Genomic DNA, 55,993 nt, shown 5'->3' with positions numbered 1-55,993 from the left:
GTATTTCGTGTGCGGCAGCGAGACGTCTACGATCTCCGCTCCGGCATCGCGCAGCATGGCCTTGCCCTGCTCCCAGCTGTCGAGGATCGCCTGGTCGGTGCCGTCCATGCGGTATTCCTTGGGGATACCGACTTTCTTGCCCTTGAGGTCGGCGTTGAGCGCCGCTTCCCAATTGGGCACATCCATCTGGAGGCTGGTTGCGTCCTTCGGATCGAAGCCGGCCATCGCCTCGAGCATGATCGCACAGTCTTCTACCGAGCGAGCCATGGGGCCTGCCTGGTCGAGGCTGCTGGCGAAAGCCACCACGCCCCAGCGGCTGCATCGGCCATAGGTCGGCTTGATACCGCAAATACCGGTGAATGCGGCGGGCTGGCGGATCGAGCCGCCAGTATCAGTGCCCGTCGCGGCAGGCGCGATGCGTGCGGCCACGGCGGAGGAGGAGCCGCCAGAAGAACCGCCCGGGCTCATCGCGGAATTGGTGCCTTCCTTCTTCCACGGCGAATTGACGTTGCCGAAGTAGGAGGTCTCGTTCGAGCTGCCCATCGCGAACTGGTCGAGATTGAGCTTGCCCAGCATGCCTGCACCCGCATCCCAGAGGTTCTGGCTGACGGTGCTTTCATACTCGGGCTTGAAGCCTTCGAGGATGTGGCTGGCGGCAGTGGTCTGCACGCCCTTGGTAGCGAAGAGGTCCTTCATGCCGATTGGCACGCCGCCCATCTTGCCGAGGCTCTCACCCTTCGCGCGCTTTGCATCGACAGCGTCCGCAGCGGCAAGGGCATGGTCGGGCGTGGTGACGATGAAGGCGTTGAGTTCGGCAGCTGCAGCGACGGCAGCGTTGAAGCTTTCGGCCACTTCGCGCGCAGTGAAGTCGCCGCCGGCCACGCCGTCACGGATGTCCTTCACGCCAAGCTGTGTGAAATCGGTCATTATTCGATCACCTTGGGTACGCCGAAGAAGCCGTGTTCGGCCACCGGTGCATTGGCGAGGACATCATCGCGCCGGCCCCCCGAAGTTTCGGGGATGGCATCGACCACGTCGTCGCGCAGGCGCAAGCTGTTGGGGATGACTGCGGTCATCGGCTCGACGCCGCTGGTATCGACCTCGCCCAGCTGTTCGACCCAGTCGAGGATATTGTTGAGTTCGGGGACCATCTTGTCGAGCTCGGCATCGCCCATTTTTATGCGGGCGAGCGAGGCGATCTTGGCCACTTCTTCGCGTGTGACTGACATGCAGGGCGCGTTAGCGGCGCTGGCCCTGCGCTTCAAGCGGATTGGCGGCGTGAAATGCTATTCGAACGGCTGTCCGGCGGGCTTGCCGTCGACATAGATGCGGCGACCGTGCCATTCACGGATTTCCACACTCGAACCGGGGTGCTGCGGCGGGATCGGATTTCGCACGAATTCCGACTCCTCGATATCCACTGCGCCCACACTGGCCGCATCGGGATTCGCAAGGTCGAAGTCCAGCCACTGCACGTGCCCGTTCTCGACGATGGCCACCATCCTTCGGTCGTTATCCTGGTCGCCCGCATCGAGCGCGACGCACGGCATATTGCATAGCCAAGAGGTGTCACGAATGCGCTGCTCTACGCGCTGGCGAAGGGATTCGTCCCGGAATGCGATCCGCAAATGATCCATCCGTTCGTCACGCTGGCTTCGCCCCTCCACGCGGCGATAGGTCCTGGTATTCTGCGCCGCCGCGCTGGCGGCCATTTCGGCAATCTGCTCGTCGTCGCTCTTCGCAAGCCGATCCAGCGCCGCGCGGCCCGCATCGCCGAAATCCCAGCGCAATGCGGAGAAGTCGAACTCGTCGGTTTCGACCTTGCCCGATGCAAGCCTGTCCAATTGGTCGCGCGTCGAGATCGCGCCGAAATCGAGGATCGGCAGGGCGAGCAGGAACGTCAGCACGCAGGTGCCGACCGCAAGGTGCAAATTGGCCGTGCGTACCCGGTCCATCCAATGTGCCATCCGCCCACGGATCGGGGCGACGAAATAGGCTACGCCATAGGCGACTGCTACCACGATGGCGACGAGACCCCAGATGCGTTCGGGGCTGAGGCCGTATTCGGCGATGCGGGTACCGGTCGATATCGCCGCCATGATCGCCAGGGGCAGGATGCCGAGAGCGAGCACAAGTGCCGCCCAGCGCATCACGCGGTTCCCGCTCGCCTCCTCATCGCCATTGCGGACGACCGAATTGACCAGAACGAAGCTTGCCGCGGCGCAGGACAGCAGCAAGGGCGTCGGACTGCGTGTCGCGCCCCAAAGCACGTCCAGCCCGCTGACCAACACGGCGAGGATGAAGATGACGAGCGTAGCGGCAAAGGGCACGGCGATCAGGGAAAAGACCAGCATCACTACCGATTGCAGCGTGCCGATAACCTTCAGCTGGTTGCGCAACACGCCCAGCGCCGCACCGATGGTCACGCCGGCGAAACTGGCGTTGAACCAGTCATCGCGGAGCAGTTCGCGCAACAGATCGATCTCGATGGCGGCGAACAGCTCAGCCAGCAGGTTGGCGAGCAGCCATGACAGCGCAAAGAACGCCAGCGCACCCGCGACGCTTATGGCATCGGTCCAGACGTGGAAATGCGTTTCCTTATAGGGCGTCGCCCAACGCAACCGGTGGAAGCCCGATTGGAATAGCGGAATGGCCAGCACGATCGATACGACGCCCGCTGCCATCCAGTATCCGGCATCCGAATAATGGTCGTCGGCGCCTGCCACGCGCCAGGCGATACCCGCCATGATTGCGCCAATAAGGAGCGAGAATGCGAGTGGCCGTTTCCAGTTCGCGCGGTCGACCGTGAGGGCGAATCCACCCGCGCCGAAGAACACGAAAGCCCCCAGCGCGGCGCGCCAGGGCGTGAACTCACGCTGCGGGACATCGGTCAGGTACCATACCAGCAGCCCGGCAATGCCAAGCATGGCGGCAAGCACCCACGGTCTCATCGACCAGTCGGAAATGTGCGTGCTCTCGTTATCGGTCATGGCTTTCCCTCCCTCGATAGCGGAAGGGTTAGCCTGTGAACCTTACCCGCGCATGAGCGCGAGAGCAGCTTTCGGTGGAAATTATTCGGCAGGGACCGGCGCGGGCTCGGTTCCCTGCGGCCCACCCATTGCGCCCATCAGCGCCTGCAACTGGCGAGCCTTGGCCTCGAATTCTTCGCGCGCCAGGAAATCGACCACTTCGACCTCGAAAGTAAGGTCGGCATTGGGCGGGATGTCCGATCCGGGCGGCGGCTCTGCGCCATAGGCTTGGTCGCCCGGAATGGTCAGGCGATACTTGCCGCCTTTCTTCATCTGCTTGAGGCCTTCGAGGAAGCCGGGGATGATTGCCCCCTCTTCGAGCAGCAGCGGGCTGCCTTCGGGGAAAACGCCGGGCGGGATAGGCAGCGGACGCGAACGATCGAATTCGGTCCCGTCGTCGAGCGTGCCGACATAGTTCACGAAGACCACGTCACCGATCTGCGGCGATTCGCCGGTGCCTTCGCTAAGGACCTCGACTCCCATCGCCTTGGGCGCGGCGGCCCATGCAAGACCCGCCCCCAGAAGGATAGCGACAATCACGCCAAGCCAGAGCTTCGTCAGCGAGCCCTTCTTGATTGGCTGGAGCGGTACGCGGGTAATCTCGGTCATGAATTCACTGTCCTGATACGCAGAGGGCGCGGATTTCTCCGCGCCCTCATGGCTTAGCTTGATGGTGCTGGCAACGGCTTACTTGATGCCGTCGCGCTCCATGCGCTTGCGCTCCATCTTGCGAGCGCGGCGAACGGCTGCAGCCTTTTCACGGGCGCGCTTTTCGCTGGGCTTTTCGAAGTGACGACGCAGCTTCATTTCGCGATATACGCCTTCACGCTGCAGCTTCTTCTTGAGCGCGCGCAGGGCCTGGTCGACATTGTTATCGCGAACGATGATCTGCATAAACTAAAACACCTCGACTTGCGGGACAGAGCCCGCCGCTGCGGGTATGCCTCCTTGAAAACGGTTTCGCTAATACAACGAAAAACGCGCCGAATCCGTTCCGGATCGGCTCGAACTGAGGCGCACATACGGATTCGGGGGCCAAAAGGCAAGCGTGAAAGCCCTCCTTTCGCAATTGCGCACTTGCCGCTAGAGGAGCGGCAATGTCCACCCTTTCCCCCCTCGTCGCAACGCTGCATGTCGCCCTCGGCGGCGGTGTCGGCGCCGTGCTGCGCTACCAGACGGGCCGCGCGATGACGCAATGGCTCGGCCCGCAGGCGGTCAGCACGTTCCCCTTCGCCACTCTGGCGGTGAACGCCTTCGGCAGCCTGCTGATGGGATTGCTGGCTGGCTGGCTGGTGCGCAGCGGCGGCGAAGGCAACGAACAATTGCGCCTGCTGCTCGGCGTCGGCCTGCTCGGCGGGTTTACCACCTTCAGCGCCTTCAGCCTCGAAATGGTGCTGATGATCCAGCGCGGGCAGTATCTCTTCGCTACCCTGTATGCGATCCTGTCCTTCGCGCTTGGCCTCACCGGGCTGATGGCAGGGCTCGCCATAATGAGGGTCGCAGCATGAAGACATCCGACGAAGTCCGCAATTTCACCGTCGAGGCGGATGACGACGGGATCAGGCTCGACCGCTGGTTCAAGCGCCACCTGCCGCAGATCGGTTTCGGCACGGTCAGCAAATGGGCGCGCACCGGGCAGATCCGCGTCGACGGCGGCCGCGCCAAACCCGACGACCGGCTTGCCAAGGGCCAGCAGATCCGCGTGCCCCCCGGGGGCGATGCGCCGCACAAGAAAGCCAAGCCCAAGCGCGAGCTTACCAAGGCGGAGCACGAACAGGCCGAGGCGATGCTCATCGAGCAGACCAAGAGCGCGCTCGTCATCAACAAGCCGCCGGGGCTGGCGACGCAGGGCGGGACAAATACGTTCAACCACGTCGACGGGCTGCTCGATGCCTATATGGACGAGGGCGACGAGCAGCGTCCGCGCCTCGTGCACCGGCTCGACAAGGATACGTCGGGCGTGCTGCTGGTCGCGCGCACCCCGGGAAGCGCGGCGTTCTTCTCCAAGCGCTTCTCCGGACGCAGCGCCAAGAAGATCTACTGGGCGCTGGTTGTCGGAGTGCCAGATATCAGGGAAGGCGTAATCGAAGCCCCGCTCGCCAAGCAGCCCGGTTCGGGCGGCGAGAAGATGCATGTCGACCACGAAGGCGGGCAGCCCGCCAAGACCAAGTATCGCGTGGTCGAAAGCGCGGGCAAGAAAGTCGCCTGGCTCGAATTGCAGCCCATGACGGGCCGCACCCACCAGCTGCGCGTCCATTGCGCGGCGATGGGCCATCCGATCGTGGGCGACGGCAAATATGGCGGCAAGGAAGCTTTCCTCACCGGCTCGATCAGCCGCAAGATGCATCTCCACGCGCGCCGCCTGATCATCGACAGTCCGGATGGCGGAAAGCTCGACGTGACTGCCAAATTGCCTGAGCATTTTGCCGCAAGCATGGAGCAGATCGGCTTCGACGAGAACGCCAGCGACGCCACCCCCATGCGCGACGATCCTCCTCCCGCAACGCGCGAGGAGAAGAAGCAAAAGGCTCGCCAGCATGCGAAGAATTACAAGAAATCGCAGCGCGGTCCGCGCCGTGCTCGCGGCGGGGCAGCCGGCAAGCCAAAACCGCGCCCTAAGCCCAAGGGCAAGCGCTGATGCACCCCAACCCGCTCTTCCGCAGCGAAGACAAGGATTTGATGCGCGCACTGGTCGAGGAAATCGGCTTCGGCATGGTATTCCTGACCACCCCCGACGGCCCGCGCGTGGCCCACACACCGCTCCTGTGGGGCGATTACGGCAAACTGCGTTTCCACTTGGCGCGCGGGAATGCGCTGACGAAACATCTCGACGGCGCGACAGCACTGGTGACGCTGAACGGACCCGATGCCTATGTCTCGCCGCGCTGGTACGAGAACCGCGACACCGTTCCGACCTGGGATTACGTCGCGCTCGAAATGGAAGGGCGGGTCGTCCAGCTGGATGAGGTGGCGCTCGACGCATTTCTTTATGACCTCATCGACAAGCACGAGAACCGCCTTGCAGGCGAGGGCTGGGATGCTTCCGAAGCGAGCGAGAGCATGTGGAAGCGCCTGCTTGCGGGTATCCGCGGGTTCGAACTCGAAGTCACTGCGTGGCGCCCGACGCTCAAGCTGTCGCAAAAGAAAACCGCCGAAGAGCGTGCGCGCATCGCGCTGGGGCTCGAGCAATCGGGCAGCGCCGCGCTCGCCCATCTGATGCGCGAGCTTGCCGCATGAGCCGGATGGTCATCTTCGACTGCGACGGGACGCTGGTCGACGGACAGGCCGCAATCTGCGACACGATGGCCGAGGCGTTCGCCGCCGCAAGGCTGCCCGCGCCCGATCGCAACGAGGTCCGCCGCATGGTCGGCCTTAGCCTGCCGCTGGCGCTGCGCCACCTTGCCCCCGATGCCAGCGAAGAACAGCGCGAACTGGCGGTGGAGGCATATAAATCGGGCTATCGCGGCTTGCGCATGTCGGGTTCGTTGCAGGAACCGCTGTATGACGGCATGGCCGCGCTGATCGAGCGCCTCGCCGGGGCCGGATGGCTGCTCGGCGTTGCCACGGGCAAGAGCGACAGGGGCCTTCACGCCTGTCTCGATACGCACGGCATCAAGCACCATTTCTGCACGCTGCAAACGGCAGATCGCCATCCGTCCAAACCGCACCCGGCGATGCTCGAAGAGGCCCTCAGCGAGGGGGGAGTAGCCGCTGCCGATGCCGTGATGATCGGCGACACCACCTTCGACATCGATATGGCCCGCGCTGCCGGAGTGCGGGCGATCGGCGTCGCCTGGGGCTATCACGAGCCACGCGAATTGCTGAATGCAGGGGCACAAGGCGTTGCCGAAACCATGGAACAACTCGAGGAGATGATCGGTGAGTGAACCCGATCCCGCAGTCCGTCGCTTCTGGATACTTCAGGCTGCGCGCTTCGGCGCGGTGCTGATGGTCCTGGCAGGCGCGGCGATTATCGGTCAGCTGATCAATGTGCCGCAACCGGTCGGCTATATCCTGCTGGTGCTTGGCGCGGCGGAGTTCTTCATCGTCCCGATGATGCTGTCGAAGGCGTGGAAATCGGACTAGCCATGAAGCGCTTCTACAAGGAGGTAACCACTTCCGAGACCGGTCTCGGATGGACGGTGCAGCTCGACGGGCGGCCCATCAAGACGCAGGGTGGCCAGCCGCTGGTCCTGCCGAGCGAGACGCTGGCCGAATTGCTTGCCGCAGAATGGCGCGCACAAGGCGAGAAAATCGACCCCGCATCTTTCCGCTTCCGCGATACGGCAGATTACGCGCTCGACGTTGTGACGCGTGACAAGGCGGCCCTGGTCGAGAAACTCCTCGGATATGCGGAGACAGACACGCTCTGCTTCCGCGCCGATCCGGAAGAGGCGCTCTATCGCCGGCAGCAGGAAGTGTGGGAACCCATCGTAGCCGAGATGGAGGCGCGCGAAGGCGTGAAACTGCACCGCATCAGCGGCGTTCTACACCGCCCGCAGACCGAAGAAACGCGCGCTGCGCTGGCCGCGCGGCTGGACGCGCTCGATCCCTTTACCCTTGCCTCATTGGAGCAAGCGACCTCGCTCGCCGCATCCTTGTGCATCGGGCTGGAAGCCTTGCAACCCCAAGCCGATGGCGAAGCGCTATGGAACGCGGCCAATCTCGAAGAGGACTGGCAGGCCGATCTCTGGGGGCGCGACGGGGAGGCCGAGGAACGACGCGCAAGGCGCAAGGCCGATTTCCTCGCTGCGATGGAGTTTGCAAGGGCGGCAAGCGCCAGCTGACCTACTTCGGACGGCCGGTAAAGCCTGCCGCTTCGCGCAGATCGTCCGCATCCATGACGTAGCCGTCGCTGACCACGGTCAGCACGCGGCGCAAGGCGCCCAGCTCGCTCGAAGGATCTCCGTCGACCAGCACCAAGTCGGCTTCCTTGCCGACCGCGATCGAGCCGGTGCGATCGTCGACACCGACAATGCGCGCCGGAAGGATGGTCGCGCTCTGCAGGGCCTCCTCGGCAGTCATTCCCGCCTGCTGGTAGATTTCCAGCTCGCGTATCAGCTCGATACCCCAGCCATCGGTTCCGGCGACAACGGGGACGCCAGCCTCGTGCAGCTTGCCGATGAGTTCGACCAGCTTGCGATAGCTCGCGCGGTAATCGTCGCGCGTGTAGCCATCGACCAGCGGGTAGCCCGCGCTCGAGAAACTGGACCGTTCGAAGATGGGCGACACAATGCCCATGTAAGGAGCATAGGCCGGAATGGGGGCCCCGCCTTCATGCGTGAAAAAGCTTTCGAAGATCACGATAGTCGGATCGACCACCGTTTGCCGTTCGGCGAGATCGGCGATGAAGCCTTTCATCAGCGGGCCGTCGAGATCGACGTCCTTGAAGTATTTTGCCGGCCCTTCCATCCGCATGCGCGTGTTCGAGCGGTCGATCACATCCTTCGGCATGGCTTCCATGGCGACGAAGTTGATATGGGTCAGCTCGTCATAGCCTGCGGCGACTGCCTCGCTCGGTTTCATGGTGGCGGGCACATGGCCGTGGACATGGAGGCCCAGCCGGTGTGCCTCCGCAGCGGCGGGTGCGATCCACGCCGGATTCATCGAGGTGTAGAACTTTACGCCCCACAGGCCTGCTTCCTTGACGCGGCGGATGGCATCGAGGGTCTCTTCCAGGCTCGACACGACAAGCGCACCCTGCGCGGCCAGAGGGTCCTTCTTGTCGATGATGACCGAGATGAACGGCTCGCCCATCAGGAGGTCGCCCGAGGCGCGACGCGAAGTAGCATCGACCGCGCGATCGAAGGTCGTACCCGGACTGCGAAAGCTTGTAATGCCGTTGGCCATATTGGCGAGAACGGACCAGTCGTCGCCGATGTGCATGTGGCTATCCCATATGCCCGGCACGAGCGTCTTGCCCGCCCCGTCGATCCGGCGGCCTCCAACGGGCAGCGCCAGCGATCCGGCTGCGCCAATCGCGGTGATCTTGCCGTCCTGCGCCACAACCGCACGATCGCCGAGAAAGCGACCGGCTTCCGCGTCGAAAAGCTGGACGTTGTCAAAAAGGACGGGCGCACGGGCCTCGTCGGTCAGGAAACGGGCGGCAATCCCCGAAATGTCGGCAGCGGTCGCTTGCTCTTGCGCATCGCGCAATTGCTTGAGCGCGCCCTCGTAACCTTCGGGAAGCAGCGAAAGCCAGCTCACGATACCGAAGGCGCTGCCATCATCGTTCAGCCATACCGGCATCGGCGCCTGCGACATCCCGCGGATGAAGGCGAGCGTGACTGTCCTCGGACCGTCTGCGCCGTCGATCGTTACCTGATCGGCAGTCGTGAGGTAGGCCCGTCCGCTCGGCAGCAGGGCCACGCCCTCGTCGCCTGCCGCCGCCAGTTTGTTGATGAGCGGCATCATGGAAAGGCCGACGCCTGTTACGGGAAGGTAATAGCCGCCCGCCTCACCCGATCCGCTTTCGCCGGCGGTCCGCCAGCTGGCGTGACCGTTCGAGACATGGAATTCCTCGGCGGCATTTCCCGCCGTCGTCGTGCCGCGAATGACGAGGTCGGTGAGCATCCCGTCGGCATCGTATGTGTCGACCTGGTCCATTTCGGTGATCCAGCCGCGCAGTTCCTGCGACCAGCGATAGGCCGTGCGACCGTCAGGCAGCTGCCATACCCACTGGTCGCCATGTTTTCCGGCTTCGGAAATCAGCGAATAATGCGTCGCGTCGGCTGGCGGGACGAGCAGGTCCTCCTTCGCCACCGCTTCTGTGGTGATAACCTCCGGCTCGGCCTCGTGAGCCATGAGCGCAGAAGGAGCGCTCGCCAGCAACATGGCGGAAAGAAACAGTGCGCGCATTTAGGACCTCCCCCGAGTGAAAACTAAGCGACCCACTCCGCAATCTGGGCAGCGACATCATTGGCCGCCTGGTTGAGTGCCGGACCGACGCTCGAAACATCTGCAGCCACGCCGGGCACAACGGCCTCGAAACGGCGCGTCTCGACAGAGCTGCCCTCGCCCGGGCGCACGGCGTCGAACACCACCTTCACGCTGCCATCGCGCGCGTCGTAGCCGAAAGCGCGCAGCGTGCCGGTGAGGCGGTTTTCGGCGAGCGCGCCGGGATCGTCGCCATCGATCACCACGCGGTTGCTGCGCGTGCGGATGGTCTCGGCAACGAGGCGGCGAAACAGGCGGGCGGGCTTTTCGACCCAGACCGCATCCTTGAGATAGGCGAGCTCGGTATCGGTGACCTGCACCGGCACACGCGTCACATCGATCGCGGACGGAGCCTCGAATTCGGTGAGCGCGATGGCGGTGCCGGCAGTGGACGATCCCCCCGTCCCCGCAGGTGCCGAGGCGCTGGGCGTAAGCGTCAGCAAGCTTTCGGGCGGATCTTCGCCGAAACTGATGCAGCCGCCGAGCAGGAGCGCGGGCGCGAGGATGGCGAATTTCAATTGGCTAATCATCGCTGGTCGGCCCCTTCTCACGGCTCGTATTCCGGAAGCGGCTGGCTGCTCAGCAGCGCGCCCGCGCCCTTTTCATCGATCTTTTCGGTCACGTCGCGCAGCGCCTTGCTGGTGGCGCGCAGATCGCGCAGCGTGGCCTCGGCTGCGGGCAGCGTGCTTTCGGTCAGCTGCTTGGTCGCCGGACGCGCTTCTTCGAGCAATGCGCCCAAATCTTCCGATGCATCGCCAGCCTGCTTGAGCGTCACGCGCAGCTGCTGGGCGAGCTGTGCGCCCTCCTGGTTGAGAAGGCGATCGGTCGAGGCGGTAACTTTCTCGAACTCGTCGAGCGCTTCGGAAGCTTCGCGAAGGGTGACCTGCAATTCGGCCATGGTGCGCTCGAACTGAGGAGCGGCCTGCGCGAGGTCGGCGGTCATCTGGTTGGTGTTGGCAAGGATACCGGCGATCTCGCCCTGGTTCTCGTCGTCGAGCAATTGCGTAAGCCGCTCGGTCAGCGTTGCCAGCCGCTCGAGCAGCAGCGGGGCGTTGGACAGCAGCGCGTTCAGGCCGCCATCCTTGGGCGGGATGATCGGTACGCCTTCGGTGCAGGCGGTTGTCTCGCAAGAAATCGGCGGCGCACCGCTGCGCGCGCCATCGAGGAGGATCGTCGAAACGCCGGTAAAGCTGCCCTGAATGGTCGCCGTGGTACCGATAAGGATCGGAACCTCGTCCTTCACGCTGATCCGCACGCGCACGAATTCGGGGTCCTTGTCCCACAGGGCGATCTGGCTGACCTGGCCCACGGGGACACCGGCAAAACTCACCTGGCTGCCGTTGGCGAGACCCGACACGCTCTCCTTGAAGAAGATATCGTATTCCTTCTGTGCGCCTTCGCCCCAGCGCGCGATCCAGACGATGAACAGCGCCAGCGCCGCCAGCACTGCGAGCGTAACCGCCCCCACCCAAACGTAATTTGCCCGCGTTTCCATTGGTTAGGCCTTATCCTTGCCCGCAGGCGGTTTGTCCAACGCTTTGACGGCATGCGCAGCCACGGGTTCGTCCATGTGCCGGCGCAATTCGTCGAGCGCCTGCGCGGTAAGCGCCGCCCGGCCGCGCGGGCCGTTGAAATATTCCTGGATCCAGGGGTGGTCGAGTTCCATCAGGTTGGGAACCGTGTCGACCGCGATGACCCTCTTGTCGGCGATCACCGCGACCCGGTCGCAAATCTCGTGCAGCGTATCGAGATCGTGAGTGATCAGGAACACCGTGAGACCGAGCGTTTCCTTCAGCTCGCGCGTCAGATTGTCGAACGCCGCCGCACCGATGGGGTCGAGGCCCGCGGTAGGCTCGTCGAGGAACAGCAGTTCAGGGTCGAGAGCCAGCGCGCGGGCAAGGCCTGCGCGCTTCTTCATGCCGCCCGAAAGTTCGCTCGGATATTTGTTGACCGCCTCCTCGGGCAGGCCCGAGAGAATGATCTTGAAGCGCGCGATTTCGTGGCGAAGCTCGTCCGAAATCTGCGGATAGAACTGCTTCAGCGGAACTTCGACATTCTCGCCCACGGTAAGCGTCGAGAACAGTGCGCCGCCCTGGAACAGCACGCCCCAGCGGTCGCGCACGCCGATTTCCTCGTCCGGCTCGGCATCGACGATCGACTTGCCGAAGACATGGATATCGCCCGCGGTCGGCATTTGCAGCCCGATGATCGAGCGCATCAGCACCGACTTGCCCGTTCCAGAGCCGCCGACCACGCCGAGGATTTCGCCGCGCCTTACCTTGAGGTCGAGGTCTTCGTGAATGACCGCGTCGCCGAACTGGTTCTTCAGTCCCGAAACGACGATGGGATTGTCTCCGCGAAAGCGCTCGTGCCGACCTGGGGCTGCAGTGCCATTGTCTCCTGCCATCAGCCCCAACCCAATTCGGTGAAGAATACGGCGAAGAATGCATCGAGCACGATGACAGCGAAGATGGCCGAGACGACCGACATTGTCGTTCGGGTCCCGACTTCTTCCGAATTACCGCGCACCTGAAGGCCGTGATAGCAGCCTGCGAGGCCGACGATCAGCCCGAAGACCGGTGCCTTGATGAGGCCCACCCACACGTCATAGGTCGGCACCACTTCCTGGATGCGCGCTAGGAAGGTCCAGAAAGGAATGCCGAGCATCAGGTCCCCGACCACGGCCCCTCCGATGATCGCAACGCAGGAGGAATAGAAGCCGAGCAGCGGCATCATCAGGACAGCGGCCATGATGCGCGGGATGACCAGCGCTTCCATCGGCGAGATGCCGATCGTGCGCATGGCGTCGACTTCCTCGGTCAGCTTCATCGTGCCGAGCTGTGCCGCGAAGGCCGAACCCGAGCGGCCTGCGACCATGATCGCGGTCATCAGCACGCCCAGTTCGCGCAAGGTGATGCGCCCGACGAGGTTCACCGTGAGCGTCTCCGCTCCGAATGCAGCCAGCTGGACCGCGCCCTGCTGCGCGATCACGATGCCGATGAGGAAACTCATCAGGCCTATGATCGGCAAGGCGGAAACGCCCACCAGTTCGATCTGGTGGACGAGCGCGACCATCCGGAACCGCCGTGGATTGCGCAGCAGCGTCCCGGCCGAGATCAGCAGCGCGCCGAGAAAGCTGACGACGCCGACGATCCCGGTCCGGGCGTTGAACATCTTCTCGCCCATGGCTTCGGGCACGCGGCTCCACACCGGAAGCCGGGGGGCGGCCAGTTCCTGCTCGCTATCGATGCCGTCGAGCGCACCCAGCAGGCGCTGGGCCCGGTCGCTCGCTCCGGTGATTTCCGCCTGATGATCGGTCGAGATGCTGCAGGCCATCCACGCGCCCACGGTATCGATCTCGGTAACGCCGGAAATATCGACCTTGGCGATCGGGCCGGGCAGGTCGCGCAGCTCTTCGTCGAGCGCACCGATAGTCGACACGAGATAGGGTCCGGTCAGCGTCAAGACCGCTCCCCCCTCGCCTTCGTGCAGTTCGTATTCCGCCAGACCTGTCATTCGCTGCGCGGTATGCGGGGAAATCGGCTGCTAAACAAGCGGGTAACAACGCTCATGCCCATCCGGCGTTGCATCGCACAATTCTGGCTGGCATGGGCCTCCCCATGTCCACCGAATTATCCAAGACTTTCGATCCCGCCGATATCGAGCGGCGCTGGTACGCGCATTGGGAAGAAAACGGCCTGTTCCGGCCCGAGCGGCCCGATGCCGAGCCCTTCACCATCGTGAACCCGCCGCCGAACGTTACGGGCTCGCTCCATATCGGGCACGCGCTCGACAACACGCTGCAGGACGTGGTGATCCGCTACGAACGCCTGCGCGGCAAGGATGCGCTGTGGGTCGTGGGCGTCGACCATGCGGGGATCGCGACGCAGATGGTGGTCGAGCGCCAGATGGAGGCGAAACAGGACAAGCGCACCAACTATTCGCGCGAGGACTTCATCGACAAGGTCTGGGAATGGAAAGAGGAAAGCGGCGGCCAGATCACCCGCCAGCTGCGCCGCCTAGGCTGCTCGATGGACTGGTCACGCGAACAGTTCACGATGGACCCGCATTTCACGCAAGCCGTGCTCAAGACCTTCGTCGATCTCTATAACGATGGGCTGATCTACCGCGACAAGCGGCTGGTGAACTGGGACGTGAAGCTCAAGACCGCCATTTCGGATCTCGAAGTCGAGACCACCGATGTGAAGGGCGGCTTCTGGCACTTCCGCTACCCGCTGGCCGATGGCGTGACCACCTCCGAAGGCAAGGATTACCTTGTCGTCGCGACCACGCGCCCCGAGACCATGCTAGCCGATATGGCCGTTGCGGTTCACCCCGATGACGAACGCTACAAATCGGTCGTCGGCAAGGACATCCTCCAGCCGATAACCGGTCGCCGCTTCAAGGTGGTGGCCGACGAGCATGCCGATCCCGAACTCGGCTCGGGCTGTGTGAAGATCACCCCGGGGCACGATTTCAACGACTTCGACGTGGGCAAGCGTGCCGGTTTCGCGCCTGCCGAGATGCTCAACATGCTCGATGCGGAGGGCAATGTCTGCCAGACCGCCGACGGGCTGGTGCCGGACGAATTCCTCGGCCTGCACCGCTTCAAGCGTGACGGTGTGGACGGCGCGCGCGAACTGGTCGTCGCGCGGATGAAGGAGCTCGGCTTCCTCATCCCGCATGTCACCAAGGACAAGGAAGGCAACGAGACCCTCCACGACGCCGAGCCGCGCACCATCGCGACGCCCTTCGGCGACCGCGGCGGCGTGGTGATCGAACCGTGGCTGACCGACCAGTGGTATGTCGATGCCGAAAAGCTTGCCAAGGCGCCCATCGAGGCGGTGAAGGACGGCACGATCGAAATTGTCCCCAAGAGCTGGGAGAAGACTTTCTTCAACTGGATGGAGAACATCCAGCCCTGGTGCGTCAGCCGCCAGCTCTGGTGGGGTCACCGGATCCCGGCCTGGTATGATGCCGAGGGCAAGGCCTATGTCGCCATGACCGAGGAAGAGGCGCAGGCACAGGCAGGCGAAGGCGTTGCCCTGACCCGTGATGACGACGTGCTCGACACGTGGTTCTCCTCCGCGCTCTGGCCCTTCGCCACGCTCGGCTGGCCGGAGAAGACCGACCTGCTCGACAAGCACTATCCCAACGACCTGCTGATTTCCGGGTTCGATATCCTGTTCTTCTGGGATGCGCGCATGATGATGCAGGGCATGCACCTGACCGGAAAGGCGCCGTGGCCGCGGCTGTACCTTCACGGGTTGGTGCGCGCCGCCGACGGGGCGAAGATGTCCAAGTCCAAGGGCAATGTCGTCGACCCGCTGGGACTCATCGACCAGTACGGTGCCGATGCGCTGCGCTTCTTCATGTCGGCGATGGAAAGCCAGGGCCGCGACATCAAGATGGATGAGAAACGCGTCGAGGGCTATCGCAACTTCGCGACAAAGCTCTGGAATGCCACACGTTTCTGCCAGTCGAACGGCATCGGCGCGAGCACCAGCATCGCCGCGCCCGCTGCCACGCAGGCCGTCAACAAGTGGATCATCGGCGAAGTCGTCGAGACCAAGAACGCGCTCGAACAGGCGATGGCCGATTTGCGCTTCGATGCCGCCGCGAACACGATCTACCACTTCGTGTGGGACCGGTTCTGCGACTGGTATATCGAGCTGATCAAGGGCAATTTCGACGAGGAAACCAGGGCCGTCGCCGGCTGGGCGCTCGACCAGATCCTCGTCATGCTGCATCCCTTCATGCCCTTCATCACCGAAGAGTTGTGGTCGAAGCAGGGCGACCGGCCCGACTACCCGCTGATCACCGCCAAATGGCCCGAGCCGCAGGCGGAAGTCGATGCGCAGGCCAAGGCCGAGATCGACTGGCTCATCGCGCTCACCAGCGCAGTGCGCACGGCGAAGAACGAGCTCGGCATTGCTCCCGGCGCGAAGCTGGAAGCTTATTGCCCTGCCCCCTCGGCTCTTGGTCGCAAGACTGCAGAAGAAAACGCCGCTGCTATCGAACGCCTCGCGCGGCTCACGCCGATCCATTTCGCCGAAGCGCCCGGCGGCGCGGCGATGCAGGTGGCGGCGGGCGAGGACGCCTTCATCGTGCCGCTCGAAGGCGTGATCGACATCGAGGCCGAAAAGGCGCGCCTGACCAAGGCGATGGAAGCTTCTGCCAAGGAAGCCAAATCGCTCGAAGGACGCCTCGGCAACGCCAACTTCGTCGAGCGAGCCAAGCCCGAAGCAGTCGAAAAGGCCCGCGCCGATCTCGCGCATCACACCGTCGAAATCGAGCGGCTGACGGCGGCGCTGGCCCGCTTGGGGTGACCGATCAATCGATCACCGCGCCAGCTGGCGGAATGGACGAGCAAGCCCAAAGGATCGTCACCGGCATCGTAGGCCCGTTCGGCATTGCCGGAATAGGCGATCTCGGCGGAAAATGGTCGATCACCTTCCAGCTAGTCGTTTGGCGGGAAGGAGATAGACCGATATGTACGAATCCGCTGCGTATCGAAAAGCCGATCCTGAGCGAACATATGATTGCGCTGTGGCGATGGCGTCTCCGTAAGGGTCAGACGATAAGGCTGAAGGTGCGGGACATGGAGAAACCGCCAGAGATCATGAGGACGGTAGAAATGCTACGCCTTCAGGGGCGGCCTCACGATCCGGCGCTTTCCGAAGCAGCACACGAAATCCTCAATCCACCCGATTACACGCATCCGAAGCTGGGCACATTGAAAGCCGGAGAGACCTTTCACGATGTCTTCGAAGCGACCGGCAAATGGTGCGGTGTTCCCGTAAGGATGGCGCTCGAGCCGGGCGCGCACTCGATCGCAAAGGCTGCCGATCATCTCTCGGATGCGCTGGACAGGCAGGCGGAAATCGACGCGCAATTTCGGCAACGGATCACCGAAGACTATTATGGTATCTGGGCTGAAGGCTGGGCCAATGACGGCGAGGACCTTGACCGGTCCGAGTGGATTACGCGGATCACCCCGACCGACGTGGAAGTTGACGGATCAGGCGCGCTAAGCATCTATTATGCCGATGGCGATCTCTTCGCTGGCCACTCGATCGTTGCATCGATGTCTCCCGAAGGCGACATCGAGGGTTCAATGATGGTGGGCTAAGATGACTATCGGCTGGAACTCAACATGGCATTAGTCCTCGCCACCGACGACACCGGAGGGCCGGAGATTTTCGCCTCGGTCCAGGGCGAAGGGCCGAGCATGGGGCTCCCGGTGGCCTTCATGCGCCTGTCGCGCTGCAATCTTGCATGCGTGTGGTGCGACACGGCCTACACCTGGCATTTCGAAGGTGACGACCGACCACACCGCGACGGCGTGACCTATGAGCGCAAGGCGAACCAGGTCACGCTCGACGAAGAACAGGTAGCTGCCATTATCCAGTCGCTGGGCCAGAACCGGCTGGTGATCACAGGGGGCGAACCGCTGCTGCAGGCTCCGGCACTGGCGAAGCTGCTCGACCTGCTGCCCGATATCTCGGTCGAGATCGAAACCAACGGCACTACTAAAGCGCCCGCGACCCTCGATATCCGGATCGACCAGTTCAACGTCAGCCCGAAACTGGCGCACAGCGGCAATCCTGCAGATCTCGCGCTGCTGCCCGAGCGGCTCGACGCCTACGCCACCGACCCGCGCGCATGGTTCAAATTCGTGATTGCCGAGCCTGCGGACGTGGACGAGGTGCTGGCGCTTCGCGACCGCTACCGCTTCAAGCCCGGCCATGTCTTCCTGATGCCCGAAGGGACTGACAGCGAGACCTTGCGTACACGGGAGAAATGGCTCGCCCCGCTATGCCTCGAACACGGCTTTCGCCTGAGCGACCGCCTGCATATCCATCTGTTCGGGGATACCCGCGGGACGTAATTGCTTTTCGCACCGACCTGCGTCGGTGCGTCCTCGCTAGATCTGCGGCAAACCGCACCCGCTGCGGGCGGGCAGTCGCCCCTGCCTCGCCTTCGGCTCGGTTATCCCTGCGAACGCCAGCGCTGCACGGTGCGCAGGACGATGTCCTCTTCGCCGCCGGGGTTGTTCCACATTTCGATGAAGCTCGGGTCTTCCGATGCCGGGCGCTTGACTTCCTCGAGGTTGTCGAAGCTCACGCGGATCGGAATGGCGACACCCTCGCCGCAGATGATGCACTCGCGGTTGCGCAGCGCGGGGATCGCGTCGAGGAAGCCGCGCGCACCTTCGGGCATCGCCGCACGGACGAATTCCTGGTCGCGGTCGTTGTTCAGGCGCATCGAGATGATCGTACCGCACTGCGACAGCACGCCTTCGGCCAAATCGGAGGGACGCTGCGTGATGAGGCCCAGCGAGATGCCGTACTTACGGCCTTCCTTGGCGATACGGCTAAGGATCGTGCCCACCGAGTTGCCATCGGCGTTCTTTTCGCTCGGCACGTAGCGGTGGGCTTCTTCGCATACCAGCAGGATCGGCGTGGTCTTTTCCTCACGCCCCCAGATCGCAAAGTCGAAAACCAGGCGGCTGAGAACCGCCACCACGGTCGAAGTAATGTCCGAAGGCACGCCCGAGACGTCGATGATCGAGATCGGCTTGCCGTTCGAAGGCATGCGGAAGATCTTGGAGATGAAGTCGGTCATGGTGTCGGCGACCAGCATGCCGGAGAACATGAACTGGTAGCGCGGGTCGGCCTTCAATTCTTCCAGCTTGTTCTTGATGCGCATGTAAGGCGCGGAATTGGTCGCCTTGTCGAGCTTGCCCATCTGGTCCTGAATCTCGTTGGAGAGATCCGAGAGCAGGTAAGGGATCGGCGAATCCACCGTGATCTTGCCCATGCTTTCGGCAAGGCGGCTTTTCTGGCGCGCTTTCAGAAGGCATTTCGCAAGGATGTCGGAATCGACCTGGCGTTCGTTGCCGTTGCTGGTGAGGAGCACTTCGCAATGTTCTTCGAAGTTCATGATCCAGTACGGCATCTGCAGGTTCGAGACGTCGAGGATCACGCCGGTCTGGCGGAAAGCAGCCGAATATTCTCCGTGCGGGTCGACCATGACGATGTGGCCTTCGGGCGCCGCCTCGCAAATACGGTGGAGGATCAGCGCGGCGCTGGTCGACTTACCGGTACCGGTGGAGCCCAGCAGAGCGAAATGCTTGCCGAGCATCGCGTCGACATAAAGGCCCGCGCGAATGTCCTTGGTGGGGTACACCTTGCCGATCGTGACCGCGCTGCGGCCGTCGCTGGCATAGACCTGCTTGAGGTCGGCGGTGGAGGCGGGATACACCAACGCGCCCGGGATCGGGTAACGCGTCACACCGCGGCGGAAACCGTGAAGGCGACCGGTGAGCTTTTCCTCCACGCCTTCGCCGAGGAAGTCGATGTTGGCGAGGATGCTGCCCGCCTTGCGGTCCTGTTTCTGGTTGCGCACGCTGGCGAGCAGCCAGCTGTTGCCGACGCGGATCTTGATCTGCGAACCGACCTGGCCCGCCATGCCGATGGCCGGGTCCTCGTCCTGGCTGCATTCCGAAAGACGCTGGAGGTCGATGGCAATCATCGATCCCGAACCGGCGATCTCGAGCACCACGCCGATCGGCTGGGTGGCGTTCTCGCTCGGCGGCGCGTCTTCTGCATCGGGCTCCGGCTCCGGCTGAGGAGCAGGCTTGGGAGCGAGATCGGAGGGGCGCGGCGGTGCTTCGCCCAATTTCGGGGCAGCAGCGGCCTGCGTAGCGGGTTTCGTAACCGGAGCTTCACCCTGTTGCTGGGGCTGCGGCTGGGGAGCTGCAGGCGCTTCTGCCTTCTGCTGCGGTACAGCCTGAGGCTGCCCTTCGGGTTGCTGATGGACGTATCCCGATCGCGAGGAGGTGCGCGCGGCGGCTTCCTGGTTATCGTGATTGCCACGGATCCGGTCGCGCAAGGATCGACGACCGGCCTCCTCGGCCTCCATCTGGCGTCCCGCGCCGAATGCCCCGAATTTCCCGTTACCCATCTGGCTCATAACTCGTTCAACGCCCCAAAATTGCACAGGTGCAGCTGCCGAGTGTAGTGGCGGATAAGGGTTAAGATCGGGTCAACGTTAACGCGCAAGTGCCCTGTTATAGCCGGGCGAAAAGACGTCCGGCGCCCCAGCCCATTCCGACCGACAGCAGCACGGCAATAAGCCCGTATGCGAGCCCCCAATTGTTGGCGCTCAGGGCGACGAAACGCTCGAACCCGACCTTGCGAACCTCGACCTCGGCCATTGCCGAGGCGATGACACGGCCGTTGCTGACCGCAAAGGTTTCTGCCGTGTATGTGCCAGTGGTGACGTTGGACGGCAGCGAGATGCGCGCCTGGTACAGCACGTTCTCGTTGATCTGCACGCCGTCGAAATCCTCTTTGTAGAGGCCCTGCCGCTGTTTCAGGTCGACTAGACCGGAGGCGAAGCGCAATTGCAGTTCGGGATTGATGCTGCCGCTGGGCGAAAGCTGGATATAGCGTGTGCCGAATTCGTAGATTGCTGCGGTCTTTTCATCGACGATCTGCTCGATCGGCCGCGAGGAGGCGACGGCAAAGAAGCTCGGCACCGAGCGGAAATCATTGCTTTCCGCATTGATCCAGACGCCGGCGAAACGCTCCTTCTCGCGCAGTCGGATCGGCTCGCTCGGCCCCTTGAGGACGACCACGATATCGTAGCCCTGCCCTGCCCGCCCGGCCGGATCGAGGACCGCGCCGAACAGGAGCAGTTCGGTGCCGGTGAAACCCTGCCTGACCTGGACGTCATGCTGCGAGACTTCAGGCACGAGCACCGGATCGCGCTGGCCCGAAAGCAGAAGGGCTGCAAGAAGGAGGAACAGCGCCCTCACAGCGGATAGACCGTATAGATTTCGTCGGGCTGGTAGAACAGGCCGAGCAGCATGCGGAACGCGATCAGGAGGACGATCGCTGCAAGAACCAGTCGCAGGATCTCCGGCTTTGCGCGCACTGCCAGCTGCGAACCGAACTGTGCGCCGGTGACCGAACCGATCAGCAGCAATGCCACCAGGACGATGTCGACCGCGCGGGTGGTAACCGAATGCATGATCGTCGTCGCTATGGTGACGAAGAGGATGTTGTAGAGACTGGTGCCGACCACGACATTGGCGCTCATGCCAAGGATGTAGAGCATCGCCGGCACCAAGATGAACCCGCCACCCACGCCCATGAGCATGGTGAGGATGCCCACCACGACGCCGACAAGCGCGGGCGCCAGCGGGCTGATGTACAGACCCGAACCGTAGAACCGCCAGCGCCACGGCAGGTTGGCAACCAAAGGGTGATGGCGGCGTCGCGCGGCCTGCTTTCCGACCGTACCGCGCAGGACCTGCACCGATTCCTTGGCCATCAACAGGCCGATTGAGCCCAGCAGGACAACGTAGAGTGCGTTGATGACCACATCGATCTGTCCGATCGAACGGAAGAAGCGGAACAGCAGCGCGCCGATCCCTGCCCCGATCACGCCGCCGGCGACCATCACCGTGCCCATGCGATAATCGACGCCCTTGCGTTTGCTATGCGCCACCACGCCCGACACGCTTGCCCCGGTGACCTGCGTCGAGGCCGAAGCGGCAGCAACCGTCGGCGGGATGCCGTAGAAGATCAGCAATGGCGTTGTGAGGAAGCCTCCGCCCACGCCGAACAGGCCGGACAATACTCCCGTCAGCGCACCCAGTGCCACGATCCACAGACCGTTCACCGACAGGTTCGCGATGGGCAGGTATACGTCCATATGCCGCCCCTATATCGGAGAAAGCCGTTACGAAAGGTGGACGGCGCTCAATTCTCGTCCGGAGGCTAGCGCTTGGACTCGACAGGTGCCGCTTTGCCTACCCCCATATCGGGGTTCGATGCGCTCATCCACAGCATGTTGTGCATCGCACCCGGATTATCCGGCAGCGGCGCGACCATGTGTGCAGGGGGCGCAGGTGCGAGGTTCTCGACGCCGGGGTAACTGGCTGCGGCATCTGGCGAACCCGATTTCTCCAGCGTAATCACATCGGCACTGGCCGTCCCGGGCGCATCATGGACATCCGGGCCGGATCGATTGTTCGTAGTCGTTGTGAAGGCAGTACGGTTCGATTGCTGCCCGGTTTGGTCTGGCTCGACAGCAAGAGTACCGATGAAAAGCGCTCGCATGCCGATCCATGCGATACCGAGCCCGGCCAAAAACCGTAAGGGACGCCCCTTGCCTTCTATGGCGCCGCTGCTCATGCGCGAGCCTCTGCCTGCCGGGCCAGGGCGGGATGCGTGTAATGGGTGGTCTTCTCCCAGATCACCGGCTCTCCGCGAAGTGTCTTCAGATAGGCTGCAAGCGCACGCCGCCCGCTCATGATCGCGATGATATTCGACACCATGACCCTTGGTATCGCCAGGAGGCCCTGCTTCAACCCGTATTCGCGCGCCGTAAATATCGCTCGGGAAAGGATTCGCCAGACAAGGCCGGCAAAGGTCAGCCAGAGCAAGCCTTCGAGCTCGCTCGACAGCATGAGCGGCTCGATCATGCCTGCCTCGCTCGCAAGGTGGAGCACCATGCCGCTCAACACCAGCGTATAGGCGACCGCCAGCAATATGGCAGCAAGAGGCCCGCGCCGGTCGCGCAGCGTCATCCAGCGCTGCAGCAAGTTACCTTCCCAGCCGAGCCTGTCCCAGCCCTGCAAGGCAATGCCATGCGTCCAGCGCGTCTTCTGGCGCACCGATTGTGCGATGTCGGAAGGGAAATAAGCGCGCGTAGCAATCAGGCGACCGTCGAGCGCGCGCAGCCTGAGGAATCGACCCCGGCCGCCCGCCGCGTGGATCTTGTGGCCAAGCTCGTAATCCTCGGTGAGCGAGTTTTCCGAGAAGGGTCCGCCTTCATTTTCACGCGACAGCCTAGCGAGCATTCCGCGAGAGATGGCACAACCGACGCCTGCCCCCGGTATCGCGCAGCCGAGCCGGTCGCGCACAACCATTGCCTTGGCGTGGGCTTCTGCGAACTCATCCGAGTAATGGCTCGCAATCCAGCGCGAATCCGAAGGTGGCAGAGCCATGACGGGCAGTTGGACGAAATCACTGTTCCAGATCGCATGGTCGAGGAGCGGGAGAGCTGCAGCATCGACCATATCCTCTGCATCGTGCAGCACGACCATATGTGCGCGTTTGCCGCGGCGTGTTTCGTCCTCGCGCAGAGCGGCATAAAGGCGGTTCAGGCAATGCGCCTTGCAGGTCGGGCCATCCTCACCGACCACGACAAGCCGCACCCGGTCGTCACCCCGCGCTACGACCGACACCGAAGCTATCGTTGCGGCATCGTTGCGATAGCAGCCGACATAGATCCGCAAGTCTTTCTGCTGCCAGACTTCGAGTGCATGGCTGAGCGTCGGTCCGATCACGTCGGCTTCCTGCCAGGCGGGAATGAAAAGCGCGGCCATGCCGGACAAGTTTTCCTCGGCAAGGATCTGCTCGTCGATATGCGGCGTTGCGATCCGGCCGGTCATCCGGTTCCAGAGATACAGGAGGTCGACTGCAACTTCGTCCACCAGGCCGATGGCGAAAAAGACCGCTGCGAACAGCAACAGTTCCAGCTGGGCCGCGGCAAACGCCCCGGCGACGACATTGTATGATGCTAGCAACCCGTTTTCCCCTTGCGATCTACCTATCGCGCCGATTCGGGTCTTGCAACGCGCTTTGCTTTGCGAAAGAGAGCGCAGCCACATGACCGAACGCCCTTCAGCCTTCCGCCTCGTCTTTGCCCCCGTCCGTGCGCTGTTCGTTAGCGACGCGTCAGCCGGCATCCTGCTTATCCTGGTGGCCGTCGCCGCGATGCTGGCGGCCAATTCGCCGTTCGCGGACGAATACCAGCAGCTGTTCTACGGCAAGCTTCCCTGGACACCGATCCCCAAGCTTTACGACCTGCATCTGTGGATCAACGACGGATTGATGGCGATCTTCTTCTTCGTGGTCGGACTAGAGGTGAAGCGCGAATGGATCGAGGGCCAGCTTAGCACTTCGCAACAGCGAAAATTGCCGATCCTGGCCGCAGTAGCCGGCATGGCGATACCCGCGCTTTTCTATGTCGGCGTAGTCGGCGGCGATGCGCAGTTGCTGCGAGGCTGGGCAATCCCGGCGGCAACCGATATCGCCTTCGCAATGGGCGTGCTCGGCCTGTTGGGCAACCGCTGTCCCGCGTCGCTGCGCCTGTTCCTGCTGACGGTTGCGATCGTCGACGATATCGGCGCAGTCCTTGTGATCGCCGCCTTCTACACCGAGGAAATCAAGCTCGGTTGGCTGGCAGCTTCTGCTGTGGTCGTCATCGCAATGATGGCCATGAACCGAATGGGTGTGAGCCGTTATTGGCCCTTCGTCCTCATGGCGCTGGTCCTGTGGGTATTCGTCCTGTTCAGCGGCATCCACGCCACGATCGCCGGTGTCGCCGCAGCCCTGACCATCCCGATGGTAGGCAAGGATGACGAGACGATGGTAGAAACCATGGAGCACAGTCTCGCCCCGTGGAGCGCCTATCTAATCGTTCCGGTTTTCGGCTTTGCCAATGCCGGCGTCCCGCTGGCAGGTATCGGCATCGACGGCTTGCTGGCACCGCTGCCGCTGGCGATCGCAGCAGGCCTGTTCCTCGGCAAGCAGGTCGGAATCTTTTCCGCAATCTGGATTGCGGACCGGATCGGCTTCGCCCCCCGGCCCGACCAGGCCAGCTGGCAGGAAATCTGGGGTGTTTCGATCCTGTGCGGCATCGGCTTTACCATGTCGCTGTTCATCAGCGGCCTGGCATTTACCGGGCAGGCGGAACTCATCAACGAGGCTAAGCTCGGGATTCTGGGAGGATCGCTCCTGTCTGCGGTGTTGGGCTATGTCGTGCTGCGGCTTTCGACGGCGCATCCCGACGACGTAAAATCGCCCTACGTCGACTAGCCGGCGCCCCTACCAGCTGCCGGTATTTCCCATGCTCGCCCAGGGCTCTGCCGGGTCGAGATAGCCGTCCTGCAGCAGTTCGACCGAAATCCCGTCTGGTGAGCGGACGAAGGCCATGTGTCCGTCGCGCGGAGGCCGGTTGATCGTATGGCCCGCATCCATCAGCCGCTGGCAGGTGTCGTAGATATTCTCGACCCGGTAAGCGAGATGGCCGAAGTTTCGCCCGCCATCATATTGCTCGGGCGCGCTGCCGTCTTCGGGCGGCCAGTTGTAGGTGAGCTCCAACTCGGCCGTTCCTTCCTGTCCGGGAGCAGCGAGAAAGATGAGCGTGAAGCGCCCCTTTTCGCTTTCCTTTCGCCGGACCTCCTCCAGCCCGATGAGCTTGAAGAAATCGATTGCCTTCTGCGGGTCGGCGACGCGGATCATGGTGTGAAGATAGTGGGTCATTGTGACCAGTTAGGGAGCCCGCCTGGAAAGGAAAAGGGGCGCACCCGCAGGCACGCCCCCGTGACCCTCGCCAGTGAATTCTCTAGAAGCTGGCGGTGATCGTTCCGACGATGGCGTCATCGGTGAAGCCATCGATCGAAGGACCTTCGACGCCGATGTAGGCAACACCGACTTCGAGAATGCCCTTGGATAGGCTGGCGCCGATCGACCAGTCAAAACCGCTGTCATCGGTTGTCCCCGCCAAAAGCGGCGGTGCAAGGACGCCGTCGGTATAACCGAGGTGGGCCGAGAGCGAGATCGGCGTCGAAGGCAGCGAGTAGCCGAGATCGGTATAGACGTAGAGGTTGTCTTCCCCGCCCAGCGAATCCTGTTCCCAGGCATAAGCGGCCCCGACAGTAGCTTCCGCTCCGCCGAGGTCGAAGCCGACCGAAGCGTAGGGCTCCCAGTAATTGACATCGCCGCCGAGATCTTCGGTGGGATAGGCGTAATAGAGAAGGCCGACATCGAGAGCGATGCCTTCGGCAAGGTCGCCGGACCAGCCGCCGTAGATGTCGAATTCCATCTCGCCATAGGCGGGGCCGCCATCGATCGAGCTTGCCCAGGTGCCGACGTAGAAGCCGCTTTCGTGGCCAACGTCGACGCCGCCCTGGATGGCCGGGTCGCCGCCAGAAAGCGAAACACCGCGGAAACGATAGTCCGTGGTCAGCGCAGCGTTGGCGGAGATGGTGAGGCCGCCATCATCTTCTTCCTGCGCCAGCGCGGCGGAAGGGATGGCAAGCGTGGCGCCGGCTAGGGCGAGCGAAGCGGCGAAACGGCCGCGAAAGGACGTGAGCATTATCGAACTCCTGATTGGTTCGTTGGTGTGCTTCGTCCCACCTGCGTACTCGCCGGGTCCTCGTTTATATAAAGGCTCCTCGGGCGAATTCGACATAATCGTGCATGATTCGTGCGGAGGAAGCAAGTTGCGTGCGAAAACTATTCGCTATTGCAGCAAATAGCGTGGCTATTGTGCAACTGCGAAGTGACCTGGCCGCGTCACGCTCCCTTGCCGCCTGCGCGACAGTCTCCTAAATGCCCGCCAGCCCCCGGAAGACAGGTCCCCTCGCCCCCGATGTTCGATTCCATCCGCCGTATCTTTGCCCGACCGCAGGACGATCGCCGTGTCGCTCATGCGCCAGATGGCGAGCGCTGGTACGTGATCGGCGATATCCATGGGCGGCTCGATCTGCTCGAGGCCCTGCAGAAGGCGATCGAGGAGGACGACGCCGGTCTCGCGCCGGCTGAAACCACAGTGGTTTTCCTCGGAGACCTCGTCGATCGCGGCCCCGATAGCGCGGGCGTCATCAAGCTCGCGCGCAAGTGGGGAAAGCAGCGCAAGGTCCGCTATATTGCTGGCAATCACGAGGAAATGTTCCTCGAGAGCTTCACCGACAAGGAAGTGGCGCGTCATTTCCTCAGGCATGGCGGGCGCGAGACAGCGCTGAGCTACGGTATCGACCGCAAGGCCTACAACAAGATGAAGGTCGGCGAGGTGCAGGAAGCGCTCGAGAAAGCCGTGCCGAAAAAGGACCGCGAGTTTCTCGAAAGCTTCGAGGACCTGATCGTGGTCGGCGATTATGTGCTCGTCCATGCGGGCATCAACCCGAAACACGCGATCGGGGAACAGAAGGCATCGGACCTGCGCTGGATTCGCGACCGCTTCCTGCGCCATGAAGAGCCTTTCAGCCATGTCGTCGTGCATGGCCACACTATTTTCGACGACGTGGTCGATACCCAGCACAGGATCGGCATCGATACCGGCGCGTTCAGGACGGGACGCTTGACGGCACTGGTGCTGGAGGGCGACAGGCGTCGCACGATCAAGGCGGTCGCAGCCGAAGATGGCGCAATCAGCGTCGAGAAGGATGATGCGTAGATGAAGATCGCAATGGTAGGTTCGGGCTATGTCGGCCTGGTTTCGGGCGCGTGTTTCGCCGATTTCGGACATGATGTCGTCTGCATCGACAAGGACCAGTCGAAGATCGACCGGCTTCACGATGGCATCATGCCGATCTACGAGCCGGGCCTCGCCGAACTGGTCGGCGCGAATGTGCGCGCCGGTCGCCTGACCTTCACCACCAGCCTTGCCGAAGGCATCAAGGATGCCGATGCGATCTTCATCGCCGTCGGCACGCCCAGCCGCCGCGGCGATGGCCATGCCGACCTGACCTTCGTCTATGCCGTGGCGAAGGAGATCGGCGAGAACTTGGCGAATGATGCCGTGGTGGTGACCAAGTCCACCGTTCCCGTCGGCACGGGCGACGAGGTGGAGCGCATTCTCAAGGACAGCGGCACCAGCCACAAATTCTCGGTCGTTTCCAACCCCGAATTCCTGCGCGAAGGCGCGGCAATCGGCGATTTCAAGCGGCCCGACCGTATCGTGATCGGCGCAGAAGACGATTTCGGCCGCGAGGTGATGAGCGCGGTCTATCGTCCGCTGTTCCTCAACGAATCGCCCATCCTCTTCACCGGCCGCCGCACCAGCGAACTCATCAAATACGCTGCCAACGCCTTCCTCGCGACGAAGATCACCTTCATCAACGAAATGGCGGACCTGTGCGAAAAGGTCGGCGCGGATGTACAGGACGTAAGCCGCGGCATCGGCATGGATGGCCGCATTGGTGCCAAGTTCCTTCACGCCGGCCCCGGCTATGGCGGCTCGTGCTTCCCCAAGGACACGCTCGCCCTGCTCAAGACGGCAGAAGACTATGACAGCCCGACGCGGATCGTCGAAGCGGTGGTCAAGGTGAACGACACGCGCAAGCGCGCCATGGGCCGCAAGGTGCTCGACGCGCTGGGCGGTGCAGACAAGGCGCGCGGCAAGAAGGTCGCCTTGCTCGGCCTGACCTTCAAGCCCAACACCGACGACATGCGCGATAGCCCTGCGATCGCCGTGGCGCAGACGCTTACCGATGCGGGGGTGGAAGTCGCCGCTTTCGATCCCGAAGGCATGGAACTGGCAGCACCTCTGATGCCCGAGGTCACCATGGTCGAGGAACCCTATGCCGCGATCAAGGATGCCGATGCCATCGCCATCGTCACCGAATGGGATGCCTTCCGCGCGCTTGACCTCGGTCGCGTGAAGGAACTGGCCAAGGCTCCTGTCCTCGTCGACCTGCGCAACATCTACAGGCCGGACGAAGTCCGCGCAGCCGGGTTCGAATATTCGAGCATCGGGCGGAACTGAGCAGTTTCAACCGAACCAGTGGTGGCGGTTGGCCTTTTCCTTGAGGCCGACCACTACCGCCCCCACTACCAGTAGCCCCGAAACGAGCGTCGCCAGCGCGATGGCGCCGCTTTCCTGCCCGCCGCGAAAATAGATCGCCAGCAGCGCCCAGCAGAACACCAGCGCGTACCAGGGGTTGCCGCGGCTCCGCGCCGTAGCGATAGCCGCGATGACGCCGCCAACCGCGACGATTGCGGCAGTGACGAGCGGGTATTGTCCGCTGCCACCCACCCCGTGATAGACCAGCGAGGCACTGATGTTGACGATGCTCGCCGCCGTGAGCCATGCCGCGAGTGCGCTGAAGGTAATCGTGACGATCAACCGCTCGGCGAGCGAGAAGGGTCGCTCGAAACTCACCAGCCGGTTCAGGATCGTGAGCAGCGCGCCCAGCGATGTCAGGATGATGAGAGCGGAAACGAAAGTCAGGTTGGCGAACTGGGTGTAGATCGCCCACAGGCCCTGGAATGATAAAGCTATGACCGATGGCCATCCGATTTGGGCGAGCAGTGTATTGTCACGCTGCCCGGGCAAGATCTGCCAGACGGCGTAGACCGCACTACCGAAAAACAGCGGTCCCCAGATCGCAAAGGCCCAGCCCGAAGGTGTGATAAGCGTTCTTACACTGTCGGATCGATCACCGATCGGCTCTCCCAAGCCTAGCTGCGGCAGAAAGGTCGCGCCGATCTGGATAATTACGGCAAGAAGTATGGCGAGGCGCTGCGAGAGGCTGCGTTCGAAGGTAGAGCTCATACCCCGCCCAATCGCCGGGAAGGGTCTCGGGTTCCGCAAAGAAGTGCCAGGGGGCCTGTAAGCCGGGTTCTGTTCCGCACGCGATATATAGCCTTGTTTCCTTGGCACATCAGCCGCGCGGCGGCAGCCATTCGTCTGGGCCATGGATCGCTCCATGGCTCGAGCAGCCAACCCGGGCGACTGGGGAGAAACACCCCTGCCTTTCGGCACGCCGCCCCTATTCGGCCTTGCTCCGGGTGGGGTTTGCCATGCGGGCGCTGTTACCAGAACCCCGGTGCGCTCTTACCGCACCCTTTCACCCTTGCCTGATCCCATGAAGGGCCATCGGCGGTATGCTCTCTGTGGCACTTTCCCTGGGGTTTCCCCCGGCGGGCGTTACCCGCCACCCTCGTTTCGTGGAGCCCGGACTTTCCTCGCTAATGCGCGGCTGCCCGGCCCCCTGGCGAGAGCCTATCTAGCGTGTCCGCGGTCGCGATCAAGCAAGAGCTGGAACAGGATCGCCCTGACCTGTCCGTCGATCACGCCGTCGATCTTTTCCGGACGCCACCGGCGTTGGAACGCTTCGACCGCCTTGTGGCCGTCGGTGATGTCGTAACCGAAGCGCTCGAGGGCGAGGTAGAAGCTCGCGTCATTGTCGAACGGGTCGCCGCGTTCGAGCTTCTTCGGGCGCGGCAGGCACAGGCCGTATTCGGCGAGGCGATCCCACGGAAACAGTTCGCCCGGATCGATCTTGCGCGCTGGTGCGACATCGGAATGGCCGACCACATTGGCGCGCGGGATGTCGTATTGCTTGACCATGCGCGCCACCAGCGGGACCAGCGCCTCGAATTGCGCATCGGGAAATTCGGTATAGCCGTATTTGTGCCCCGGATGATCGAGTTCGATACCGATGCTGGCCGAGTTCACGTCCTTGATACCGCGCCAGTAGGACAGGCCCGCATGCCAGGCGCGCTTGTCTTCGGGCACCAGCCGCACGACTTCGCCGCCCTTGCCGATCAGGTAATTGGCCGAAACCTTGGCTTCGGGATCGCACAACCGCTCGATGGCGAAGCCCTTGTCCTTCATCTCGGTATAGTGGATCACCACCATGGAGATCGGGAGCTTGCGCTCGTCATGGTTGGGCGAGAGGATCTTGCGGTCGACGAGTTCGTCGTTCGCTTCGGGAAGGCCGGCTCCCAGTTCGCCGAAGTCCCCCGTCACCCGATAAGTCCTTCCGCCTCGGGCAGCACCGCGCCGAGAACCAGCGTTTCGTCGGTGCGCGCGAACTGGAGGCCCCCGCCTGCCTGCTCGGCAAGCAAATGGATCATGTGGGCAGCGGCAGTGCGGCTGGAGATTTCGGAAGAATTCAGCGAACCGTCGATGGCCTTGCCGATATTCTCGTCGAAGGCGATCTTGGTGCCGGTTGCCCGCACCACGATCTCGCAGGCCCCGTCGCGAACCTCTGCGCCGATATCGAGCGATCCGCCGCGCACCAGCGCATCGATGGCGATCTGCGCGAAGTTCAGCAGCACCTTTACCGCGGGCTTGGCGAGGTTGGCGCCCTCGATCGCCCAGTTGATCTCGACCTTGTCCTTATCGCCCACCAGCGCATCGATCAGCGCCTTGGGTTCGGCCACGTCGACACGGTCGCCAAAGCCGCCTGCTGCACCGAAGGCGAGGCGGAAGAACTTGAGCTTGTTGGTCGAGGTCCGCGCGCTCTGTTCGAGCAGGGCGATGACGTTGCGCCGCATTTCCGGATCGTCTTCCATCGCCAGCAGCTCGAGCCCGTTGTTGAGCGCCCCCACGGGGCTCAGCATGTCGTGGCACAGGCGCGAGCACAGCATGGCCGCGAGGTCGATCGAGTCTTGGTCGTTCATTGAAATCCAGTCGGAAACGCGAAATTTACTTATCTACTAGCGAGGCCGAGCCTCATAGGGAAGCGGGCTGAACCCTGCACCCCCTTCGCGCCAGAAAGTGACGCCGCCCGCCGCGATAATCGCCCAGATCGCCCCTTCGCCCGATGCCATGGCTTCATCGGTGGCGGAAGGGCGCGCGAGGCCATTGGGATGCGAATGGTAGTATCCGATCACCTGCGGTCCCCCATTACGGGCTTCGCGGTGGGCATCGACGAGCGCCTGCGGATCGATTTCGAAATGAGTTTCGGGCTCGGGATGGACGTTGGCTGCAGGCTTTGCCGAAGCGATGCACACACCCTCGCCCAGCAGGATGCCGCAGCATTCGCGCGGGTGTGCGCTATCCGCTTCGGCGAGCAGTGTGCCGAGAACTTGGCTTGAGACTTCCAGCGTCATCGCGCATGGCCCTAGCATGTCCGCGCCCGAAGTCCTCACCGGAACGCTCGAAAACCCCGGCCGCCTCGACAAGGCGCTGGCCGAAGCGACGGGTTTGTCGCGCGAGCGGGTGAAGGGGCTGATTGCGGACGGGGCGGTGGCGATTTCAGGAAAACCTGCAAAATCCGCCTCGGCTAAGCTGGCTGGCGGCGAGAGCTATCGCATCGACCTGCCCCCGCCGGAGCCGCTCGAAACGATCGCGCAGGACATCCCGCTCGACTTGGTTTTCGAGGACGAGAACCTGCTGGTGGTCAACAAGCCGGCGGGAATGGTCGTGCACCCCGCAGCGGGTAATCCGGACGGTACGCTGGTCAATGCGCTGCTGCACCATTGCAAGGGGCAATTGTCGGGCATCAACGGAGTTGCGAGGCCCGGGATCGTGCACCGGATCGACAAGGATACCTCCGGCCTGCTGGTCGTCGCCAAGAGCGATGCGGCTCACGAAGGCCTCGCGAGGCAATTCGCTGACCATTCAATCACGCGCCGCTACCTTGCGGTGTGCGCGGGCCATCCCAATCCGGCTTCGGGCACCGTGTCGGGTCGGCTTGGACGTTCAGACAAGGACCGCAAGAAGATGGCGGTCCTTCCAGACGGGAGCACTCGCGGAAAACACGCCGTCACGCATTACGAGACTGTCCGGCTCCTAAACCACGCCGCGCTCATCGAATGTCGCCTCGAGACCGGGCGCACACACCAGGTCCGCGTTCACTGCGCATCAATCGGCCATGCGCTATTGGGAGACCCTGTCTATGGACGCACTCCCAAGCCGCTTCGTGCAGTGCTCGACAGGTTGAAATTCGCCCGCCAGGCGCTCCACGCGGCACGCCTCGGATTCATACATCCTATCAGCGGTGAAAGCTTGGATTTCCGCGCCGAATTGCCCCCCGATATGGTGGAACTTATCGACGAAACCGCTCGTTGATATCGACGAAAGTTGATGCAATTTCGCGCCGTTTGCGGTATATGTAACGAAGTGGCCCGAAAGACCGGATGCCCAGCAGGGGTCCGGCGATAGAGGTCGACGCTAGAAAGGTCAGGGTAACAGTGAATACAAGAAGTATGAGCGTTCCGGCGCTCGGCGGTGAGCAGAGCCTCAACCGCTATCTCTCCGAAATCAAGAAGTTCCCCGTGCTGACGCAAGAGCAGGAATATATGCTCGCCAAGCGTTACGAGGAACATGAAGACAGCGAAGCTGCGGCGCAGCTCGTTACCTCGCACCTGCGTCTCGTGGCGAAGATCGCCATGGGCTATCGCGGCTACGGCCTGCCTGTTTCGGATCTCATTTCCGAAGGCAATGTCGGCCTGATGCAGGGCGTGAAGAAATTCGAAGCCGATCGCGGCTTCCGCCTCGCCACCTATGCCATGTGGTGGATCAAGGCGAGCATCCAGGAATATATCCTTCGTTCGTGGTCTCTCGTGAAGATGGGAACCACCGCCGCGCAGAAGAAGCTGTTCTTCAACCTGCGCCGGATGAAGAAGAACCTCGATGCCTATGAGGACACCGACCTCCATCCCGACGATGTGAACGAGATCGCTACTACCCTCGGCGTGCCCGAGCAGGAAGTGGTCAACATGAACCGCCGGATGATGATGGGCGGCGATGGCTCGCTGAACGTGCCGATGCGCAATGGCGAGGAAGGCTCGGGCGAATGGCAGGACTGGCTGACCGACGACCGTCCGCTGCAGGACGAGACCGTCGCCGATGCCGAGGAAGCGCAGGTTCGTCACGAAATGCTGGGCGAGGCGATGGAAGCCTTGAACGAGCGCGAACAGCACATTCTCACCGAACGCCGCCTGACGGAAAACCCGCAGACGCTCGAAGAGCTCAGCCAGGTCTACAACGTCAGCCGCGAACGCATCCGCCAGATCGAGGTGCGCGCCTTCGAAAAGCTGCAGAAGGCGATGAAGGCCATCGCCGGCGAAAGGCTTCTCCCGGGCGTCGCCTGAAGCTGGTAGCCTAACGAAAATCGAAAAGGCCCGCGTCCACCACGGCGCGGGCCTTTTTCATATCTTCATGCGGCAGAAGTCGGCCGAAGTAGCGGTGTCGAGGATATCGGCAGCAAGACGGCCCGATCCCGTCTCGAGCGTATGAACACCCGGCTGGAGGTTTTCGAGCTGGTCGGCTGGCACGAAGGCCACGGGCGAGGACACCGGCACCAGCTGCGAGCCGACGCCTACCTGCAAGGTAGTGAGCAGACCGTACATGCGCCCGTCGTGGGTCGCACGGCCGAGGACGATCATGCGGTATTGGCCCGAGGTGCCGGTCATCAGATAGGCATGGCCGCTCAGGTGTGGCATCGAGACGAAGCCGGCCTGTTCGAAGCTGTCGTCGATCCGGTCGCTCTCGGCAAAGACGAGGTGGCCCTTCCGCTCGCTCCAGCGGATTTGGGTGCGGTAGGCGTAGATCGCGTCGGCCTGTCCGAAGCTGGCGCGCAGGGTGACGTATTCGCCCTCGATCCACTGGACCGCGGGCCTCGCGTAGGAGCCCATTTCGGGCGGGGCGAGCATGGGTACCTGCGCCTGCGGTTCATCGATCTCGCGCAGTGACGCGCCGAGAGCTTCTTCGAGCCGGACGACGGTAGCCAGGGTGAAGCGGCGCCTGCCCGCGAGTGCCTTTTCGAGCGTGGAGAGGCTCAGCCGCGCATTCTCCGCCAGCGTCTGGCGGGACATTCGGCGACGCGCGATTTCCTCCCGTAGACGCAGGCCGACTGCGTGGTCGTCGAAGGCATCGTGGGTCATCGCAAACGTCATCTCTTCTCCCTTTCCGCACGGTTCCGGACAAAACCGCACATGGCTGCACCCGTCCTCCATTTGCCTGCCACCGGTGGCCGAAACTGGCCGATCTATCCCGTGGCGGTGCGCCGTTCCCTCGATTTATCGCTTAGCCGAATCAAGATGAACGGAGACTTACATGCGACGAATGGTTAATCCGCCCGCCCCCGACCGGTTCCTTCTCACCCTTTTGATCGGGTTGTTTTTCGCCTCGCTCGCATGGACCGGTGCGCTCCATGCCGAAGAGCCGGAGCCGCGCGAGGGCGGGCTGATGCTGAAGGCCAAGGGCAGCACCACGCAGGTGCCCGCCGTGCGCCTCGGCACCGATATCAAGGCAGAGGTCTCCGGCCAGGTCGCGCGCGTCACGGTGACGCAGGCTTTCCGAAACACCTCGGACGAGTGGATGGAGGCGACCTATCTCTATCCGCTGCCCGACAATGGCGCTGTCGATACGCTCAGGATGGTGGTCGGCGAGCGGATCATCATCGGCCGCATCAAGCCGCGCGAGGAGGCCCGCCAGATCTACGAAGAGGCGATGGAGAGCGGCAAGAAAGCGGGGCTGGTCGAACAATTCCGCCCGAACATGTTCCGCAATTCGGTCGCCAATATCGGCCCGGGCGAAACCGTGCTGGTGCAGATCGAATTCCAGGCTCCGGTCGAACAGGTCGAGGGGCGCTATTCGCTGCGCGTGCCGCTAGTCGTCGGCCCGCGCTACATCCCGCCGCACACGCTCACCACCGCGGCCGCAGCCAAGATCGCGCAGGCGATGACTGCACCGGTTGCCGACCCGTCGATTTCGGATGGCCTCAACCCCGTCTCCATCTCGGTCGCGCTGGCACCCGGTTTCGAGCCGGTCGATATCGAGAGCCCTTACCACTCGGTTGCCATCACCCGCACCGCGCTTACGGCTTCGGTTACGCTCGACAAGGGCGAGGTCCCGGCCAATCGCGACTTCGTGCTCCATTGGGGCGCAAAGGGCGAGGTCCCGCAGCTCGGCCTCTTCCGCCAGACCTATGAGGGCAAGGACTATGTCATGGCGACGCTCACCCCGCCCGCCGTGGCGCAGGTGGCGAAATTGCCCCCGCGCGAAATGATCTTCGTGATCGACAACAGCGGATCGATGGCTGGCGAATCGATGGAAGCGGCAAGCAAGAGCCTCGTCTACGCGCTTACGACGCTGCGCGCGGTGGACCGCTTCAACATCATCCGCTTCGACGACACGATGACGATGCTGTTTTCCGATGCCGTCACGGCCGGCCCGCAGAATATCGCCAAGGGACGGCGCTATGCCGAGAGCCTGCGCGGTGAAGGCGGCACGGAGATGCTGCCCGCACTGCGCGCGGCGCTGCGTGACAGCGATCCGCATGGCAATCGCCTGCGCCAGATCATCTTCCTCACCGACGGCAACCTTTCCAACGAGCGCGCCATGATGGCGGAGATTAAGAGTTCGCTCGGGCGCAGCCGGGTCTTCATGGTCGGCATCGGGTCGGCTCCGAACACCCATCTCATGCGGCGCATGGCCGAAGCCGGGCGCGGCACCTTCACCCATGTCGGTCAGGATTCCGAGGCTATCGGCGAGATGCGGCGCATGCTGGGCCGTCTCGCCAAGCCGGTGGTGACCGAACTGTCGGTCAATGTCGAAGGCTCGCCGCTCGACCTGACGCCCGCCATCCTTCCCGATCTTTATGCAGGCGAACCGCTGGTCCTGCTCGGTAGTACCGACAGGCTGCGCGGTAAAATGACCGTTTCGGGCATGGCGGGTGGCAAGCGCTGGAGCACCACGCTCGATCTCGCCAGGGCGCAGGAGAGCCCCTCGATCGCCCGCCTCTGGGCCCGCCGGAAAATCTCCGACATCGAGGCGCAGCGCTGGTCCTACCAGATCGATGCCGAGGATGCTGATGCCAAGGTCGAGACGCTCGGCATGGCGTTCCACATCGTTACCGACCGCACCAGTCTCGTCGCGGTGGACGAGACGCCCTCGCGTCCCGAAGGCCAGCGCCTGACGCGCGAAGAGCTGCCGCTGCTGCTGCCCGCGGGCTGGGATTTCGACCATTTGTTCGGCCAGCAAATGGCTGCCCGCCATGCGGCTCCCGATGCGGCGAGCGAGGAACAGGAGCAGATCGACCTGCCGCGCGGCTCGCTCGATTACCGCATGGCGCTGCTGCAGGGCTTGCTGCTGGTGGTGCTCGGCCTCGCCTTGCTGCTCTGGCGCAGGTGGATGCGCTTCGCATGAACGAGACCATTTCCCGCGGAGCGGGAGGGCGCGGCTGGAGGCGCGCCCTCCCCCAGCTTTTCGCTGCGGCGCTGCTGCTGGGTGGCGCAGCGCTTGCGATCCCCGCGGCATGGATGCCCGCCAAGGCCGCGCTGGCACAGGTGCTGCTCGAGCGGAATTTCGAGGCCAATCTTGCCACGGGCCACAACCATCGCCCCTGGCCCTGGGCGGATATCTCGGCGAGCGCGCGGCTGACCGTCGATCGGCTTGGCGTGAGCGATATCGTGCTTTCCGGTGCGTCGGGCGAAGCGATGGCATTCGGCCCCGCCGAGTTCCCAACACGCCAGCACGGCCGGCTGAAACTCCTCGCCGCACACCGGGATTCGCACTTCGCGTGGATGCGCAAACTCAAGGTGGGCGACCGGATCGAGCTGGAAGGGGTGGATGGCTTCACGACGCAGTACGAGGTCACGCGGATGGAGACGGTCGAGTGGGACCGCTTCGCCGTGCCCGCCCAGCTTCACCGCGAAACGCTGGTCCTGGCGACCTGCTATCCCTTCGATGCCTCGGGCCCCGGCCCGCTCCGCCGCATCGCCATCGCCGAGCGCATTGCATGACCCGATTGCACCGCCCCAGCGCGCCGCCTAAGGCTGGCCGCCATGCGGCGCATATCCCTGTTCCTGGTCAAGCTGGCGGTGGGCTTCGTGGCTCTCAGCCTGATCCTCCTGGTCCTCTTCAAGTTCGTCCCCGTTCCCGTCACCGCGACGATGGTGATGGACGGCAATGGCATTACCAAGGACTGGGAAAGCCTCTCCAATATCGATCGCAATCTCGTGCGCGCAGTAATCGCCAGTGAGGACGGCAAGTTCTGCAGCCATGACGGCTTCGACCGCGAGGCGATCGAGCAAGCAATTCGAGAAAATGCGCAAGGTGGTCGTATTCGCGGCGGCTCCACGATCAGCCAGCAGACCGCCAAGAACGTCTTCCTTTGGCAGGGCGGGGGATATTTCCGCAAAGGTCTGGAAGCCTATTTCACCCTGCTAATCGAGAAGGTTTGGGGCAAGCGGCGGATCATGGAAGTCTACCTCAACGTCGCGGAGACCGGCATCGGGACCTATGGCGCGGAAGCTGGCGCCCGGCGGTATTTTGGCAAGGGCGCCGCCTCGCTGACACCGCTTGAGGCCGCGCGCATGGCGGCGGCCCTCCCGCTGCCCAAGGAACGCTCGGTGAAGAACCCCAAGGGCTGGCTGCGCGGCCACGGCAACACCATCGCCGCACGCATCGGCCAGGTCCGCCGCGACGGGCTCGATGCCTGCGTGTACGAGTAACCCGGGCACTTCGTCACACCCCCTTGAGAGCTACGTCGAATCCAATGATTTCATCACCTTCGCCCTTGTCACGAAGAATTAATGTTATATCATGCCAGATTTGTTATTCCGTATCACATTGATTCCTAGCGGATTTTTCTTGAAGGGCGCTTTCTATTTCGCCTAATCCGGCAACAAGGAAACGATAGGGGGACGGCGCCGCAAGTGGGTATCGGACACACTCACGATCATGGTCACGAGGGCGGGCACGGCCACAGTCACGCGCCGAAGGATTTCGGCCGCGCCTTCCTGATCGGCATCATCCTCAACGCCGGCTTCGTTATCGTGGAGGCGGTCTACGGCTGGCTTTCGGGATCGATGGCGCTGATCGCCGATGCGGGACACAACCTCTCCGACGTCCTCGCGCTGCTGCTGGCCTGGGGCGCGAGCGTGGCTGCAAAACGACCGGCGACTGAGCGCTTTACCTATGGTTACAAGAGCTCGACCATCCTTGCAGCCCTTGCCAATGCCGGTCTGCTGCTGGTCGCAATCGGGGCGATCACCTTCGAGACGTTGCACCGGATGGCGGACCCGCAGCCGGTCGAGGGAATGACCATGATCATCGTCGCGGGCATCGGAATTCTCATCAACACAGGCACCGCCCTGCTGTTTCTGCGCGGGCGTGAACACGACATCAATATTCGCGGCGCCTTCCTCCACATGGCGGCCGATGCGCTGGTCTCGCTGGGAGTGGTAATTGCGGGGCTGGCCATTTTGCTGACCGACGCACTGTGGATCGACCCGCTCGTCAGCCTGGTCATCGTAGCAGTGATCGGCTGGGGAACATGGGGGCTGCTCAAGGATAGCGTAGCCATGAGCCTTCTCGGAGTGCCCAAGGGCGTATCGGAGAGCAAGGTACGCGGCTATCTGGCCGGGCTTGAGGGAGTGAGCGAGATCCACGAGCTGCATATCTGGCCAATGTCGACCACCGAAACCGCACTCACCGCGCATCTGGTGATGCCGGAGGGCCACCCCGGTGACGCATTTCTGAGGGAGGTGAGCGACGAATTGCTGCACCACCACCGCATCGGCCATGCCACCATCCAGATCGAAAATTCCCGTCTTCACTGCGCAGGCCGGTGCTGATGCGGCCCGCCAGCAGTGACGCTCGCGAAAAGCTCAGGGCCGCAATGGCGCGCCTCGCTGGCGGCGACCGGCAGGCACTGGAAGAGATCTATCGCAGCACCTCGGCGAAACTTTTCGGAATCTGCTTGCGTATCTTGAAGGACGAAAAGGAAGCCGAGGACGCCTTGCAGGACGTCTATATCAATCTCTGGCGGCGTGCGGACCGCTACGACCCCGAAAGGGCCAGCCCGATCAGCTGGCTCGCCACCTTCGCGCGCAATCGCGCCGTGGATCGCCTGCGTGTCGGCAAGGTGCGCGGCGGCGGCGTGGCGGAAGAAGAAGCGGCGCCGGTAGCGGACAGGGCACCGCTCGCAGACAGCCTGATGATCGATGCCGAACGTGATGCGCGCGTCCATAGTTGCCTCGAAACGCTCGATGAGAAACCGCGCAAGGCCATACGGACCGCTTTTTTCGGCGGACAGACCTATGCCCAGATCGCCGAAGCTGACGGGGTACCTCTGGGTACGATGAAAAGCTGGGTCCGGCGTGGCCTGCAAAAACTGAAGACATGTATGGAGAGGGGTGAATGACCGACGATCCGACCCCCGAAAACATGCTCGCTGCCGAATATGCGCTCGGCTTGCTGGAGGGCGAGGAATTGCTCGCCGCGCGTGGGCGCGAGGCTTCGGACACGGCTTTTGCGGCCGAAGTTGCGTGGTGGCAGAACCGCCTCGCGCCGCTGCTCGACGAGGTGGATCAGCAAACACCGCGCGAGGAAGTCTGGCAACGGATCGCAGCCGAGCTCGATGGCGCGAGCGGGGATGCCGAGATCATCTCGCTCAATGCGCGCCTGCGAAGGTGGAAAATGGCGACGGGCGTGGCAGCGGCGGCAGCCGTGGCAGCCGTATCGCTCTTCGTGCTCACGCCATCGGTCACCGCGCCTCCGGTCGGCCGGGCAACGCCCGAAGCGCCGCTCGCCGCATCGATCCCGATTGCCGATACTGACTTGCGGATCGCCGTAACCTACCTCCCCGACCGAGAGGAATTGCTTGTATCGGCGAGCGGCCTGACTGCCGACGGCGTGCATGACCACGAATTGTGGCTCGTACCGCAGAGCGAGGACACGCCGCTGCTCTCGCTCGGCGTGATCGCGCCTGGGGAAGAACGTCGGGTGTCGCTCGACTCTGCAACCGCGGCGGAAATGGCAGACGGCTCTGCCCTGCTCCTCACTCGCGAGCCATTGGGCGGCAAGCCCGCCGATGCCAACGCCGGACCGGTGGTCGCCGAAGGGCGCATGCAGATTATCTGACATTTTTTGCATCCGCCCCCGCGGCGGCTTCGTAACTCTTCGCACAGGCAGGACGGGGCCTTGTGAAAAGAGGAGATTTACGAATGCCATTTTCCACCCAGCTGAAGGCCGCTGCTGCCGCATCCGTTCTCGCCATGGGCGGTTTCGCGCTCGTGGTGAGCGCACCAGCCAACGCACATGACCACAAGGCCAAGCCCGAACAGGCGCAGGTGAATATCGTGGAAGCCGCAATCGGCACCGGCGTTCACGAAACGCTGGTTGCTGCCGTACAGGCCGCCGATCTGGTCGACACGCTGGCTTCGCCCGGTCCCTTCACCGTCTTTGCGCCGACCGACGATGCTTTCGCCGCACTGCCGGCCGGCACGGTGGACACGCTGCTGGAGCCGGAAAACCAGGGCCAGTTGCAGAACATCCTGACCTATCACGTCGTTCCTGGCCGGGTGCCTGCCGCGCAGCTGTCCGCCGCGATCAAGCGCCATGGTGGCAGCTACACTTTCGAGACCGTCGCGGGCGGGGAACTTACCGCCAGTTTCTCGGGTGAGAACATCGTCATCACCGACGGTGCCGGCCGCACGAGCACGGTCACCATGGCCGACGTGAAGACCACCAACGGCGTCATCCATGTGACCGATGGAGTGTTTCTCCCCGGCTGATCGCCCTTCGGGTCAGCCACGCCGCTCGCGTCACTTCCCTCATTCGAGCGAGCGGCACATGAGCCCCGTCAGGCCATCCCATCGGCCTGGCGGGGCTTTTGAATGCCCGAATGAAAAGCGCCGCGCGGTCCGGGGACAGCGCGGCGCTCTTTAATCAGTCCGGAAAGCTGGCGTCAGGCCGCTTCTTCCTTGGGCCCGTGGACCTGGATCGGGTCCTTCTTGCCTTCGACCACATCGGCATCGATCACGATTTCGGTGACTCCGTCCATGTCGGGCAGGTCGAACATCGTGTCGAGCAGGATGCCTTCGACAATCGACCGCAGGCCGCGTGCGCCGGTCTTGCGCTCGATGGCCTTCTCGGCGATGCGCTTGAGCGCATCTTCCTTGAAGGTCAGCTCGACGTTCTCGAGTTCGAACAGCTTCGCATACTGCTTGCACAGCGCGTTCTTGGGTTCGGTCAGGATGGTGATGAGCGCATCGACATCGAGATCGCGCAGCGTGGCGATCACCGGCAGGCGCCCGACGAATTCGGGGATCAGGCCGAACTTGAGAAGATCTTCCGGCTCGCCCTTTTCAAGCAGTTCGCCGATGCGACGCTTGTCCGGATCGGCGACATGCGCGCCGAAGCCGATCGACCGCTTCTGCAAACGGTCGGCAATGATCTTTTCAAGACCCGCAAAAGCGCCGCCGCAAATGAACAGGATGTTCGTCGTGTCGACCTGCAAGAATTCCTGTTGCGGATGCTTGCGACCGCCCTGCGGCGGGACCGAGGCCGTGGTGCCTTCCATCAGCTTCAGCAGGGCCTGCTGCACGCCCTCGCCCGACACGTCGCGCGTGATCGAGGGGTTCTCCGCCTTGCGCGTGATCTTGTCGATCTCGTCGATGTAGACGATGCCGTGCTGCGCCTTGTCGACATTGTAGTCGCTGGCCTGCAGCAGCTTCAGGATGATGTTCTCCACGTCCTCGCCCACGTAACCGGCTTCGGTCAGCGTGGTGGCGTCGGCCATGGTGAAGGGCACGTCGAAGGTGCGCGCCAGCGTCTGTGCGAGCAGCGTTTTGCCGCAGCCGGTCGGGCCGACGAGCAGGATGTTCGACTTGGCGAGTTCGACATCGCCAGCCTTGCCGCCGTGCTTCAGGCGCTTGTAGTGGTTGTGCACCGCGACCGAGAGCACGCGCTTGGCGCGATCCTGGCCGATCACATAATCGTTCAGCGTCTCGAAGATTTCCGAAGGGGTCGGGACGTCGCCGTCCTTCTTGCCCGAAATGCCGGCCTTGGTTTCTTCGCGGATGATGTCGTTGCACAACTCGACGCATTCGTCGCAGATGAACACGGTGGGTCCCGCGATCAGCTTGCGCACTTCATGCTGCGACTTGCCGCAGAAGCTGCAGTACAGCGTGGATTTGCTATCGGTTCCGGTCAACTTCGTCATTTCCTGCTCTGCCCCGCTAGCCCCGAAGAGAGGGATTCGCCGACTCTAGGCCGTGGCGGGATTCGGTCAATATCTCACTATCAGCAACCCCTTGCCATATGCTGAAGATGCAAGGTTGCTGGAATCCTAGGACAAATTTGTCACAGTCCCGGTAAGGGACGGGGTGTGGGCGCCGAAATTACTCCGGCGCGCCGCCAGAACCCTTGTCCGTATCGCTTACCGGCTCGTCGTCGCCCTCGTTTTCGGGGCGTGCCTCAAAGACCTTGTCGACGATGCCGAATTTCATCGCTTCCTCTGCATCGAGGAAAGTGTCGCGGTCCATCGCCTGCTCGATCTCGTCGAGGCTCTTGCCGGTGTACTGGACGTAGAGATCGTTCATCCGCTGGCGGATGCGCAGGATCTCGCGCGCCTGGATTTCGATGTCGCTGGCCATGCCGCGCGCACCGCCCGAAGGCTGGTGGACCATGATGCGTGCATTGGGCAGCGCGATGCGCATGCCCGGCTCGCCCGCTGCGAGCAGGAAGCTGCCCATCGAGGCGGCCTGTCCGATACACACGGTCGAAACGCGCGGCTTGATATATTGCATGGTGTCGTGGATCGCCATGCCTGCGGTCACAACGCCGCCGGGCGAGTTGATGTACATGCTGATCGGCTTCGAGGGGTTTTCGCTCTCGAGGAACAGCAGCTGCGCCACGATCAGCGAGGCCATCACGTCTTCCACCTGGCCGGTGACGAAAACGATGCGTTCGCGCAGCAGGCGCGAGAAAATGTCGAAGGCCCGTTCGCCGCGGCTCGACTGCTCGACCACGGTGGGCACCAGCGCGCCGGTCACGGGATCGCGGGTGAACTGTCCTTGGGAAGCATGGGCGTCGGTGCCGAAGAGATCGATCATTGAGTGTCCTTCTGAGATTGCGGGGTATATCTGTCCTGCCGCCGCAAGGTTCAAGGCTTGATTAAAGAGATTACGGTCGCGATGTAGGCGGCCTAGCGGTAGTCCGCACGAAATCGCAAAAAAAGGGCCTTTACCATGTCGTCTTCGCCGTTCTCCCCAATTGCACCGTTCCGCGCCGACGAGGATGACGACGAAAACAAGGGCGACGGCCTGCGCGCCGCAATGATGAGCAAGTTTCTCGAAGCGCGCACCGTGATGCTGTTCGGCGGCGTCGACCAGAAACTGGCCGAGCGTATCTCGATGCAGCTGCTCTATCTCGACCACATCTCGAACGAGCCGATCAAGCTGATCGTCAATTCGCCGGGCGGCCATGTCGAATCGGGCGATACGATCCACGATCTTATCGGCTACATCTCCTCGCCCGTCGCCATCATCGGCACCGGCTGGGTGGCCAGCATCGCGACCCATATCTTCCTCTCGGTCCCGCATGAGCGTCGCTTCTGCCTGCCGAACACGCGCTTCCTGATCCACCAGCCCTCGGGCGGTGCGGGCGGCAAGGCCAGCGACATCGCCATCCAGGCGCAGGAAATCGTCAAGATGCGCGAGCGCATCGCGCGCAAGATCGCCGATGCGACCGGCCAGACCTACGAAAAGGTCCTCAAGGACATCGACCGCGATTTCTGGATGGATACCAAGGAAGCCAAGGAATACGGCATCCTCGGCAATGTCATCAGCCACGCGAGCGAGGTAAAGTTCTAAGCCCTCAGGCCGGGGCGGCGGCTGCGGCTGCCGCCTGCCGCTGCTTCAGCTCCACCAGGAAACCGTGAAGCACCTCGGTCGAAAGGCCGTGGAGCATGAGGCGGAAACCCGCTTTCAATGTACTTTCGGGCACCAGCGGATGCGCGTTGGTGACCATGGCGAGATGCTTTTCCTCGCCCGTCAGCCGCGCACAATAGAGCCCGATCGTCTCGTCCAGCTGCAGCGAATTGGCCGCTCGCCAGAAATCGCGATCGGTCAACCAGAAGGCATAGGCCGGCGTGTACATCTCGATCGCAGTCTGCAGGTCGATCTTGTTGAGGCGGCCCTTGGGCATTTCCTCAATCTTCACCGCATCGGGATCGATCGCGCTGAAATCGAGGCGTTCCGCCTTTTGCAACGTCACCCCGCGCCTATCCATCTCGTGATTAAGCTGGATCAGAAAGTTGTAGATGTTCAGATCGTGCTTGAGGAAAAGATTGTCGCGCACGCCGTCGACATTCTTCGGATCCATCGGTTCGAGCACGGGGCGGAAACCGGGCGTCACATTGTCGGCAATGAAGCGCAGGATCTGCGAGCCGAGGTGGAAATGCCGCAGGATCAGCCAGTTGGCATCGGGCGTCAGGAATCGCTTCATGCCAGTCGCGATCATCCAGTGAAGGAATTTCGGCGCGTGCGGGAAGCGCGGGAAGATCGATTTGAACACCTGCGCAAGGATGATCGTCAGCCGCGCGAGCGGACGCACGAGGGGCAGCAGGAACTGGCGGCTGGGCGAACGCTGGTCGCGAAGCAGCGCAGCCTTGGCGGCCGGGTCGAAAGGCAGCGAGCGGTCCATCGCCAGTGCCGCCCACGGGTCCGGATCGGCGGGATCGTGCACGCCGAAGGCATGGACGATCGGCTCGTCATGCGCCGTGCCCGGATGGGGGCGCGCATCAGACATTGTCGATTTCTTCCAGCTGCAGGCGATAGAGACGCGCGACGATTTTTGCGTGGCGCACGATATCGGTCCCAACCTCTTCGCTGGTGACCGCCATTTCCATCGCCTCGTCGAATTCTTCGAGATGGTGGCTGTCGTTGACCGAGTGATACTTGAAGAACCTCACCGCCTCGTCGGGCAGGTCGAGCTGTTTCTGGATGAGTTCCGACCACGGCCCGGCGATCCGGTTGCCCAGCCCCTCGATGATGAACATCGCGCCAAGCAGACCAACCGGGTCGGGCTTTGAGGCAGCGTGGTACATGAAAGCCGAGAGCGCTTCCGAACCGACGTTTTTGGGGGCGTTCTGGATTTCCTTGCGCGAGCCGCCGACCGCGACGTAGCAATCCTCAAGCATCCGGAAATCGCGGTGTTCTTCCTGCGCATGGTGCAGGAACATGCTGCGCAAATCTTCATGCGCCGGGGTGAGGCTGGAGGAGGCGCGCGCGATCCAGCGGCTGCCTTCGATCACCTGCTGGCGCAGGTTGCGCAGCAGCGCCTGGTAATCCTCGACCCGCCACTTGCCCGCATGGAGCCGGGACACAAGCGGCACGGTCATCAGCGCGCTTTCGAAGTCGATCCACACCTGCGCCAGCTGGCGGTGCGTCCTGGCGAGCGGCGCATCGGGCCGTCCTGCTTCTGCGTTCATTTCGCGTCCCTCCTGTCATCAGGGCCGACCACGGTCATCCCGGCATAGGCCATCACACATTGCCCGCTTTCGGGCACGGCGCAAAGCACTGTCTGCCCTTCTTCCAGTGTCCCGCCTTTCAGCAGGTCGTCGAGGATGAGGAAAATCGAGGCCGCGCCGACATTCCCCTTGGTCGCAAGGTTCGAATACCACCGTTCCTCGGGGATCATGCAGCCCGCCTTGGTCGCCTGCCGGATCATCTCCTCGCGCAGCGAATGGGCGGAATAGTGGATGGCGAACCAGTCGACAGTGTCGGGCTCGATCAGTCCCTCGTCGACCAGCCGCATAAATTCGCCCAGCCAGACAGGCAGCATCCGGTAGAGCGCATCGACATCCTGCCGCAGCTGGAAGGCACCCGATTGCGCAGCGGCCCGAATGCCGGCGTGGTGCGACCACGGGGTGAGCGCGCCATCCCCGTCCCGCACCGAACCGGCGGTCATGCACGGCTCGAAGCGGTCCGCAAAACTGCGCAGGCTGACCCAATCGATCCGCAGCGACAGGCCGCGGCTCGCCGGGCGATCTTCCAGCAGCACTGCGGCCGCCCCGTCGCTCAGCGTCCAGCGCAGGAAGCCCGCATCGCTCGGTAGCGCCCCGTCTTCGAGGATGCTGTCGGTCCCCTCATAGAAACCGGGGCGGAAATAGCGGCTGGCAAACTCGCCCCCGCCGACCAGCGCCGCGCGGTGCTCGCCCGACTTCACTTGGAGGTAAGCGCTCTTCAGCGCCATCATCGAGCTGGCGCAGACCGACTGCATGCTCGCGAGCTCGAGCGGCGGCAGGCCCAGCTCGCCATGCACCTGGCTCGCGAGGCCCGGAACCATCAGGTCGTTCTGCGTGGTGGAAGTGGCGAGATAGCCCACCTGCTTCGCATCGATTTCGGCATCGTCGAGCGTCGAACGCACCGCTTCGCCGAGCATCCTGGCAATGGTCCAGTCGGTCGTCCCGTCCGGCTTCATCGCATAGTGGCGAGTACCGATGCGGTTCTGGCGAAGGACCAGCCGGCCCATCCGCTCCGCTTGAGGAGAGAGACGCCCGATATGGTCGCCCATGGCCTCGTTATCGACGGGCTCTCCGGGAAGGAACTGGCCCGATGCGGTGATATATACCATGCGCCTAATGTCGGGATACGTTCATCGCTGCGCAAGGTTTCGCGTGATTTTTCCCCGCGAAATCAGGCAGCTCGGACATGCTCGAGGAAATCGGCGACCTGCGCACGGAGCACTTCAGCCTGCTGTTCGAGCGAGGTGCAGCCGGTAAGGACCTGGCTTGCCGCAGCACCGGTCGCCATCGACATCCGGCTGACTTCGTCCATGTCGCCGCTCACGGCTTCCGTGTTGCGCGCGGCTGCATCGATACTGCGCGCCAGTTCCTGCCCGGCGACGGCCTGCTGGTCGACCGCCGCAGCGATCGAGGTCGAGGTGACTCCCAACTGGCCGACTTCCTCGGTAATCTTGCGCAGCGCACCGGCGCTGGCCGAGGACGAGGCCTGAATCTGCTTGATCTGCGCTTCGACTTCCTCGGTCGCACGCGCGGTCTGCGCAGCGAGTTCCTTCACTTCGCTAGCCACCACGGCAAAGCCGCGCCCTGCTTCGCCACCGCGCGCCGCTTCGATGCTGGCATTGAGTGCAAGGAGGTTGGTGCGCTGGGCGATCTGGCCGATCAGTTCGACCACTTGGCCGACATGGATCGCCATCGCGTCGAGTTCGCCGATCGTGCGGTCGGCATCATGCGCCGCATGATTGGCCTGCCCGGCGCGCTCTGCACTGGAGGCGGCCTGGCGGCTGATTTCGCCGATCGACATCACGAATTCGTCCGATGCCGCCGCGGCTCCCGTCACGCCTTCGCTCGTTTCGGCAAGCAGGCGCGAGGCATTGAGCACGCGCTGCGAGGACTGTTCGGCATTGTCCGACATGGTGCGCGCCGCATCTTTGAGTTGCCCGCTGGCGGCGGCGACATCATGCGCGACACCGCTGACCATGCGCTCGAAGGCATCGGCAAGGTCCTGGATGACCGCCACCTTGCGGTTGCGTTCTTCGGCCGAGGCGACTTGGTCTTCGAGTTCCGAAGCGGCCTTGGCGCGCGCTTCTTCCTGGATCAGGCGCAGGCTTTCGAGCGCCCGCGCCATCTCGCCGATTTCATCCTCGCGGTGGATTTCGGGAATTTCGAGATCGCTTGCGCCCTCGGCGAGCAGCGCGCTGGTCTCGCCGATATTGCGGATCGGTGCCACGACGCGGCGCGCCATGACCTTACGGCCGAGGAATACGGTGACCAGCGAGGCGATGCCCAGAAGAATCATCACCAGCGTGAAAAGCTCGATGGCGGCCTGCTCTGCGCGATTTACCCGATAGAGGTCGACCTCGGCGCGATTGCGCAGACCGTTGGAAATTTCGCCGACGGCATAGCCATGTTTGAATGCCGGTATGACCGCACCATAAATCTGGTCTTGGGGCGTGGTGTAGAGCGCCTGGAGCGAAGACTTGAGGCCCTTCAACTCGGTCTCGACCGCCTGCACGTCCTCGAGGCCGGCGGGGTTTCGCTCACGGTAATATGAAGCGAGCTGGGCGTTGTGTTCCATGCCCTGGTCGACGAGGTCGATTGCCGTATCGAGATCCTGCGCCTGGTTACCCTCATCGAGGAAGTTGCCCAAGCGCTCCTGCGAGGCATGGACATTGGCGCTGGTGCGCGAGACCAGCAGCACGCTCTCGGTAATGCCGGTGAGTTCCTGCGCGTGTTGCTCAATCCGCTGGAAGCCTATCGTCGCGACAAGGCACAAGACCGCCACGCCCGCGGCACAAAAGGCGAAAAGGCCATTCATCTGGGCTGCGATCGAGCGTTTGCCCGACTTGAAACCGGACGCGGCGGGAGCATCGAAATCGCTGGAAAAGGACACGCGGCATTCTCGCTTGCTTGAAGCTTCGGACAGGCGGGAAGCGTTGCGCAGCGCGTAGATTGGCGGCGCTCGGCGACCCGGACATGATGTGGCGTAATTTCGGGCAGGCCGCGCCGATTTTTCGGCTTGCGCGGCATAGCCCTCTGCGACGCAATTCAGGGTCTATGCGCAAAGCGGTAAGAGAAGCGTTAACCACGCGCAAAAGGTGGGGGGATCCGGTTTTAACACGAAACCCGTCTCGACGCTGATCGATTGGACTTGCTCTTCATCGGCATCGGATTGCCGTTCATCGACGCCCGCTTTGCCGTTTGGCTACAAATGTAGACGAAGCCGGAAAGTTTCCGGAGAGAGCTCCTTGTTTAGAACGACTTCCAGCCTTTTCGCGCTTGCCATGGTCGCCTGTGCGACCAGTCCAGTCCTTGCGCAGGACGAGGCTGACCCGCAGTCCGAACCTCCCGCACCGCCAGCCGTGACGGCCGGCGCCCGCGTCTTCGAACCCGACTATTTCGCCCAATTCGCTCCGCGCAATGCGCTGGAGATGGTGGAGCGCATTCCCGGCTTCACGATCGAAGGAGGCAATGATGACGGACAACGCGGTCTGGGCCAGGCCACGCAGAATGTCATCGTCAACGGCGCACGCTTTTCGAGCAAGTCCGACAGCGTCCGCGATCAGCTCAGCCGCATCCCTGCAAGCGACGTGACACGCATCGAGATTATCGACGGCAACACGCTCGATATTCCCGGCCTCACCGGACAGGTAGCCAATGTCGTCTACCAGAGCAGCGGCGCATCAGGCCAATTCCGGTATACCGCCGGTTTCCGCCCCCATAATACCGAAGCGCAATTATACGGGGGCGAAGTATCGCTCACCGGCAGCAGCGGCGCGCTCGATTACACCGTCGCGCTGAGCAATACGAACGACCGTTTCGGCGCAGATGGACCCGCTCTCATCACCGATGGCAACGACGAACTGCTCGAAGAACAGTTCTCCAAGATGTCCGGGGCTTATGACAATCCCAGGCTGGCGACCAACTTCAGTTATGCATTCGGCGGCGGCGCGATAGCCAATCTCAACCTCAGCTATCGCGAGGATTTCCTCGATATCGACCGCCCTGAAATCGGTATGCCGGCGGGCGGGCCGCAGCGCACCCGCCTCGCCAAGGAAAAGCGGACCGGACCCGAGTACGAGATCGGCGGCGATGTGGAATTCGCCCTTGGCCCGGGCAGGCTCAAACTCATCGGGCTGGAACGGTTCGAGAGGGACAATTTCTTCTTCAGGCTGGTCGACTCGTTCGACGACGGCTCGCCCGATCAAGGGTCCTATTTCACCCAGGTGGACGCCACCGGAGAGCGCATCGGACGGTTCGAATATGGCTGGAACATGCTGGATTCCGACTGGCAGGTGGCCGGCGAAACCGCGTTTAACCGTCTTGATCGCCGCTCTGCGCTATCGGTCCTCGACGGCAGTGGCGCGTTCGTGCCCGTTCCCTTTCCCGGCGGTACCGGCGGCGTGACTGAAGACCGGTACGAGGGCAGCCTCAGTGTCTCGAAGGAATTGTCGTCCACTCTTTCGCTGCAGGCGATCGGCGCGATGGAGTTTTCCAAGCTCGAGCAGACCGGATCGGATGCCAATTCGCGTAGTTTCCGCAGGCCCAAGGGTTCACTGGCCGGCACGTGGAAGCCGAGCGACGATCTTGACGTATCGCTGACACTCGCACGGCGGGTCAGGCAGCTGACATTCGGAGACTTCCTCGGCAGCGTCCAGCTCGATAACGACCAGCAATCGGGCTCCAACAGCGATCTCGTGCCCTACCAGACGTGGAACCTGGAGCTGGTGGCTAACAAACGGCTGGGGCCCTGGGGATCGATAAAGTTCAGCGCATTGCAGGCCTGGTTCGAGGATTTCATCGATTGGGTCCCGACCGAGGACGGCGGCGAAGCGCGCGGGAACATCGGTGATGGCGACCGGCTCCAGTTGCAGGTCGATGCCACGATCAATTTCGACCCCGTGGGGTTCAAGGGCGCGAGGCTCGATTTTACGGCAGTCGAACGCTTCATGTACTTTACCGACCCCTTCACCGGGGAGACCCGTGCCAATTCGGGTGATGTCGAAGGTTGGTTGGAAGGCAATTTCCGGCACGACGTCCCGGATACCGACTACGCCTGGGGCGCGAGTATCTTCACCAACGACCAAGTCCCCTATTATCGCCGCTATGAAGTCGGAAGGTTCTGGGAAGGTCCGGTTTTCCTCGGTCTCTTTGCAGAGCACAAAGACTTGTTCGGGCTCACCGCCACAGCGCGGGTCAACAACGTGCTGGGCGCGCGCAACAAGTTCTACCGGACGGTCTATGCGGGAACCCGTCCGAGCGACGAGATAGACTTCATCGAAGACAGGAATCGCCGGATCGGACCGATCGTCACATTCTCGCTCAGCGGCGACTTCTAGGTTTGCGCGGTCTCTCGATCGCTGCCGAATGAACCTTGGCAGCCCTGACGCGTTCAGGCGATCATGGAGTTCGAACCGCGCATCTTCCTGTTCGTCTTTCTCGGTCTCGGACTCGTCCTCGCCGTAAAACTGGAAAAATTGCTCGCACGGATCTGGCTTTCGCTGCCAATCGTCTACGTCGCAGCGGGGTTCCTCCTGTATTCCGTCCCGATCGACCTGCCGAATATCAACCCGACCTCCGATGGCTTCGATGCACTGGCATTGGAATATGTGACCGAATTCATCGTCATCGCCTCGCTCATGGCGGCAGGCATCGCGATCGATCGGCCGGTGAGCTGGAAAAACTGGAGCCAGATCTGGCCGCTGCTGGTCATCGCCATGCCCTTGACGATAGCCGCAGTGGCGTTCCTGGGATGGTGGGCGCTCGGACTGCCGGTGGCGAGCGCCATCCTGCTGGGTGCAGCCATGGCTCCAACCGATCCGGTACTTGCGCGCAGCGTGCAGGTCGGTCCGCCGGGCGGCAACCAGCGACACGACGTGCGCTTTTCGCTGACTGTCGAGGCTGGGCTCAACGACGGGCTTGCCTTCCCCTTCACCTATCTCGCCATCGCCGCAATCGGCATGACCTCGCTCGGGGGCTGGACGCTAGAGTGGGTTGCCCTCGACCTTATCTGGCGCATAGCGGCGGGTGTGGCGGTCGGCTGGGCCGTAGGCCGCGCGGGCGCATGGTATGTGTTCGAGCGCGAGGCCGATGCGCCCATGGCGGAGGTGGAAAAGCCGGACAGCGCCGACCGGCCCAAATATTCGACCAGCGAGGGTCTGATAGTGCTGGGCACGCTGCTACTCGCCTATGGGCTGGCGGAACTTGCCGAAGGATACGGATTCCTCGCCGTCTTCGTGGGTGCGGTCACCGCCCGCCAGCGAGAGAACCGCAGTCGCTACCACAAGCTCAGCCACCACTTCATCGACCAGATCGAACAGATCGTGCTCGTGGCTGTGCTATTCGGTTTCGGCGCGATGCTGGCAAGCGGTGTGCTCGATGCGTTGACCTGGCCTGCCGCGCTGGTCGGCATCGCGCTGGTGTTTATAATCCGCCCGCTGGCCGGCCTGGTGTCGGAAAGCTTCTGCGGCCTCCCGCTCATAGGCAAGGCAGCGGTCGCATTCCTCGGTGTGCGCGGGATGGGCTCGATCTATTACCTCGCCTACGGCCAGAACCATGGTCAGTTCGAGGGGCTGGACGTGCTGTGGGCTACCGCGAGTTTCGCGATCCTCTTGTCGATCATTGTCCACGGCATCGTGGCCGGACCGCTGATTCGCCATGTCGAGCGCGTGCGGGCGCACATCCATCACGGCGAAGTTGAAGATCTGCCATCTCATCGGCCCGCCGGTTCGCGAAAGGGCGCAACCCCCAGCGACAAGGCCTGATCGAGCGCAGCAAAAAGGGCGACGGGATCGCTCCCGCCGCCCTTGTGATGTCTGGCCGAAGCCGACCGCTTACTTCTTCTTGGCGGCAGCCTTCTTGGCCGGAGCCTTCTTCGCAGCGGGCTTCTTGTCGTCCGACTTGGCCGCGGCCTTCTTCGGAGCGGCCTTCTTGGCGGTAGGCTTCTTTTCTTCGGTCTTGGCGGCAGCCTTCTTGGCAGCAGGCTTCTTCTCGTCAGCCTTCTTCGCCGGAGCCTTCTTAGCAGCTGCCTTCTTGGCCGGGGCCTTTTTCTTGGCGGCCTTCTTCGGCTCTTCGGTCTCTTCCGCTTCGATCGCAGCTTCGAGTTCCTCGCGAGTCACTTCGCGATCGGTGATTTCGGCCTTGTCGAACAGGAAGTCGACGACCTTGTCTTCATAGAGCGGCGCGCGCAGCTGGGCAGCAGCCATCGGCTCCTGCTGGATGTACTGCATGAACCGTTCGCGATCTTCGGGGCGATACTGCTGGGCGGCCTGCTGGATCAGCATGCTCATTTCCTGCGAGGTCACCTGGACATTGTTCGCCTGGCCGATTTCCGACAGCAGCAGGCCGAGGCGCACGCGGCGTTCGGCGATCGAACGGTAGTCGTCCTTCTCGGCGTCCATTTCCTTGAGCATCTCTTCGGGGTTTTCCGAACGAGCCGCTTCCTGCTGGAGCTGGGTCCAGATGGCGTCGAATTCCGCATCGACCATGCCCTGCGGCACAGCGAAGTCATGGCCGGCTGCCAGCTGGTCGAGCAGCGAGCGCTTCATCTGCGTGCGGGTGAGGCCAGCAGTTTCCTGCTCGAGTTGGCCGCGCAGCAGTTCCTTCAGCTTGTCGATACCGTCGAGGCCGAAGTTCTTGGCGAAATCGTCGTCCAGCTTGGTGTCGCCCTCGACCTTCACCTGCTTCACGGTGACGTCGAATTCGGCCTTCTTGCCGGCGAGATGGGTCGCCTGATAATCTTCGGGGAAGGTCACTTCGATGGTCTTGGCATCGCCGGTCTTCACGCCGACGAGCTGGTCTTCGAAGCCGGGGATGAACATGCCCGAACCCAGCACCAGCGCCGCGTCTTCGGCCTTGCCGCCTTCGAATTCCTCGCCGTCCACACGGCCGACGAAATCGATGATCAGCTGGTCGCCGTCTGCAGCCTTCTTGGTCTTGGCGGCGTCCTTGTAGCTCTTGTTGTTCTCGGCAAGCTTGCCGATCGCGTCCATGACCTCCTCGTCGGACACGGGAACGGTCAGGCGCTCGATCTTGATGTCGTCGGTGGCCGGAGCTTCGACTTCGGGCAACACTTCAAGTTCGATGGTGAGGCTGGCGTCCTTGCCTTCCTCGTAACCTTCGCCGAGTTCGACCTTGGGCTGCATCGCCGGCTTCAGCTTGTTGTCGGCCATGGTCTTGTCGACCGATTCGCGAATCATCGAATTGACCGCTTCGGCGTGCAGCTGCTCGCCATGCATCTTTCGTACCAGGTTCGCCGGGACCTTGCCGGGGCGGAAGCCGGGCATCTTCACCTGCGGGGCGATCTTCTTGATTTCCGAATCGATGCGGGCATCGATTTCCTTGGCCGGAATGGTGATCGCATAGGCCCGCTTGAGGCCTTCGTTGGTGGTTTCTTTGATCTGCATGGGGTCGGAACTCGTAAGTTTACTGTCTGTCTGATCGAGAGGCCTGCGACAGGAGCGGAAATGGTGCGGGCGAAGGGACTCGAACCCCCACATCTTTCGATACTGGTACCTAAAACCAGCGCGTCTACCAATTCCGCCACGCCCGCAAACCGCAAAAGCGAGGCTGCGCCGACGGGGACCCGCCGCGCATATAGGCGCGTGCCTCTAGTCGGATGCGGCGAAAAGGGCAAGCGTGGCGAAGGTCCAAGGAACACCCTTTCGCGCCGAGGCGTTGATCGGGCGAAAGGATCGCGACGATGAGCGACTATGAAACTCCCAAGGTGCCGCCCGCAACGCCGCCGGTGATCGACCCCGATGTAAAGCCCAAGACCGCTGCCGAAATGGAAGCCGAAGGCGAAACCGAGGGCGACGTGCTGGCCGATCGGACCGAGCCCGACGAAATCGATATCGAGACCGAAGAGGCATTGCGCCCGGCCATGGACGGCGGACGCGAGGGCGAAGGCGAGCAGGCGCTCGATGCGGCGACCACCCTGCCGCCCGATTGAGCTTGTCGCTGGGGCCGATGGCAAGTAAAGGCGCGCGCCATGAGCGAAGATACCAAGTCCGACGACAAGCCCCAGACCCCGCCGATGCAGCTTTCGGTGAACCCGAAGAGCGATCATTTCGACGTGAGCGTGCTCGAACGCGGCGTGGGCATCCGGTTCAAGGGCCGTACCCGTACCGATATCGAGGAATACAACATTCCCGAAGGCTGGGTGCGCGTGCAGGCGGGCAAGACGGTCGACCGCAAGGGCAATCCGCTGACGCTGAAACTGAACGGCCCGGTCGAAGCCTGGTTCGAAGACCTGGGCGAAAACCCGCCGGTCGCCAAGGCCGACTGATCGCGGCTTTCCTACTCTGGCCGAGGCGTGGCAGGACCGGCAGAATGCGCCAGCCCAACCGCCCGAAACCGCACAATTCCGCCGCCGGAGCGAGTGTCTCGCCCGGCGGCATTTTTATTCCCAAGACCGTGTTCCATCTGTTCCATCCTGTAGGACGCGCCTTCAACGCTTGCCAAAGCAGTGCTTGTCCCCCACCTGCGGGGCCGGAAACCACACCATGACCTCGACCCAGAAACCCACCGTCATCATCATCGGCCGGCCCAACGTCGGCAAGTCGACGCTGTTCAACAGGCTCGTCGGCAAGAAGCTCGCGCTGGTCGACGACCAGCCGGGGGTGACACGCGACCGCCGCATGGGCGATGCAGAGATCGCGGGGCTGGAATTCACCATCGTCGATACGGCAGGCTGGGAAGACGAAGACCCCGACAGCCTGCCCGGCCGGATGCGCAAGCAGACCGAAGTCAGCCTCGAAGGCGCGGATGCCGCGCTGTTCGTGGTCGATGCGCGTGCCGGGCTGACCCCGCTCGACGAGGAAATAGGCCGCTGGCTGCGTGGGCAGGACGTGCCGGTCGTGCTGGTGTGCAACAAGGCTGAAGGCAGGGCCGCCGAGCCGGGCATCCTCGAGAGCTACAGCCTCGGCCTAGGCGAACCCATGGGCATCAGCGCCGAGCACGGCGAAGGCATTGCCGACCTGTTCAGCGGATTGTGGCCGATAATCGGCGCAAAATCGGAAGCGGCCGAAGCCGCTGCCGAACTTGAGGCCGAGCTGGACGAGGAAGACCTGTCCGGTCCGCTCAAGCTCGCCATTGTCGGTCGGCCCAATGCGGGCAAGTCGACGCTCATCAACCGACTGCTCGGTGAAGACCGCCTGCTGACCGGTCCGGAAGCCGGCATCACGCGCGATTCCATCGCGGTCGACTGGGAATGGTTCGATCCCAAGGC

Annotated in this window: 56 protein-coding genes, 1 tRNA gene and 1 other RNA gene (2 of these 58 only partly in view); 27 read left to right on the top strand and 31 right to left on the bottom strand. The window is 63.0% G+C overall.

The annotated features are described in order from the left end of the window. From gatA to rpsU, 5 genes are all read right to left on the bottom strand, one after another. Positions 1–927, bottom strand: the 5' portion of a protein-coding gene (gene gatA / locus K3178_RS02855; RefSeq protein ID WP_221569869.1) for an Asp-tRNA(Asn)/Glu-tRNA(Gln) amidotransferase subunit GatA. The gene continues 555 nt to the left of window position 1, outside the view; the window shows 927 of its 1,482 coding nt (coding positions 1–927); its start codon is at positions 925–927; its stop codon lies off the left edge, out of view. Then, positions 927–1,229 (bottom strand): Asp-tRNA(Asn)/Glu-tRNA(Gln) amidotransferase subunit GatC, encoded by a 303-nt coding sequence (gatC, locus tag K3178_RS02850; RefSeq protein ID WP_221569868.1) that lies wholly within the window; start codon positions 1,227–1,229, stop codon positions 927–929. The genes gatA and gatC overlap by 1 nt, the downstream gene beginning before the upstream one ends. Positions 1,230–1,286: 57 nt before the next feature. Continuing rightward, on the bottom strand, positions 1,287–2,990 hold the full coding sequence (locus K3178_RS02845; RefSeq protein WP_221569867.1) for a DUF4153 domain-containing protein: 1,704 nt from the start codon (positions 2,988–2,990) through the stop codon (positions 1,287–1,289). A gap of 81 nt (positions 2,991–3,071) precedes the next feature. Beyond that, positions 3,072–3,638, bottom strand: coding sequence for an FKBP-type peptidyl-prolyl cis-trans isomerase (locus K3178_RS02840; protein ID WP_221569866.1), 567 nt, complete (start codon positions 3,636–3,638; stop codon positions 3,072–3,074). A gap of 78 nt (positions 3,639–3,716) precedes the next feature. Continuing rightward, positions 3,717–3,923 carry a 30S ribosomal protein S21 gene (gene rpsU, locus K3178_RS02835; RefSeq protein ID WP_221569865.1) on the bottom strand — a complete coding sequence of 69 codons (207 nt, stop codon included), beginning with the start codon at positions 3,921–3,923 and terminating at the stop codon, positions 3,717–3,719. Between the two features lie 203 nt (positions 3,924–4,126). On the opposite strand from rpsU, the gene crcB reads away from it, so the two are divergent. Genes crcB through K3178_RS02805 form a run of 6 tightly spaced genes read left to right on the top strand, consistent with a single transcriptional unit; the run spans position 4,127 to position 7,816 of the window. Further along, on the top strand, positions 4,127–4,537 hold the full coding sequence (gene crcB / locus K3178_RS02830) for a fluoride efflux transporter CrcB (protein WP_221569864.1): 411 nt from the start codon (positions 4,127–4,129) through the stop codon (positions 4,535–4,537). Then, complete coding sequence (locus K3178_RS02825; protein ID WP_221569863.1) at positions 4,534–5,667, top strand: RluA family pseudouridine synthase; 1,134 nt, start codon at positions 4,534–4,536, stop codon at positions 5,665–5,667. The genes crcB and K3178_RS02825 overlap by 4 nt, the downstream gene beginning before the upstream one ends. Next, positions 5,667–6,266, top strand: a complete 600-nt coding sequence (locus K3178_RS02820) for an FMN-binding negative transcriptional regulator (protein WP_221569862.1) — start codon at positions 5,667–5,669, stop codon at positions 6,264–6,266. Before K3178_RS02825 ends, K3178_RS02820 begins: the two co-directional genes overlap by 1 nt. Further along, the gene (locus K3178_RS02815) at positions 6,263–6,916 is read left to right on the top strand and encodes an HAD-IA family hydrolase (RefSeq protein ID WP_221569861.1); all 654 of its coding nucleotides are present in this window, start codon (positions 6,263–6,265) and stop codon (positions 6,914–6,916) included. The genes K3178_RS02820 and K3178_RS02815 overlap by 4 nt, the downstream gene beginning before the upstream one ends. Continuing rightward, complete coding sequence (locus K3178_RS02810) at positions 6,909–7,115, top strand: hypothetical protein (protein WP_221569860.1); 207 nt, start codon at positions 6,909–6,911, stop codon at positions 7,113–7,115. Before K3178_RS02815 ends, K3178_RS02810 begins: the two co-directional genes overlap by 8 nt. 2 nt (positions 7,116–7,117) lie before the next feature. Beyond that, positions 7,118–7,816, top strand: a complete 699-nt coding sequence (locus K3178_RS02805) for an ATP12 family chaperone protein (protein WP_221569859.1) — start codon at positions 7,118–7,120, stop codon at positions 7,814–7,816. A gap of 1 nt (position 7,817) precedes the next feature. Here K3178_RS02805 and K3178_RS02800 read toward each other — a convergent pair whose 3' ends face one another. Genes K3178_RS02800 through K3178_RS02780 form a run of 5 tightly spaced genes read right to left on the bottom strand, consistent with a single transcriptional unit; the run spans position 7,818 to position 13,481 of the window. Further along, the gene (locus K3178_RS02800; RefSeq protein WP_221569858.1) at positions 7,818–9,887 is read right to left on the bottom strand and encodes an amidohydrolase family protein; all 2,070 of its coding nucleotides are present in this window, start codon (positions 9,885–9,887) and stop codon (positions 7,818–7,820) included. A 23-nt stretch (positions 9,888–9,910) separates the two neighbouring features. Beyond that, positions 9,911–10,495, bottom strand: coding sequence for an ABC-type transport auxiliary lipoprotein family protein (locus K3178_RS02795; protein WP_247713490.1), 585 nt, complete (start codon positions 10,493–10,495; stop codon positions 9,911–9,913). Positions 10,496–10,512: 17 nt separating this feature from the next. Then, complete coding sequence (locus K3178_RS02790; protein WP_221569856.1) at positions 10,513–11,460, bottom strand: MlaD family protein; 948 nt, start codon at positions 11,458–11,460, stop codon at positions 10,513–10,515. A 3-nt stretch (positions 11,461–11,463) separates the two neighbouring features. Further along, positions 11,464–12,372, bottom strand: coding sequence for an ABC transporter ATP-binding protein (locus tag K3178_RS02785; RefSeq protein ID WP_221569855.1), 909 nt, complete (start codon positions 12,370–12,372; stop codon positions 11,464–11,466). Continuing rightward, positions 12,372–13,481: an ABC transporter permease gene (locus K3178_RS02780; RefSeq protein WP_221569854.1), complete on the bottom strand. Its 1,110-nt coding sequence runs from the start codon at positions 13,479–13,481 to the stop codon at positions 12,372–12,374. The genes K3178_RS02785 and K3178_RS02780 overlap by 1 nt, the downstream gene beginning before the upstream one ends. Before the next feature lie 104 nt (positions 13,482–13,585). Between K3178_RS02780 and K3178_RS02775 the strand changes: the two genes are divergently transcribed. From K3178_RS02775 to K3178_RS02765, 3 genes are read left to right on the top strand one after another with little or no spacing between them, the layout of a single operon-like run. After that, positions 13,586–16,294 (top strand): valine--tRNA ligase, encoded by a 2,709-nt coding sequence (locus K3178_RS02775; protein WP_221569853.1) that lies wholly within the window; start codon positions 13,586–13,588, stop codon positions 16,292–16,294. After that, the gene (locus tag K3178_RS14350; RefSeq protein WP_221569852.1) at positions 16,291–17,097 is read left to right on the top strand and encodes a DUF2262 domain-containing protein; all 807 of its coding nucleotides are present in this window, start codon (positions 16,291–16,293) and stop codon (positions 17,095–17,097) included. Before K3178_RS02775 ends, K3178_RS14350 begins: the two co-directional genes overlap by 4 nt. Before the next feature lie 24 nt (positions 17,098–17,121). Next, positions 17,122–17,856 (top strand): 7-carboxy-7-deazaguanine synthase QueE, encoded by a 735-nt coding sequence (locus K3178_RS02765; RefSeq protein ID WP_221569851.1) that lies wholly within the window; start codon positions 17,122–17,124, stop codon positions 17,854–17,856. Positions 17,857–17,957: 101 nt separating this feature from the next. On the opposite strand, the gene K3178_RS02760 is transcribed toward K3178_RS02765, so the two are convergent. From K3178_RS02760 to K3178_RS02740, 5 genes are all read right to left on the bottom strand, one after another. Next, positions 17,958–19,943, bottom strand: a complete 1,986-nt coding sequence (locus tag K3178_RS02760) for an ATP-binding protein (protein WP_247713489.1) — start codon at positions 19,941–19,943, stop codon at positions 17,958–17,960. A gap of 97 nt (positions 19,944–20,040) precedes the next feature. After that, a complete protein-coding gene (locus tag K3178_RS02755; protein ID WP_221569850.1) occupies positions 20,041–20,790 on the bottom strand; it encodes a TIGR02186 family protein in 750 nt (249 codons plus the stop codon). Continuing rightward, complete coding sequence (locus tag K3178_RS02750) at positions 20,787–21,692, bottom strand: sulfite exporter TauE/SafE family protein (RefSeq protein WP_221569849.1); 906 nt, start codon at positions 21,690–21,692, stop codon at positions 20,787–20,789. The genes K3178_RS02755 and K3178_RS02750 overlap by 4 nt, the downstream gene beginning before the upstream one ends. Positions 21,693–21,757: 65 nt before the next feature. Beyond that, entirely contained in the window at positions 21,758–22,174 is a 417-nt protein-coding gene (locus tag K3178_RS02745; protein WP_221569848.1) for a hypothetical protein, read from the bottom strand. Further along, positions 22,171–23,571 carry a glycosyl transferase family protein gene (locus K3178_RS02740; RefSeq protein WP_247713488.1) on the bottom strand — a complete coding sequence of 467 codons (1,401 nt, stop codon included), beginning with the start codon at positions 23,569–23,571 and terminating at the stop codon, positions 22,171–22,173. The genes K3178_RS02745 and K3178_RS02740 overlap by 4 nt, the downstream gene beginning before the upstream one ends. Positions 23,572–23,653: 82 nt before the next feature. Between K3178_RS02740 and nhaA the strand changes: the two genes are divergently transcribed. Next, positions 23,654–24,865, top strand: a complete 1,212-nt coding sequence (gene nhaA / locus K3178_RS02735; RefSeq protein ID WP_221569846.1) for a Na+/H+ antiporter NhaA — start codon at positions 23,654–23,656, stop codon at positions 24,863–24,865. A 9-nt stretch (positions 24,866–24,874) separates the two neighbouring features. Here the strand turns inward: nhaA and K3178_RS02730 are convergent, their stop codons facing one another. Together K3178_RS02730 and K3178_RS02725 are read right to left on the bottom strand one after the other, a co-directional pair. Beyond that, positions 24,875–25,312 (bottom strand): VOC family protein, encoded by a 438-nt coding sequence (locus K3178_RS02730; RefSeq protein WP_221569845.1) that lies wholly within the window; start codon positions 25,310–25,312, stop codon positions 24,875–24,877. 82 nt (positions 25,313–25,394) lie between these two features. Continuing rightward, a complete protein-coding gene (locus K3178_RS02725) occupies positions 25,395–26,147 on the bottom strand; it encodes a TorF family putative porin (RefSeq protein WP_221569844.1) in 753 nt (250 codons plus the stop codon). Between the two features lie 276 nt (positions 26,148–26,423). Here K3178_RS02725 and K3178_RS02720 point away from each other — a divergent pair, with 276 nt between their 5' ends. Together K3178_RS02720 and K3178_RS02715 are read left to right on the top strand one after the other, a co-directional pair. Next, on the top strand, positions 26,424–27,227 hold the full coding sequence (locus K3178_RS02720) for a metallophosphoesterase family protein (protein ID WP_221569843.1): 804 nt from the start codon (positions 26,424–26,426) through the stop codon (positions 27,225–27,227). After that, on the top strand, positions 27,228–28,538 hold the full coding sequence (locus tag K3178_RS02715; RefSeq protein WP_221569842.1) for a UDP-glucose dehydrogenase family protein: 1,311 nt from the start codon (positions 27,228–27,230) through the stop codon (positions 28,536–28,538). A 6-nt stretch (positions 28,539–28,544) separates the two neighbouring features. On the opposite strand, the gene K3178_RS02710 is transcribed toward K3178_RS02715, so the two are convergent. The 5 genes from K3178_RS02710 to K3178_RS02690 form a co-directional block, all read right to left on the bottom strand. Next, a complete protein-coding gene (locus tag K3178_RS02710) occupies positions 28,545–29,327 on the bottom strand; it encodes a hypothetical protein (RefSeq protein ID WP_221569841.1) in 783 nt (260 codons plus the stop codon). 42 nt (positions 29,328–29,369) lie between these two features. After that, positions 29,370–29,770: RNase P RNA component class A (gene rnpB, locus K3178_RS02705), an RNA gene on the bottom strand. Positions 29,771–29,777: 7 nt separating this feature from the next. Then, positions 29,778–30,527, bottom strand: coding sequence for an N-acetylmuramoyl-L-alanine amidase (locus K3178_RS02700; protein WP_221569840.1), 750 nt, complete (start codon positions 30,525–30,527; stop codon positions 29,778–29,780). Next, positions 30,524–31,183: a histidine phosphotransferase family protein gene (locus K3178_RS02695; RefSeq protein WP_221569839.1), complete on the bottom strand. Its 660-nt coding sequence runs from the start codon at positions 31,181–31,183 to the stop codon at positions 30,524–30,526. Before K3178_RS02695 ends, K3178_RS02700 begins: the two co-directional genes overlap by 4 nt. A gap of 36 nt (positions 31,184–31,219) precedes the next feature. Next, on the bottom strand, positions 31,220–31,615 hold the full coding sequence (locus tag K3178_RS02690; RefSeq protein WP_221569838.1) for a M67 family metallopeptidase: 396 nt from the start codon (positions 31,613–31,615) through the stop codon (positions 31,220–31,222). A gap of 16 nt (positions 31,616–31,631) precedes the next feature. Between K3178_RS02690 and K3178_RS02685 the strand changes: the two genes are divergently transcribed. Next, on the top strand, positions 31,632–32,576 hold the full coding sequence (locus K3178_RS02685; protein WP_221569837.1) for an RluA family pseudouridine synthase: 945 nt from the start codon (positions 31,632–31,634) through the stop codon (positions 32,574–32,576). Positions 32,577–32,713: 137 nt separating this feature from the next. Continuing rightward, the gene (gene rpoH, locus K3178_RS02680; protein ID WP_221569836.1) at positions 32,714–33,601 is read left to right on the top strand and encodes an RNA polymerase sigma factor RpoH; all 888 of its coding nucleotides are present in this window, start codon (positions 32,714–32,716) and stop codon (positions 33,599–33,601) included. Between the two features lie 57 nt (positions 33,602–33,658). Here rpoH and K3178_RS02675 read toward each other — a convergent pair whose 3' ends face one another. After that, complete coding sequence (locus K3178_RS02675; RefSeq protein ID WP_221569835.1) at positions 33,659–34,405, bottom strand: helix-turn-helix domain-containing protein; 747 nt, start codon at positions 34,403–34,405, stop codon at positions 33,659–33,661. A 160-nt stretch (positions 34,406–34,565) separates the two neighbouring features. On the opposite strand from K3178_RS02675, the gene K3178_RS02670 reads away from it, so the two are divergent. From K3178_RS02670 to K3178_RS02640, 7 genes are all read left to right on the top strand, one after another. Beyond that, on the top strand, positions 34,566–36,659 hold the full coding sequence (locus K3178_RS02670) for a marine proteobacterial sortase target protein (RefSeq protein WP_221569834.1): 2,094 nt from the start codon (positions 34,566–34,568) through the stop codon (positions 36,657–36,659). Beyond that, on the top strand, positions 36,656–37,255 hold the full coding sequence (locus tag K3178_RS02665) for a class GN sortase (protein ID WP_221569833.1): 600 nt from the start codon (positions 36,656–36,658) through the stop codon (positions 37,253–37,255). Before K3178_RS02670 ends, K3178_RS02665 begins: the two co-directional genes overlap by 4 nt. 42 nt (positions 37,256–37,297) lie before the next feature. Then, entirely contained in the window at positions 37,298–37,966 is a 669-nt protein-coding gene (mtgA, locus tag K3178_RS02660) for a monofunctional biosynthetic peptidoglycan transglycosylase (RefSeq protein WP_221569832.1), read from the top strand. 204 nt (positions 37,967–38,170) lie between these two features. Next, positions 38,171–39,091: a cation diffusion facilitator family transporter gene (locus K3178_RS02655; protein WP_221569831.1), complete on the top strand. Its 921-nt coding sequence runs from the start codon at positions 38,171–38,173 to the stop codon at positions 39,089–39,091. Next, complete coding sequence (locus K3178_RS02650; RefSeq protein WP_221569830.1) at positions 39,091–39,660, top strand: sigma-70 family RNA polymerase sigma factor; 570 nt, start codon at positions 39,091–39,093, stop codon at positions 39,658–39,660. Before K3178_RS02655 ends, K3178_RS02650 begins: the two co-directional genes overlap by 1 nt. Continuing rightward, complete coding sequence (locus K3178_RS02645; RefSeq protein ID WP_221569829.1) at positions 39,657–40,379, top strand: anti-sigma factor; 723 nt, start codon at positions 39,657–39,659, stop codon at positions 40,377–40,379. The genes K3178_RS02650 and K3178_RS02645 overlap by 4 nt, the downstream gene beginning before the upstream one ends. Before the next feature lie 83 nt (positions 40,380–40,462). Beyond that, the gene (locus K3178_RS02640) at positions 40,463–41,032 is read left to right on the top strand and encodes a fasciclin domain-containing protein (protein ID WP_221569828.1); all 570 of its coding nucleotides are present in this window, start codon (positions 40,463–40,465) and stop codon (positions 41,030–41,032) included. A gap of 173 nt (positions 41,033–41,205) precedes the next feature. Here the strand turns inward: K3178_RS02640 and clpX are convergent, their stop codons facing one another. After that, a complete protein-coding gene (gene clpX, locus K3178_RS02635) occupies positions 41,206–42,462 on the bottom strand; it encodes an ATP-dependent Clp protease ATP-binding subunit ClpX (RefSeq protein WP_221569827.1) in 1,257 nt (418 codons plus the stop codon). A 178-nt stretch (positions 42,463–42,640) separates the two neighbouring features. Further along, positions 42,641–43,354: an ATP-dependent Clp protease proteolytic subunit gene (locus K3178_RS02630; protein WP_221569826.1), complete on the bottom strand. Its 714-nt coding sequence runs from the start codon at positions 43,352–43,354 to the stop codon at positions 42,641–42,643. A 135-nt stretch (positions 43,355–43,489) separates the two neighbouring features. On the opposite strand from K3178_RS02630, the gene K3178_RS02625 reads away from it, so the two are divergent. Next, positions 43,490–44,113 carry an ATP-dependent Clp protease proteolytic subunit gene (locus K3178_RS02625; RefSeq protein WP_221569825.1) on the top strand — a complete coding sequence of 208 codons (624 nt, stop codon included), beginning with the start codon at positions 43,490–43,492 and terminating at the stop codon, positions 44,111–44,113. 4 nt (positions 44,114–44,117) lie between these two features. Here K3178_RS02625 and K3178_RS02620 read toward each other — a convergent pair whose 3' ends face one another. The 4 genes from K3178_RS02620 to K3178_RS14345 form a co-directional block, all read right to left on the bottom strand. Further along, on the bottom strand, positions 44,118–45,050 hold the full coding sequence (locus tag K3178_RS02620; protein ID WP_221569824.1) for a DUF6999 family protein: 933 nt from the start codon (positions 45,048–45,050) through the stop codon (positions 44,118–44,120). Next, positions 45,043–45,732, bottom strand: coding sequence for an iron-containing redox enzyme family protein (locus tag K3178_RS02615; protein WP_221569823.1), 690 nt, complete (start codon positions 45,730–45,732; stop codon positions 45,043–45,045). The genes K3178_RS02620 and K3178_RS02615 overlap by 8 nt, the downstream gene beginning before the upstream one ends. Continuing rightward, a complete protein-coding gene (locus K3178_RS02610; RefSeq protein ID WP_221569822.1) occupies positions 45,729–46,877 on the bottom strand; it encodes a 3-oxoacyl-[acyl-carrier-protein] synthase III C-terminal domain-containing protein in 1,149 nt (382 codons plus the stop codon). The genes K3178_RS02615 and K3178_RS02610 overlap by 4 nt, the downstream gene beginning before the upstream one ends. A gap of 62 nt (positions 46,878–46,939) precedes the next feature. Then, a complete protein-coding gene (locus K3178_RS14345; protein ID WP_221569821.1) occupies positions 46,940–48,658 on the bottom strand; it encodes a methyl-accepting chemotaxis protein in 1,719 nt (572 codons plus the stop codon). A gap of 355 nt (positions 48,659–49,013) precedes the next feature. On the opposite strand from K3178_RS14345, the gene K3178_RS02600 reads away from it, so the two are divergent. Continuing rightward, positions 49,014–51,104, top strand: coding sequence for a TonB-dependent receptor plug domain-containing protein (locus K3178_RS02600; RefSeq protein WP_247713487.1), 2,091 nt, complete (start codon positions 49,014–49,016; stop codon positions 51,102–51,104). Between the two features lie 63 nt (positions 51,105–51,167). Then, positions 51,168–52,529, top strand: a complete 1,362-nt coding sequence (locus tag K3178_RS02595) for a cation:proton antiporter (protein WP_221569820.1) — start codon at positions 51,168–51,170, stop codon at positions 52,527–52,529. Between the two features lie 69 nt (positions 52,530–52,598). Here K3178_RS02595 and tig read toward each other — a convergent pair whose 3' ends face one another. Then, complete coding sequence (gene tig / locus K3178_RS02590; protein WP_221569819.1) at positions 52,599–54,170, bottom strand: trigger factor; 1,572 nt, start codon at positions 54,168–54,170, stop codon at positions 52,599–52,601. A gap of 61 nt (positions 54,171–54,231) precedes the next feature. Next, positions 54,232–54,316 (bottom strand) — tRNA-Leu (locus tag K3178_RS02585). Positions 54,317–54,466: 150 nt separating this feature from the next. Here K3178_RS02585 and K3178_RS02580 point away from each other — a divergent pair. The 3 genes from K3178_RS02580 to der form a co-directional block, all read left to right on the top strand. Next, positions 54,467–54,715, top strand: coding sequence for a hypothetical protein (locus K3178_RS02580; RefSeq protein WP_221569818.1), 249 nt, complete (start codon positions 54,467–54,469; stop codon positions 54,713–54,715). 39 nt (positions 54,716–54,754) lie between these two features. Next, entirely contained in the window at positions 54,755–55,051 is a 297-nt protein-coding gene (locus K3178_RS02575; protein ID WP_221569817.1) for a DUF3297 family protein, read from the top strand. 217 nt (positions 55,052–55,268) lie between these two features. Further along, a protein-coding gene (gene der, locus K3178_RS02570) for a ribosome biogenesis GTPase Der (RefSeq protein WP_221569816.1) crosses the window boundary here: on the top strand, positions 55,269–55,993 show its 5' portion. Its footprint extends 715 nt past the window's final position; 725 of the gene's 1,440 nt are visible here — the first part of the coding sequence; its start codon is at positions 55,269–55,271; its stop codon lies off the right edge, out of view.

Origin of the sequence: Qipengyuania sphaerica, assembly GCF_019711595.1 — a bacterium.
GTDB lineage: Bacteria > Pseudomonadota > Alphaproteobacteria > Sphingomonadales > Sphingomonadaceae > Qipengyuania > Qipengyuania sphaerica.
The sequence above is the reverse complement of the archived record's forward strand: the minus strand, read 5'-3'. Positions and strand labels throughout refer to the sequence as shown.

Coding starts and splice junctions, on each gene's coding strand:
- gatC (WP_221569868.1), bottom strand. CDS start 1,229: ATGTCAGTCACACGCGAAGAAGTGGCCAAGATCGCCTCGCTCGCCCGC.
- K3178_RS02845 (WP_221569867.1), bottom strand. CDS start 2,990: ATGACCGATAACGAGAGCACGCACATTTCCGACTGGTCGATGAGACCG.
- K3178_RS02840 (WP_221569866.1), bottom strand. CDS start 3,638: ATGACCGAGATTACCCGCGTACCGCTCCAGCCAATCAAGAAGGGCTCG.
- rpsU (WP_221569865.1), bottom strand. CDS start 3,923: ATGCAGATCATCGTTCGCGATAACAATGTCGACCAGGCCCTGCGCGCG.
- crcB (WP_221569864.1), top strand. CDS start 4,127: ATGTCCACCCTTTCCCCCCTCGTCGCAACGCTGCATGTCGCCCTCGGC.
- K3178_RS02825 (WP_221569863.1), top strand. CDS start 4,534: ATGAAGACATCCGACGAAGTCCGCAATTTCACCGTCGAGGCGGATGAC.
- K3178_RS02820 (WP_221569862.1), top strand. CDS start 5,667: ATGCACCCCAACCCGCTCTTCCGCAGCGAAGACAAGGATTTGATGCGC.
- K3178_RS02815 (WP_221569861.1), top strand. CDS start 6,263: ATGAGCCGGATGGTCATCTTCGACTGCGACGGGACGCTGGTCGACGGA.
- K3178_RS02805 (WP_221569859.1), top strand. CDS start 7,118: ATGAAGCGCTTCTACAAGGAGGTAACCACTTCCGAGACCGGTCTCGGA.
- K3178_RS02800 (WP_221569858.1), bottom strand. CDS start 9,887: ATGCGCGCACTGTTTCTTTCCGCCATGTTGCTGGCGAGCGCTCCTTCT.
- K3178_RS02795 (WP_247713490.1), bottom strand. CDS start 10,495: ATGATTAGCCAATTGAAATTCGCCATCCTCGCGCCCGCGCTCCTGCTC.
- K3178_RS02790 (WP_221569856.1), bottom strand. CDS start 11,460: ATGGAAACGCGGGCAAATTACGTTTGGGTGGGGGCGGTTACGCTCGCA.
- K3178_RS02785 (WP_221569855.1), bottom strand. CDS start 12,372: ATGGCAGGAGACAATGGCACTGCAGCCCCAGGTCGGCACGAGCGCTTT.
- K3178_RS02780 (WP_221569854.1), bottom strand. CDS start 13,481: ATGACAGGTCTGGCGGAATACGAACTGCACGAAGGCGAGGGGGGAGCG.
- K3178_RS02775 (WP_221569853.1), top strand. CDS start 13,586: ATGTCCACCGAATTATCCAAGACTTTCGATCCCGCCGATATCGAGCGG.
- K3178_RS02765 (WP_221569851.1), top strand. CDS start 17,122: ATGGCATTAGTCCTCGCCACCGACGACACCGGAGGGCCGGAGATTTTC.
- K3178_RS02760 (WP_247713489.1), bottom strand. CDS start 19,943: ATGAGCCAGATGGGTAACGGGAAATTCGGGGCATTCGGCGCGGGACGC.
- K3178_RS02750 (WP_221569849.1), bottom strand. CDS start 21,692: ATGGACGTATACCTGCCCATCGCGAACCTGTCGGTGAACGGTCTGTGG.
- K3178_RS02745 (WP_221569848.1), bottom strand. CDS start 22,174: ATGAGCAGCGGCGCCATAGAAGGCAAGGGGCGTCCCTTACGGTTTTTG.
- nhaA (WP_221569846.1), top strand. CDS start 23,654: ATGACCGAACGCCCTTCAGCCTTCCGCCTCGTCTTTGCCCCCGTCCGT.
- K3178_RS02730 (WP_221569845.1), bottom strand. CDS start 25,312: ATGACCCACTATCTTCACACCATGATCCGCGTCGCCGACCCGCAGAAG.
- K3178_RS02725 (WP_221569844.1), bottom strand. CDS start 26,147: ATGCTCACGTCCTTTCGCGGCCGTTTCGCCGCTTCGCTCGCCCTAGCC.
- K3178_RS02720 (WP_221569843.1), top strand. CDS start 26,424: ATGTTCGATTCCATCCGCCGTATCTTTGCCCGACCGCAGGACGATCGC.
- K3178_RS02715 (WP_221569842.1), top strand. CDS start 27,228: ATGAAGATCGCAATGGTAGGTTCGGGCTATGTCGGCCTGGTTTCGGGC.
- K3178_RS02710 (WP_221569841.1), bottom strand. CDS start 29,327: ATGAGCTCTACCTTCGAACGCAGCCTCTCGCAGCGCCTCGCCATACTT.
- K3178_RS02695 (WP_221569839.1), bottom strand. CDS start 31,183: ATGAACGACCAAGACTCGATCGACCTCGCGGCCATGCTGTGCTCGCGC.
- K3178_RS02690 (WP_221569838.1), bottom strand. CDS start 31,615: ATGACGCTGGAAGTCTCAAGCCAAGTTCTCGGCACACTGCTCGCCGAA.
- K3178_RS02685 (WP_221569837.1), top strand. CDS start 31,632: ATGTCCGCGCCCGAAGTCCTCACCGGAACGCTCGAAAACCCCGGCCGC.
- rpoH (WP_221569836.1), top strand. CDS start 32,714: ATGAGCGTTCCGGCGCTCGGCGGTGAGCAGAGCCTCAACCGCTATCTC.
- K3178_RS02675 (WP_221569835.1), bottom strand. CDS start 34,405: ATGACGTTTGCGATGACCCACGATGCCTTCGACGACCACGCAGTCGGC.
- K3178_RS02670 (WP_221569834.1), top strand. CDS start 34,566: ATGCGACGAATGGTTAATCCGCCCGCCCCCGACCGGTTCCTTCTCACC.
- K3178_RS02665 (WP_221569833.1), top strand. CDS start 36,656: ATGAACGAGACCATTTCCCGCGGAGCGGGAGGGCGCGGCTGGAGGCGC.
- mtgA (WP_221569832.1), top strand. CDS start 37,298: ATGCGGCGCATATCCCTGTTCCTGGTCAAGCTGGCGGTGGGCTTCGTG.
- K3178_RS02650 (WP_221569830.1), top strand. CDS start 39,091: ATGCGGCCCGCCAGCAGTGACGCTCGCGAAAAGCTCAGGGCCGCAATG.
- K3178_RS02645 (WP_221569829.1), top strand. CDS start 39,657: ATGACCGACGATCCGACCCCCGAAAACATGCTCGCTGCCGAATATGCG.
- K3178_RS02640 (WP_221569828.1), top strand. CDS start 40,463: ATGCCATTTTCCACCCAGCTGAAGGCCGCTGCTGCCGCATCCGTTCTC.
- clpX (WP_221569827.1), bottom strand. CDS start 42,462: ATGACGAAGTTGACCGGAACCGATAGCAAATCCACGCTGTACTGCAGC.
- K3178_RS02630 (WP_221569826.1), bottom strand. CDS start 43,354: ATGATCGATCTCTTCGGCACCGACGCCCATGCTTCCCAAGGACAGTTC.
- K3178_RS02625 (WP_221569825.1), top strand. CDS start 43,490: ATGTCGTCTTCGCCGTTCTCCCCAATTGCACCGTTCCGCGCCGACGAG.
- K3178_RS02620 (WP_221569824.1), bottom strand. CDS start 45,050: ATGTCTGATGCGCGCCCCCATCCGGGCACGGCGCATGACGAGCCGATC.
- K3178_RS02615 (WP_221569823.1), bottom strand. CDS start 45,732: ATGAACGCAGAAGCAGGACGGCCCGATGCGCCGCTCGCCAGGACGCAC.
- K3178_RS02610 (WP_221569822.1), bottom strand. CDS start 46,877: ATGGTATATATCACCGCATCGGGCCAGTTCCTTCCCGGAGAGCCCGTC.
- K3178_RS02595 (WP_221569820.1), top strand. CDS start 51,168: ATGGAGTTCGAACCGCGCATCTTCCTGTTCGTCTTTCTCGGTCTCGGA.
- tig (WP_221569819.1), bottom strand. CDS start 54,170: ATGCAGATCAAAGAAACCACCAACGAAGGCCTCAAGCGGGCCTATGCG.
- K3178_RS02580 (WP_221569818.1), top strand. CDS start 54,467: ATGAGCGACTATGAAACTCCCAAGGTGCCGCCCGCAACGCCGCCGGTG.
- K3178_RS02575 (WP_221569817.1), top strand. CDS start 54,755: ATGAGCGAAGATACCAAGTCCGACGACAAGCCCCAGACCCCGCCGATG.